At 57.2% G+C, this 57,671-nt stretch carries 43 protein-coding genes (2 of these 43 only partly in view); 21 read left to right on the top strand and 22 right to left on the bottom strand.

What is annotated here, in order from left to right; all coding sequences use genetic code 11:
* Together purE and K227x_RS16900 are read left to right on the top strand one after the other, a co-directional pair.
* A protein-coding gene (purE, locus tag K227x_RS16895; RefSeq protein ID WP_145171278.1) for a 5-(carboxyamino)imidazole ribonucleotide mutase crosses the window boundary here: on the top strand, positions 1-162 show its end. It extends 348 nt beyond the left edge of the window; only the last 162 of its 510 coding nucleotides appear in the window; its start codon lies off the left edge, out of view; it ends in the stop codon at positions 160-162.
* Positions 163-262: 100 nt separating this feature from the next.
* Positions 263-1,399: a 5-(carboxyamino)imidazole ribonucleotide synthase gene (locus K227x_RS16900; RefSeq protein ID WP_145177997.1), complete on the top strand. Its 1,137-nt coding sequence runs from the start codon at positions 263-265 to the stop codon at positions 1,397-1,399.
* Positions 1,400-1,436: 37 nt separating this feature from the next.
* Here the strand turns inward: K227x_RS16900 and K227x_RS16905 are convergent, their stop codons facing one another.
* On the bottom strand, positions 1,437-3,317 hold the full coding sequence (locus K227x_RS16905; RefSeq protein ID WP_246145864.1) for an adenylate/guanylate cyclase domain-containing protein: 1,881 nt from the start codon (positions 3,315-3,317) through the stop codon (positions 1,437-1,439).
* A 316-nt stretch (positions 3,318-3,633) separates the two neighbouring features.
* Between K227x_RS16905 and K227x_RS16910 the strand changes: the two genes are divergently transcribed.
* Positions 3,634-8,658, top strand: a complete 5,025-nt coding sequence (locus K227x_RS16910; RefSeq protein ID WP_145171280.1) for a dockerin type I domain-containing protein — start codon at positions 3,634-3,636, stop codon at positions 8,656-8,658.
* Positions 8,659-8,771: 113 nt separating this feature from the next.
* Here K227x_RS16910 and K227x_RS16915 read toward each other — a convergent pair whose 3' ends face one another.
* Complete coding sequence (locus tag K227x_RS16915; protein WP_246145865.1) at positions 8,772-11,066, bottom strand: AMP-binding protein; 2,295 nt, start codon at positions 11,064-11,066, stop codon at positions 8,772-8,774.
* A 195-nt stretch (positions 11,067-11,261) separates the two neighbouring features.
* Here K227x_RS16915 and K227x_RS16920 point away from each other — a divergent pair, with 195 nt between their 5' ends.
* The 5 genes from K227x_RS16920 (at position 11,262) to ribH (ending at position 16,202) form a co-directional block, all read left to right on the top strand.
* Positions 11,262-11,993 carry a zinc ribbon domain-containing protein gene (locus K227x_RS16920; RefSeq protein WP_145171282.1) on the top strand — a complete coding sequence of 244 codons (732 nt, stop codon included), beginning with the start codon at positions 11,262-11,264 and terminating at the stop codon, positions 11,991-11,993.
* 240 nt (positions 11,994-12,233) lie between these two features.
* Entirely contained in the window at positions 12,234-13,097 is an 864-nt protein-coding gene (locus K227x_RS16925) for a peroxiredoxin family protein (RefSeq protein ID WP_218933317.1), read from the top strand.
* 271 nt (positions 13,098-13,368) lie between these two features.
* Positions 13,369-14,013, top strand: coding sequence for a dephospho-CoA kinase (coaE, locus tag K227x_RS16930; protein WP_145171286.1), 645 nt, complete (start codon positions 13,369-13,371; stop codon positions 14,011-14,013).
* 142 nt (positions 14,014-14,155) lie between these two features.
* Complete coding sequence (gene rho / locus K227x_RS16935; protein ID WP_145171288.1) at positions 14,156-15,682, top strand: transcription termination factor Rho; 1,527 nt, start codon at positions 14,156-14,158, stop codon at positions 15,680-15,682.
* Positions 15,672-16,202: a 6,7-dimethyl-8-ribityllumazine synthase gene (ribH, locus tag K227x_RS16940; RefSeq protein ID WP_246145866.1), complete on the top strand. Its 531-nt coding sequence runs from the start codon at positions 15,672-15,674 to the stop codon at positions 16,200-16,202. The genes rho and ribH overlap by 11 nt, the downstream gene beginning before the upstream one ends.
* 527 nt (positions 16,203-16,729) lie before the next feature.
* On the opposite strand, the gene K227x_RS16945 is transcribed toward ribH, so the two are convergent.
* The 3 genes from K227x_RS16945 to K227x_RS16955 all read right to left on the bottom strand — a co-directional run bounded on the left by K227x_RS16945 (position 16,730) and on the right by K227x_RS16955 (position 20,529).
* Positions 16,730-19,315 carry a beta-propeller fold lactonase family protein gene (locus tag K227x_RS16945; protein ID WP_145171292.1) on the bottom strand — a complete coding sequence of 862 codons (2,586 nt, stop codon included), beginning with the start codon at positions 19,313-19,315 and terminating at the stop codon, positions 16,730-16,732.
* A gap of 110 nt (positions 19,316-19,425) precedes the next feature.
* Positions 19,426-19,830, bottom strand: coding sequence for a DUF3859 domain-containing protein (locus tag K227x_RS16950; RefSeq protein ID WP_145171294.1), 405 nt, complete (start codon positions 19,828-19,830; stop codon positions 19,426-19,428).
* 294 nt (positions 19,831-20,124) lie between these two features.
* Positions 20,125-20,529 (bottom strand): response regulator, encoded by a 405-nt coding sequence (locus K227x_RS16955; RefSeq protein ID WP_218933318.1) that lies wholly within the window; start codon positions 20,527-20,529, stop codon positions 20,125-20,127.
* 830 nt (positions 20,530-21,359) lie between these two features.
* Between K227x_RS16955 and K227x_RS16960 the strand changes: the two genes are divergently transcribed.
* Entirely contained in the window at positions 21,360-21,968 is a 609-nt protein-coding gene (locus K227x_RS16960; RefSeq protein WP_145171299.1) for a response regulator transcription factor, read from the top strand.
* Positions 21,969-21,981: 13 nt separating this feature from the next.
* Here K227x_RS16960 and K227x_RS16965 read toward each other — a convergent pair whose 3' ends face one another.
* Positions 21,982-23,634 carry a hypothetical protein gene (locus K227x_RS16965; RefSeq protein WP_145171300.1) on the bottom strand — a complete coding sequence of 551 codons (1,653 nt, stop codon included), beginning with the start codon at positions 23,632-23,634 and terminating at the stop codon, positions 21,982-21,984.
* A 502-nt stretch (positions 23,635-24,136) separates the two neighbouring features.
* Between K227x_RS16965 and K227x_RS16970 the strand changes: the two genes are divergently transcribed.
* The gene (locus K227x_RS16970) at positions 24,137-25,348 is read left to right on the top strand and encodes a transposase (RefSeq protein ID WP_218933267.1); all 1,212 of its coding nucleotides are present in this window, start codon (positions 24,137-24,139) and stop codon (positions 25,346-25,348) included.
* A 537-nt stretch (positions 25,349-25,885) separates the two neighbouring features.
* Positions 25,886-27,871: a LamG-like jellyroll fold domain-containing protein gene (locus K227x_RS16975; protein ID WP_145171301.1), complete on the top strand. Its 1,986-nt coding sequence runs from the start codon at positions 25,886-25,888 to the stop codon at positions 27,869-27,871.
* 98 nt (positions 27,872-27,969) lie between these two features.
* On the opposite strand, the gene K227x_RS16980 is transcribed toward K227x_RS16975, so the two are convergent.
* The 3 genes from K227x_RS16980 to K227x_RS16985 form a co-directional block, all read right to left on the bottom strand.
* Positions 27,970-29,058: a peptidase M42 gene (locus K227x_RS16980; protein WP_145178003.1), complete on the bottom strand. Its 1,089-nt coding sequence runs from the start codon at positions 29,056-29,058 to the stop codon at positions 27,970-27,972.
* Positions 29,059-29,181: 123 nt separating this feature from the next.
* A complete protein-coding gene (locus K227x_RS30660) occupies positions 29,182-29,319 on the bottom strand; it encodes a hypothetical protein (protein ID WP_218933319.1) in 138 nt (45 codons plus the stop codon).
* Positions 29,316-30,002: a hypothetical protein gene (locus tag K227x_RS16985; protein ID WP_145171303.1), complete on the bottom strand. Its 687-nt coding sequence runs from the start codon at positions 30,000-30,002 to the stop codon at positions 29,316-29,318. The genes K227x_RS30660 and K227x_RS16985 overlap by 4 nt, the downstream gene beginning before the upstream one ends.
* Positions 30,003-30,179: 177 nt before the next feature.
* On the opposite strand from K227x_RS16985, the gene K227x_RS16990 reads away from it, so the two are divergent.
* A complete protein-coding gene (locus K227x_RS16990; protein ID WP_145171305.1) occupies positions 30,180-32,714 on the top strand; it encodes a prolyl oligopeptidase family serine peptidase in 2,535 nt (844 codons plus the stop codon).
* 14 nt (positions 32,715-32,728) lie between these two features.
* Here the strand turns inward: K227x_RS16990 and K227x_RS16995 are convergent, their stop codons facing one another.
* Genes K227x_RS16995 through K227x_RS17010 form a run of 4 tightly spaced genes read right to left on the bottom strand, consistent with a single transcriptional unit; the run spans position 32,729 to position 36,994 of the window.
* Positions 32,729-34,300 carry a DUF1559 family PulG-like putative transporter gene (locus K227x_RS16995; protein WP_145171308.1) on the bottom strand — a complete coding sequence of 524 codons (1,572 nt, stop codon included), beginning with the start codon at positions 34,298-34,300 and terminating at the stop codon, positions 32,729-32,731.
* Positions 34,297-35,781 (bottom strand): hypothetical protein, encoded by a 1,485-nt coding sequence (locus K227x_RS17000; RefSeq protein ID WP_145171310.1) that lies wholly within the window; start codon positions 35,779-35,781, stop codon positions 34,297-34,299. The genes K227x_RS16995 and K227x_RS17000 overlap by 4 nt, the downstream gene beginning before the upstream one ends.
* A complete protein-coding gene (locus tag K227x_RS17005) occupies positions 35,778-36,443 on the bottom strand; it encodes a hypothetical protein (RefSeq protein WP_145171312.1) in 666 nt (221 codons plus the stop codon). Before K227x_RS17005 ends, K227x_RS17000 begins: the two co-directional genes overlap by 4 nt.
* Positions 36,440-36,994 carry an RNA polymerase sigma factor gene (locus K227x_RS17010; RefSeq protein WP_218933320.1) on the bottom strand — a complete coding sequence of 185 codons (555 nt, stop codon included), beginning with the start codon at positions 36,992-36,994 and terminating at the stop codon, positions 36,440-36,442. Before K227x_RS17010 ends, K227x_RS17005 begins: the two co-directional genes overlap by 4 nt.
* Positions 36,995-37,458: 464 nt before the next feature.
* Between K227x_RS17010 and K227x_RS17015 the strand changes: the two genes are divergently transcribed.
* Positions 37,459-37,821: a DUF952 domain-containing protein gene (locus K227x_RS17015; protein ID WP_145171315.1), complete on the top strand. Its 363-nt coding sequence runs from the start codon at positions 37,459-37,461 to the stop codon at positions 37,819-37,821.
* Between the two features lie 23 nt (positions 37,822-37,844).
* Here K227x_RS17015 and K227x_RS17020 read toward each other — a convergent pair whose 3' ends face one another.
* Together K227x_RS17020 and K227x_RS17025 are read right to left on the bottom strand one after the other, a co-directional pair.
* Positions 37,845-38,153, bottom strand: coding sequence for a Dabb family protein (locus K227x_RS17020; RefSeq protein ID WP_145171317.1), 309 nt, complete (start codon positions 38,151-38,153; stop codon positions 37,845-37,847).
* Between the two features lie 106 nt (positions 38,154-38,259).
* Positions 38,260-39,003 (bottom strand): metallophosphoesterase, encoded by a 744-nt coding sequence (locus K227x_RS17025; RefSeq protein ID WP_145171319.1) that lies wholly within the window; start codon positions 39,001-39,003, stop codon positions 38,260-38,262.
* 207 nt (positions 39,004-39,210) lie between these two features.
* Between K227x_RS17025 and K227x_RS17030 the strand changes: the two genes are divergently transcribed.
* Positions 39,211-40,926 (top strand): outer membrane protein assembly factor BamB family protein, encoded by a 1,716-nt coding sequence (locus K227x_RS17030; protein WP_145171321.1) that lies wholly within the window; start codon positions 39,211-39,213, stop codon positions 40,924-40,926.
* A 3-nt stretch (positions 40,927-40,929) separates the two neighbouring features.
* Here the strand turns inward: K227x_RS17030 and K227x_RS17035 are convergent, their stop codons facing one another.
* The 4 genes from K227x_RS17035 to K227x_RS17050 form a co-directional block, all read right to left on the bottom strand.
* Positions 40,930-41,547, bottom strand: coding sequence for a flavin reductase family protein (locus tag K227x_RS17035; protein ID WP_145171323.1), 618 nt, complete (start codon positions 41,545-41,547; stop codon positions 40,930-40,932).
* 28 nt (positions 41,548-41,575) lie between these two features.
* The gene (locus K227x_RS17040; RefSeq protein ID WP_145171325.1) at positions 41,576-42,370 is read right to left on the bottom strand and encodes an inositol monophosphatase family protein; all 795 of its coding nucleotides are present in this window, start codon (positions 42,368-42,370) and stop codon (positions 41,576-41,578) included.
* Positions 42,370-43,506 carry a serine/threonine-protein kinase gene (locus K227x_RS17045; RefSeq protein ID WP_145178005.1) on the bottom strand — a complete coding sequence of 379 codons (1,137 nt, stop codon included), beginning with the start codon at positions 43,504-43,506 and terminating at the stop codon, positions 42,370-42,372. Before K227x_RS17045 ends, K227x_RS17040 begins: the two co-directional genes overlap by 1 nt.
* 683 nt (positions 43,507-44,189) lie before the next feature.
* A complete protein-coding gene (locus K227x_RS17050) occupies positions 44,190-44,954 on the bottom strand; it encodes a rhomboid family intramembrane serine protease (RefSeq protein WP_145171327.1) in 765 nt (254 codons plus the stop codon).
* Between the two features lie 64 nt (positions 44,955-45,018).
* Between K227x_RS17050 and K227x_RS17055 the strand changes: the two genes are divergently transcribed.
* The 4 genes from K227x_RS17055 (at position 45,019) to K227x_RS17070 (ending at position 49,947) form a co-directional block, all read left to right on the top strand.
* Positions 45,019-46,929, top strand: a complete 1,911-nt coding sequence (locus K227x_RS17055) for an SMP-30/gluconolactonase/LRE family protein (RefSeq protein ID WP_246145867.1) — start codon at positions 45,019-45,021, stop codon at positions 46,927-46,929.
* A 745-nt stretch (positions 46,930-47,674) separates the two neighbouring features.
* Complete coding sequence (locus K227x_RS17060; protein WP_145171329.1) at positions 47,675-48,586, top strand: glycosyltransferase family 2 protein; 912 nt, start codon at positions 47,675-47,677, stop codon at positions 48,584-48,586.
* A 282-nt stretch (positions 48,587-48,868) separates the two neighbouring features.
* Complete coding sequence (locus tag K227x_RS17065) at positions 48,869-49,327, top strand: hypothetical protein (protein ID WP_145171331.1); 459 nt, start codon at positions 48,869-48,871, stop codon at positions 49,325-49,327.
* Positions 49,328-49,479: 152 nt separating this feature from the next.
* Entirely contained in the window at positions 49,480-49,947 is a 468-nt protein-coding gene (locus K227x_RS17070; RefSeq protein ID WP_145171333.1) for a response regulator, read from the top strand.
* Positions 49,948-50,165: 218 nt separating this feature from the next.
* On the opposite strand, the gene sdhB is transcribed toward K227x_RS17070, so the two are convergent.
* The 3 genes from sdhB to K227x_RS17085 all read right to left on the bottom strand — a co-directional run bounded on the left by sdhB (position 50,166) and on the right by K227x_RS17085 (position 54,168).
* The gene (sdhB, locus tag K227x_RS17075) at positions 50,166-51,020 is read right to left on the bottom strand and encodes a succinate dehydrogenase iron-sulfur subunit (protein ID WP_145171335.1); all 855 of its coding nucleotides are present in this window, start codon (positions 51,018-51,020) and stop codon (positions 50,166-50,168) included.
* A gap of 64 nt (positions 51,021-51,084) precedes the next feature.
* Positions 51,085-53,067 carry a succinate dehydrogenase flavoprotein subunit gene (sdhA, locus tag K227x_RS17080; protein WP_145171337.1) on the bottom strand — a complete coding sequence of 661 codons (1,983 nt, stop codon included), beginning with the start codon at positions 53,065-53,067 and terminating at the stop codon, positions 51,085-51,087.
* 222 nt (positions 53,068-53,289) lie between these two features.
* Positions 53,290-54,168, bottom strand: a complete 879-nt coding sequence (locus tag K227x_RS17085; protein ID WP_145171339.1) for a succinate dehydrogenase cytochrome b558 subunit — start codon at positions 54,166-54,168, stop codon at positions 53,290-53,292.
* A gap of 304 nt (positions 54,169-54,472) precedes the next feature.
* On the opposite strand from K227x_RS17085, the gene K227x_RS17090 reads away from it, so the two are divergent.
* The 3 genes from K227x_RS17090 to K227x_RS17100 form a co-directional block, all read left to right on the top strand.
* Complete coding sequence (locus tag K227x_RS17090; protein ID WP_145171341.1) at positions 54,473-56,005, top strand: GntP family permease; 1,533 nt, start codon at positions 54,473-54,475, stop codon at positions 56,003-56,005.
* A gap of 292 nt (positions 56,006-56,297) precedes the next feature.
* Entirely contained in the window at positions 56,298-56,855 is a 558-nt protein-coding gene (locus K227x_RS17095; RefSeq protein WP_145171343.1) for a DUF2760 domain-containing protein, read from the top strand.
* Between the two features lie 93 nt (positions 56,856-56,948).
* Positions 56,949-57,671 carry the 5' portion of an Hsp70 family protein gene (locus K227x_RS17100; RefSeq protein WP_145171345.1) on the top strand. It continues 1,128 nt past the right edge of the window, so 723 of the gene's 1,851 nt are visible here — the first part of the coding sequence; the start codon lies at positions 56,949-56,951; the stop codon falls past the right edge of the window.

The raw sequence follows: 57,671 nt of genomic DNA on the forward strand, positions 1-57,671 counted from the left end.
ATTCCGGTTGCCACCATGTCGATCGGCAACTCGGGCGCAAAAAATGCCGGTATCCTAGCCGCTAGAATCCTGGCCCTCGCCGACGAAGCATTGGCAAAGCGACTAGCCGATTTTGTGCAAAAGCAAACCGATGCTGTTTTGGAATCCGCCGAACTGGGTTGATGCCAAGATGGGCCCCCCCGAACGTCCGCGAGCGAAGCCGCTGCGGTCCACTATCGCCGCGGACTGAATACTTCCGATGACTCCATCCAAGCTGCCCCCCATGAAAACGATTTTGCCAGGTTCGACCATCGGGATGGTCGGCGGAGGCCAACTCGGTCGTATGTTTGCCATGGCCGCAGCGTCGATGGGTTACGACGTCGTCATTTTTTGCGAGAGCGTTGATACGCCGGCGGCCCAGGTCGCCAGCCGTTCGGTGGTTGGGAAATTGGATGACATCGAAGCAATCGACGCGTTCGCCAGTCAATGCAACGTGATCACGCTGGAATTCGAAAACATCCCGGCGGAAACCATTCATCGCTGTAGCCAGTATGCGGCCACTTACCCATCGGCCGCGGTCTTGGCCGCCGCGCAAGATCGGCTAATCGAGAAAAGCACGCTACGCGATGCGGGGCTGCCGGTCACCCCATTCGCGGAAGTGCATGACGCCGCTTCGCTGGTGTCCGCCGCTGACACGCTCGGCTGGCCGCTGGTCGTGAAGACCGCCCGCAGCGGTTACGACGGCAAGGGACAGCACAAAGTTGAAACCGCCGCCGATGCCGACCAAGTCCCGTGGGAAACCTTCGATTCCTGGATCGCCGAAAAGTGGGTTCCGTTCGACTGCGAAGTGTCGGTCGTCGTGGCTCGCCGCGCCGACGGCGTTAGCGAGACGTTTCCGGTCTTCGAAAACTCGCATGCCAATCATGTCCTGGATGTTTCGGTTGTTCCAACATCGGTGTCCGACGCGGTCGCCGACAAGGCCCGCCAGATCGCTGATGCGGCCGCACGTCACTTAGACGTTGTTGGGATTCTGTGTGTGGAGTTCTTCGTCGCCGGTGACGAGGTGATGATCAACGAAGTCGCCCCTCGCCCTCACAACTCGGCTCACTTGACAATCGAAGCCTGTCACACCAGCCAGTTTGAACAACATGTCCGCGCGGTTTGCGGGCTGCCACTGGGGTCGACGGAGATCCGCTGTGGAGCCGCTGCGATGGCGAACCTGTTGGGCGACGTCTGGCCGACCGATGCCGGAACGCCGCCATGGGACCAATCGCTAGCGGATCCGGCTGCATCGCTGCACCTGTATGGCAAACGAGAAGCCAAAACGGGCCGAAAGATGGGCCACATCACCGTGACAGCCCCGACCGCGCAAGAAGCCAAACAAAGAGTCATCGCGGCGAGGGACAATCTGACTTCGTAGCCGGCGATACGATTCGCTATTGTCACCGGTGATCCGGCTACTTGTTTTTCAGTCGCCAAATCGAATCGACGTGTTCATCTCGCCGGGTCAGTGCATCCACCACGCGGCCCAACAAGACCAGGCTAGGGCTATCATCGGGATGGGCGTGGACCAGCGAAGCCAGACTTCGCGCGGCTCCCGTCAGATCGCCGCTATCGAAGGCGCGCAAGGCGGATTCGTAACGTTCGGACATCGACCGCCATTCTTCGTTCGCTCCGCCTTTGAGTTCGTGGATCAACACCGGTTCTTTGATTCCGACGACCTGCACCATTGCCAATCGGCGATGATCGAATGCCTTCCCGATGGCTTGGGCCGTTGAATCGGAGATCAAAGCAGCGACGCCTAATTTTTTGGTGATCCCTTCGACACGCGACGCAAGGTTCACCGCGTTTCCTAACGGGCCGTATTTGAATTTGACCTTCGATCCAGTGTTCCCGACCCTTGCGACGCCGGTATTGATTCCGATCCCAAATCCGAACTTGTCCGGCGTGATCTCTTTCCATCGTTCACGAAGCGGTTCGATCAGTTTCAACATCTCGACTGCCGAACGACAGGCGCGGGCGGCGTGATCGGGCATCTCGGCCGGTGCCCCCCACATCGCCATCAGTTCATCACCCACATAATCCACTAGGACTCCGTCGGTGTTGGTCACACATTGGCTAAGTTCGGTCAGCACATCATTGATCCACTCGATCGTTTTCTTGGGCCCAACTCGCTCGGACACCGTGCTGAATCCGCGGATATCGCAAAACAGAACGGTGACCTCGGCATCACGACCGGCCAACAGGTCGTCGTTCTTCTCCAACCGCTCGGCGATGGCGTGTGAGAAGAACTGCGTCAGGGACGATCGAATGGCTTCTTGCCGCTGCCGCGCGATGCCCGACGAAACGGCTCCTGCCATGACCTCTAGCAGTGCGGCTTCCAGATCGCCGATCGGTGTATCACCGGCACCGGACCCGTATCGGCGGTCGCCATAGATGGCACCGATGACCTCGCGTTTTTCGTTCAGGATAGGGGCAGCGACCGCGCGATCGAGCACCATCATCGACGAATCCGCCGTATGCATGTAATTGGCGGGGTCGTAGATGACCGTCTTGCCGGTCGCCAGCACGCGATCGGTCAGCCCACGGCTGAAGTTCATCGGTGCGCTAGATCCATCGCCACCATCGGTTTCGTGGGTCGCCATTTCTTGACCCGCCGAATAGGACGAACGGACTGTCCATTCGTCGCCTTCACGCAACAACACCAGTGCACGGTCCAGTTCGACCATCGTGGCAACGGCGGAAACTGCGGAGTCAAAAAATTCGTTCGACCCAGCCGCCTTCTGGACCACTGTCAGAGCGGCTCGCACCAGATCGACCGCGACTCGTCCATGATCTTGACGGCTGCCACCATCAAATAGTTCTTTCAGCCGGACGGGAGCCACGTTCTCCATCGTCGATTCGACTTGTCCCGACAACGTTCGGAACATTTCGCCATCGCCACTGCTGGTTGGCGAAACGATGCTTTCAGGGTCCGATTGGTTGAGCCGCAGCATCCGATTTTCGGGCAGCTGGACGATGATCTCGTCAGCCGACTGGAACGATTTCCCAGGCGCGAGTGGCTGGGTTTGCCCACCAACGAAAAACGACATCCGCGAATGGGCGTTGGTGACCTGCAATTCGCCCGAATCCAAGACGTCGATGCGGACGGCGATGCGAGGCACTGCCCGTGCGGAGACCGGTGCGATCACCAGTCGTTGGCGATCGCCGAGGTCCTGCAGGTCTCGGGGGCCAGGATCGCCTTCCATTTGACGACCAATCTCTAACGGTGTGCGGGAGACACCATTCCAGGTTTGTTGAGCGCCATCAAAAACAGTGACTTCGACCTTTTGACCCACGTTGTTGCTTCTACTCGGCGAGAGAACACGGATGATTTCGCGACAATTGGCATGCCCGAATAAGCGACCACCCCTCACCCAAGGCCGGCAAGAGCAAAGTCCTTGCCGTGAATGTACACCGCATCGACGCCCAGTGCAGCGAACCGTCCCAGAAAGACTTCTTCGATGGGCCTGCGATGATGGGTTTCTGGGTCACGCAGCGGATGCCGGTTCAGACCATCGGTTCTTTGCCAAAATCCACCCTCGCATTCAGCTTCGCCCCGCCTAAACTGGGCTGGTTCTGACCGCTTCCCTACGCACCAGGTCTTGGCCAACCATGTTCTCCCGATCGTCCGATCGACGCCGCCACCGAGGTTCGCAGCATCGCAGCTATCGCGGCACGTATCGCCGGGCCACGATGCAGCATCTGAACCAGCGGTGTCTGTTGGCTGGCGATATCGAAATTGTGGCGGCTGGTTCAGCCGACGAATCGTCGTACCGTCGAGACGAAATTCAAGTCGGCTCGGACACTCGCGTGACCTATACGCCGCTGGTCGACCGGGCATCCATTGGCACCGACAAAATCGTCGCTGACCTGGTCGCCGGACGCCACGTCACCGTCAAAGTCAACAACGACGATCTTGACCAACTCGGAAAATTGCGATTGCTGGATCCGATCATTGTTTCCGGCGGCCTACCGGCAAGTCTGGAACTTCTAGCGACGGACCAGTTGCTGGTCCAACAGTCGATTCGGGCGACTGCCGGAAGTCTTCAACTTCGCTTGGACGTCACCGCTACCGGATCGCAACCGGTTTCGGCAACGTCGCAGATCATCGTCGACGCAGGGGTAACGATTGCGACCGGCGACGGGACCGTCGATGTCGGAAGGTCCGTAAGCGATCTAGTCAGCCTGGATTCGGCCTCGCGACCGTCTGTATTGGTTCAAGGGAATGTCCAAACGCGAGACGGATCGATTCGGATTCACGGCCAGCTTGACGAAGCAACGGCGTCGATCGATAGCGTCAGAGGTGCAGCGGTGTCGGTATCAGGATCTCTCGTGACCGTGGGCGGGACGATCGAGGTCAGCGGACTCGCTTTTGCATCGGACGCGGCACCGTCACCTCCGCTCGCAACGTCGCAACCGATGGATGCCGTTCAGATCACCGGAATCGTCCAGTCCCATCGCGGTCGAATCATCATCGATGGCATCAACAGTCGATCCGAACCAGGGGATCGCGGTGTCGCCCTGGTCGGCGCCAACCTTTCGGTCGTTCAAGCAAACACCAGTCTTGGATCCAGCATCGTTGTTCAAGGTGTATCTGCCCCAGCGGATATCACCGGCGGTGTCCAGGAACCTGCCAGTGAACCGGTCTCTGTCCCATGGCCCAGTATCGGATTGCTGGTTTCCGCCAACACCACAATCAACGGATACGCCAGCGAAGTCGAACTGCTCGGCCGTGGGCTCGCAGACTCGGCCGCCGCGACCGGTCCATCCATCGACGCGGTGATCGAGGGACGCATTGCGTCCGACACGATCCTGGTTTCGATCCAATCAAAATTGAATGTATCCGCATCGGCAGAATTCGCTTCCGATTCGATCCAGTTCCGCGCGGCAGGAACCGCATCCCGCGCCGGTGTCGTCAGCATTCACTACGCGGCCGACTTTGATTCGAGTCCCTTGATCACGACTCACGCGCCGGGCGATCCGCCCAGCAGCCAACAGGTTCAGTTGCAAATCAACGGTCCTGAAGCCACGCAGGCAACCATCCTGGAATTGGGGCCGTTTGCAGGCGAAGTGACGATCGTTGGCACGCCGCCATCGCCGGCAAAGAATTTTCTGTTCCAAAACGCATCTCTGGTATCCGTTCAGTCGACCAGTGTCGACCTGTTGGTCCAAGCGTTTCATGCGGGTGAACAGCAGTATCGAATCGGGCAACAGAACACGGACATCACCTTTGGCACTTCGGTCGGCACGACCTACCGCACCCCTGCACCGTCGAACTCTTTGTCGATCCAAACCGGTAGCGGATCCGACACGGTTCAGATCGATGCGTTGACTCTGACGCTGCCCGGTGGGTTGACGGTCACCGATCTGGATACCGTTGCTGACGACACGGTCCGTTTCGTGGGCGGGTACGAGAATCTGTCTTCGACGGGCTCGTTGCGGATCGATGCGAACGTCATTTCGATCGCCGCGAATGTGATCAACCGAGACGGTGAGGTTTCGCTAGGCGTGCCTGGAAAAGTCGGACGGGTCGAATTTGAAACGGCCAACCCCATTGGCCCGATCCACTTGGTCGGCGGTCCGATTCAGATGGCGTTTCCGGTCACGATCGCAAACGACGTGTCGATATCAACGGAAATCGCGGGGATACGTTTTGCGGATGCCGTTGACGAATTCGCTGCGTCCTCATCCTCTGGCGCCGCTAGTCCCATGGCGGGTCATTCGTTGGTCTTGTCTGCCGCCCAGCAAATCCAGTTTGCGGCCGGGGTTGGCCAATCGGCACCACTGGGCGAAATTGAAATCGTTTCCGCACGATCGCTATCGTTGGCGGGCAGCGTCAACACGAGCGGCGACCAATCTTTCGTAGCGCCGGTTCACACCAATGCTTTGCAGACGGTCTTCGCAAGCCAAAGCGGTAACATCCATTTTGCTGATACGCTGGACGCACAATCCAGTGGTTCGATCGACATCGACGCAGGCGGCCGTCTGCAGTTGCGCGGAAGCGTAGGAGCAAACCACAAACCATCGGCCATCTCGTTCGCCAGCGGTGGACCGATCGCGATCGACCAGAGGATCTTTGCGACTTCGGCGATCGATTGGGAAGTCCGTGATTCAGCGTCTGACCAAGACCAATTGCAACTACTATCTGGTGCCCTACTGGTCGTCGACGACGGTTCGGCCCGATTGATCGGCGGTGATCAAGTCGACGTCGACTTCGGTGCTCGTGTGATCGCAAAGTCGATATCGATTCTGGTTGACCAGTCGGTTCCGCCTGCGGATCCCGAGGGTGGGCAGGTGAGAGTGGTTGGCAACCTGATCCCTACCGGTGGTTCCGTCGTCGTCACGGGAGGACCATCCGACGACAGGCTGGATATCCAGACGAGCGAGACGACGATCGCCACCCGATTCTTTTTCGACGGTGGTCCCGGTGACGCCCCCGGCGATGTTGATCGAGTGATCGTATCGAAGTCCGGTGGCCGCGATTTCCAAGAATCCGCCGTCATAATCACAGGCCCCGATTCGGGGCGAATGACCGCCGATGGCTACTCGGTCGTCACAGCGGTCAATACCGAGCAATTTCAAATCGCGTCTTCGATCGTTGCGAAGGTTGATTTTACCGGTGGAACAGACGCCCCTTCTGTCGAAATTTCGGGAACGCTCACGAATCACGAGGACGCAGGTCATGTCCAATGGGTGCCGACCGTGGGCGTCGACGGTTCGGTCACCAGTGCCGGGGTTGTTTTCGGAAATCCACGCGACCGTTTGATCCTGATGTTGCCAAGCGGCGACGACCATGTTGCGATTCATGCGTTGGATGATGACTTCCATGCGTCGATCATCACCGACGGTGGTCAGGGGAAAGATCGCCTGTCAGTTGACCAGCTTGACCTGATCAACACACCTGGACGAGCACTAGACGTAACCTCGTTCGAACAGGTTTCGGTCGTAGACAGTCAATTCGTCGGCAACTCGGCATTGGTCGGGGCTGGGATACGCGTGTTGGGTGGCAGCACTACGATTGCGGGAACTCTGTTCGTGGACAACATCGCGACCGGTCACGATTCCACACATGGTGGGGGAGCCGTCTTTGTCGACGGGCCACTGGTCGTCGGTGGCAATAGCCGGTTCACCAACAATCAGGCCAATGGGCTGGGCGGTCGAGGCGGAGCCATCGCGTCCACGGGGCGCGAACTATCGATTGATTCGACCGTGTTTGACGGAAACACCGCGGCGTTGGATGGGGGAGCCGTGTACCAAGTGGGCAAGCTAACCCTCCAGAATTCGACGTTGGAATCGAATGTAGCCGGAAACCAAGGCGGAGCGGTTTTCCATAGCGGCGATGCGATGGAAGTCCGCGATTCGCAGTTTCTGTCCAATCACGCCACCGGCGAATTTGGGTTGACCGGTGCAGGCGGCGCCCTGTTTACGATAGGCCAGACGCCGACTTCGTCCATCCTGATCGCCGATTCAACCTTCGATGACAACGAAGCACGATCCAATGGCGGCGCGATTGTGGTTGCGGGGGCCGGCGGAACGTTCTCGAACGTGGTGGTATCCAACAACCGATCCGATCACGGTGGCGGTCTGCATCTATCCGGCGTGATGAATTCCGATCAACTACTGCACATCGTCGGAACCGATCTCACCAAGAACCAAGCCAGCAGCGGTGGCGGGATCGAGATAGTAAACGCGTTGGTCCATCTATCCGAATCGACCATTTCACGAAACCATTCGACCAGTCGCACGTCGGGTGGCGGCGGCATGCTTGTTCGATCGACACTTGCGAATGCGGATGGATCCCCGGTAGCGGTGTTGGAGATTTCCGACACCGAGATCGTTGCTAACACCGCGGCGGGCGAAGGGGGCGGACTATCGATCTCTGCCGCCAACGTCCAGCTTTCCAACAGCAGCCTTCGTGATAACGTTGCGGAGTCGAGGTCCGGTGGCGGCATTCAATCGGTGGCGGCGCATGCACCGGGAACCCTGACGATGCAGTCCACGGAAGTAACAGGAAACCGAGCAGGCGGATCGGGCGGTGGAATTTCAGTCGTCGGAACAGGCATCGATTGGCAAGACATTCTGGTCGACAACAACTTTGCCGCCGATTTCGGTGGCGGCGTCGATTACCGCAACGACGATGAAAGCGTTGTCCGCACGATGGTTCGATCCTCTATCCAGAACAACGTGGCATCCCGAGGCTATGCCAACTTGGCGCAAACCGGTTTGCCGATCGACTTGGATGATGCCAGCGAAACTGACAATTTCTTTACCGACGTCAATCGTGACGCAGAGGTCAATGCACGCGATGCGTTGCTGGTGATCAATCGACTCGCCGCTGATGCAGCAAGGATTGATTCCACAGCGGATTCGGATGCGTCACCCATCCAACTTCGTCAAACCAATGGCAGTGGAGCCCCTGTGTTCCAAGCCGACGTCAACGGCGACGGGCGCGTCACCGCACTGGACGCCCTGCTAATCCTGAACCAGATATCTCGAGTGGCGACGGATGGGGAACCGATGGCAGAACAACAATCGAGCTCGTCACCAACCTTCGCCGCGATCGACGACAACAGGCAAAGACACCGCCAAGAATCGACGCAGTCGGTCGACGAAGTGATGGCGTCCTTGTTGTTCTAGGCCCGACGCAGCGACCCGGTAGCAAAAACCGGCTGAAGCCGGGACTACGAACGGGTTGGAGAAACGCCGGATGCGAATTTGCGAACCGTTCGTCGTACCGCCTTTAGGCGGATTCAGGCTGTGCTGCTTGGCGACTGCGTTAGGTCGGCCGCTTTTTCTTTGGCACCCTTCAGGTCCAATTTTCCCGTTCCAAGCATTGGGATCGCGTCGACTTCTTGGAATCCATCGCGGCTGGGAATGAACAAATTCGGCAAACCGGCTTCGCTGAGTCCCTTTCGAATCGTGTCGATATCCTTTTCGGATGCAAGGTGCAGAACGATCAACCGTTCACCCTTTTTCGGATCCGGAACGGCGGTCACACAGCAACGAAGTTGATCGTCGTCGTCGCCTTCGGAAAACAACTTGGCCAGTTCCTCTTCGATTCGCACGTGTGGAACCATTTCACCGCCGATCTTCGAAAAACGACTTAGCCGACCGGTGATATGGATAAAACCTTGGTCGTCTACGTTGGCGATATCGCCGGTGACGTACCAACCATCCTGAATTGCCTTTCCGGTCATCTCGGCTTGGTTGGCGTATCCCTTCATCACGTTGGGACCGGTAACCATCAACATGCCGTCTTCACCGGCCAACATTTCTTCGCCGGTTTCAGGCGACAGAACGCGTGTTGCAATGCCCGGCAGGGGGCGACCGACCGAACCTTCGACACGATCGGCCTGGTACACCGCGGATGATCGGGACGGAGGAATATTGACCGACACCAACGGACTAAGCTCGGTCGCTCCGTAGCCTTCGACCGGGCGAACACCAAATTGTTTTTCGAAACCATCGAACAGCTCTTTGGGCATCTTTTCGGCGCCCACCACGACCGCATCCAACTTGGCAAACTGTTCAGGTTTGACGCGCCGCAAGTAACCGCGCAGGAACGTTGGCGTCGCCAACAACACGGTGACACCATACTTTTCCGAAAGTTTGCCAACCTGTTTGGAATCCAGCGGATTGAAGTGATAAATCCCTCGGGGACCAAGCGCCATCGCTGCCCACAACGTGACCGAGTAACCGAAGGAATGGAAGAACGGCAGGACGCCCAACACCGTATCGCTGGTGTCTAACTTCACGGCTCGTTCGATCGCATCGACGTTGTGGCTAATGTTGGCATTGGACAACAGCACCCCCTTGGGCATCCCCGTGGAACCGCTGGTGAAGATGATCGTCAACAGATCGTCACCATCGATCTTGGACAGCCCCAACACATGATCCAGGATCCACGCCGGCACCAAGGTCGCTTGGATAAAGGCGATCGCCTTGTCCATTTTGGTGACCTTCTTTGCCAGCGAATCCAACAGCACAACTTCGGCATCGATGTCCAGGTCCAATTTGGACATGAATCGCTCGGACGTCAGCACGTGTTTGATGCCAACTTCTCGGATGCAGTGGTTCACGACATCACTGCTGACGGTGTAATTCAGGTTTGCAGAAATACGTCGATCCATGGCCAAGGCGACGTTCACCACGACGCCACCGACGCTGGGCGGCAACAGCACGCCGACGTACTGTTCGTCTTTCGAAAACACTTCGCGGGCCAGCGTTCGCCGCAGGGCCAAGGTCCGGATCAGCATGTCGCGTCCGCTGGCCTCGGTCCCCAACGAATCGGCGGCCTGCAGTTCGGATCCACGACGTCGCCAAACCCGGATCATCCGTTTGGCCAAGATGGGGTAGTGTTTGCGTTGATCGATGTTCGCGCGTGCGCCGAGTGATTGCACACGGGTTCGAGCAATTTCCAGCGGCGTTTTTGTCGGCAAAGGTTCACCGATGTACAGCGTCAGAGTGCGTCGAAACTGCTTGGGCCATTTGAAGAAAAACTTGCCACCAGAGAAGCTGAAGATGCTTCCCCACATTCCTTCCATCCACATGGGAACGATCGGCGCCTCGGTCCCTTTCAGGATTTTGGTGACGCCCGCTTTGAAGGCCTGCAGTTGGCCAGTCCGGCTGAGAGTCCCTTCGGGGAAAATTCCCACCACGTCGCCGTCATTGAGTGCTTTGCGGCCGGCCCTGAGTGCTCGGCCGATCGATTTCGGATTTCCCGTCATGAAAATCGTGTCGAACGCGTCGCCCAAATACTTGGCGATCGGATGCGTAAAATTGCCTCCATCGACGACAAAGCGGACGTTCCTGGGCAACATCCACAGGATCAGGATCCCGTCAATCCAGGAAAGATGGTTGCTGATCACGACGCATCCACCTTCGCGGGGAAGATTGTCGAGACCGATCACACGTTTGCGGTACAAAATCGGCAGCAGAATGCGGAATGGCAGTCGCACGAACCGACGGGGTGACACGATCGCCATCACCAGCAATGCAACCAAGACCGCGGCTAGGACCGCCAACGCAATTTGCCAACCGTTCACTCGATGTTCCCTACGTGAAATGTGCCGTGGATTGAGCCACAACTTAGCGAATTTTGCTCGCCGGCACGCTACCAATCCGAAAGCGGATCATTTTGGACCGGGCAAAGGGCTCGAAAAGGCGCCAATACCTCAACTCGGCCAGGCGCGATATGCTGGAGTGCTGATCGCAAGCGTATTTCCTCCGACGGCCACAAAATGTCCAGCGCATCGAAAATAGAAATCAGCACCGAACTTCTTCGCACGCTGCACCGCATCCATCGGCAGCTGACCGATCTGCACTCGCGAATCGACCGTGGACCAAGGCAAATCAAAGCTGGCGAAACGTTGGTGGCCAAAGCGACCGCGGATGTCGAAAGCGCCCGCCAGGCGATCAAGGCCGCGAAAGTCACCTCGGACGAAAAACAGTTGCAACTGGCGACCCGCGAAGCGCGGATGAAGGAGCTGCAAGCCAAACTGAATACCGCCGCCAGCAACCGAGAATTTAACACGCTGAAGGATCAGATCGCGGCCGACGAACAAGCCAACTTGGTCCAAAGCGACGAAATCTTTGAAGCACTCGAACAGATCGACGTGCTGGAAAAAGCGCTTGCCGAAGCCGAAGCAGAACTGAAGAAACAACAATCCGAACACACCGTCCGGGTCAAAGAAGTCGAATCGAAACAGGTCATCCTGAAAGACGACTTGGCTGGCGTGGAACAGCAGCTAGCGGCCTACGAAGCCAAGATTCCGGCCGCCGTGCTGGGCGACTACAAGCGGATCACCAGTGCAAAGGGCGAAGATGCGTTGGCACCGGTCGACGAAAATTCGTGCGGTGGGTGCTACCAGACGCTAACGACCCAGCACATCGAGACGCTTCGAATGTCGGTGTTGATGCGATGCCCCAACTGCAACGCGTTCCTGTACTTCCCCGAAAACCTCAGCCCCTAGAAGACTCTGTCGCTAGAAGACTCAGCCCCGCGAAAGCTCAGCGTCAAGAAGCCTGAATCCCTTGGAAACCACCGCCTTCAGCGTTCAGAACGTTATCGCCACCGCCCACGTAGTGTCTTTGCGTCGCTCGGCGCCTGCCATCCCGGCCTTGTTTCGCAATTCCATCTTCTCGAACGATTCCGTCATTCAATGCGATTTGGAACCTCAATCTTGCGACGCTGCGCCCACCATCCTGTCCTGATGATGCTTCTTTCCAGCGTCGCATTGGGCGTGACGATCGGGTGTACACCCAGCCTAGAGAATCGTCTCCCGGACGCTGATGCGAACGAAACCGCCGCCGCCAACAGTGCGATCGATGCAAAGAGCGTCTTGGATTCCAACGGGGCCAGTGCGAACGAGGCCGGTGATCCAGCGATCGCCGATGGGTCGCCCAATCTGGTTGCCGTGGCGCCGACCTTGAACGGTCCCGCCAACGCCGCGCCGGTGCCTGTGTCGGATGACAAGTTCACCATGCCGGCGGTCAGCGACCAGACAATCACGTCTTCCGCGCCCGAATCACAAACCGTCGCAACTCAATTGGTCGCTGTGGACGATAAGATCGAGTTCACCGACCACGTCAAAAGCAATCGCGAGGACGATGGATCGATTGCTGGGCTGAGCTTCATCGATACGCAGGGCAACGACGTGACCGTGGGCCAGTACAAAGGCAAAAAGCACGTGCTGTTGGTGTTCACGCGTGGGTTCAACGGATCGCTGTGCCCGTACTGCACGACCCAAACGTCGCGTTTGATCGCGAACTACGACGAGTTCAAGCGGCGTGACACCGAGATCCTGTTGGTTTATCCGGGATCGAAAGACCAACTGCCGCAATTCCTAGATGCCACTCGAAGGTCACCGACGGCCAGCGCTTTCCCATTTCCCGTTCTGCTTGACGAAGACCTAGTGGCGGTCAAGAAGCTTCAAATCTCTGCCCACCTTGCCTTTCCTTCCACCTTTTTGATTGACCGCGACGGAAACGTTCGGCTGTCCTACGTTGGGGCTAGCCCATCGGACCGGCCATCGATCAAAGCGTTGTTAGAACAAGTCGATCAGCTGGGTTCGTAGGCGTTCCATTAGCGTGGTTTCGTCGGTTTTGCGGAACTTTCGGCCATTGGAAGGGTTCCATCGGGTGGTCGGGGTCGACCGGTTGCCGCCGTTTGTGCACTCGTCTGCTCCACCCAACGACATTCAAACGCAAAATTGCGATCGTGCCCAGGAAAAATATTTCACGGTTGCTGCGGGAAAGTCATCGCCCTTAAACCGCCGACTTTGGGCCCTACCGGTAGCGGAACCCCCTGCACCTCCCGATCGTCTTCCAACCCTGAAGCTCACATCCATGCTTGTCATTGGCATCGTCGGCAGTCCTGCGGGCGGCAAATCAACCGTTGCGAGCCAGCTACAGGAGCTGGGAGCTACCTGGATCAATGCCGATCTGATCGCACGAGATGTCCTTCAAACGGCCGATGTGCAGGCAAAACTGATCCGCCACTTCGGTAACGAAATTGCCGGTAATGACGGCCAAATCGACCGTTCAAAGCTGGCGTTGCGTGTTTTCGGGGCTGACGATGCCAAGCGAGACGCACTATTATATCTAGAGAGCGTCGTGCATCCGCGGACTCGTCAGACGATTGATGCACGACTTCGTCAAGCTGGTGTCGAAAATCGCCCCGCTGCTATCCTGGATGTGCCGCTCCTTTTCGAATCCGGGTGGGACGTCGCGTGCGACGAAATCTGGTGCGTCGATTCAAGCTTTCCGAATCGATTGGACCGAGCGTCACGTCGCGGCTGGGATGCCGATGAATTGAAACGACGACAGGCGAACCAGCTAGACATCAACATCAAAAAACAAAACAGCACCCTCGTGCTAGAGAACAACGATTCACTTGACCAACTGATTCACAGCGTTCGCGAAAACTACCAAGCGCTGATCCAACGGCAGTCCATGGGGGCAGCCGCGATGGATACCGACCACTGCATCTGAGCAGTCCGATACTAAGTCTGATCACGATTGGCGGTTCCGCCGGTCGCAGGGCAAGCCAAATCCCCACCTCTTGTCTCGCCTTCATCCTACCTGCCCTTCTCCGCCTCCCTCCGCTCTCCTCTCTTCTTCGTTCAAACCTATCATGTCTGCTCACCGGCATCCCTCTCGGGATAACTCCGGCCCCAACCGAAAGGCGGGGCCGCGTGATCACCGAGATCAACGACAATCCAATGGTCGACCACGGCACCCTGACAAGGATGTCGACCAGCGCATTCGCGAACTCGACGCTGAACGCGACCCTCTTTCGTTGCCCGAAGAAATCGTCAGCGAAGCCAACAAAGCGGGCCAGCGCGTCGGTATCCCCACGACGGACGATTCGCAACCAAAATGGAATATCTCGGACCTGCAAAAGTCGTCGCTGGACAGTTTGATCCAGTTGGCGTCCGAGGAAGGCATCACCAGCGAAGGTGAGTTCGAACAAGGCGCCGCGATCAGTAAACAAGAACTGATCTTCCGCATTCTCAAGCATCGCATGAAGGCGAACGGCTTGATGTACGGCGAAGGCACACTTGAAATCCTGCCCGATGGCTTCGGATTCCTGCGATCGCCGCTGTATCACTACCTTTCATGCCCGGACGACATCTACGTGTCGCCCAGCCAGATCCGACGATTCGGACTGCAAACCGGTTCGCACGTTGCTGGCCAAATTCGTCCGCCGAAGGAAAACGAACGGTACTTTGCATTGCTGCGGATCGAAGCGATCAATCGGCAAGATCCGTCGGCACGTGGCAGTGTTATCCCATTCGACGAACTGACACCGCTGCACCCCAACGACCGAATCATCTTGGAACATGACGGAGCGGAAATGTCCACTCGCGTCGTCGACATGCTGACACCGATCGGGTTCGGCCAACGCGGGTTGATCGTCAGCCCACCGCGCGCCGGCAAGACGATTCTGATGCAACAGATGGCTCGCGCGGTCCTGAAAAACTATCCGGACGCGTACACGTTCATCCTGCTGATCGACGAACGTCCCGAAGAAGTGACGGACATGGAGCGCGAGGTATGCGGTCCGCAGTGCGAAGTGATCAGCAGTACCTTCGACGAACCCGCCCAGCGTCACATCCAAGTCGCGCAAATGGTCATTGAAAAGGCCAAGCGGATGGTCGAAGCCGGTACCGACGTGGTCATCTTCTTGGATTCGATCACCCGCCTAGCGCGAGCCCACAACTCCGATGGCGAATCGACCGGAAAACTACTCTCCGGTGGACTCGATGCGGGTGCACTGCAGAAACCCAAAGCACTGTTCGGTTCGGCCCGCAAAGTCGAAGAAGGCGGTTCGCTAACCATTTTGGCGACAGCCCTTGTCGATACCGGCAGCCGGATGGACGACATCATCTTTGAAGAGTTCAAAGGAACCGGTAACCTAGAAATCGTGCTCGACCGAGCTCTCGTCGACCGACGTGTTTGGCCCGCCATCGACATCAGCCGCAGCGGAACCCGCCGCGAAGAAATGTTGTTGGACCCCGAAGAGTATCGCCGAATTTCAAACCTTCGCCGCGATATCATTGAAATGTCGCCGGCCGACGCAATGATGAAACTAACCAAGGGTCTACGTCAGACCCAGAATAACGCTGAATTCCTATTGAGTCTAAAAGATGACGACTGAAAAGATGCCTGAATCCTCCGCTCGCCCAGGCGAAATCCATGGCATCGACGGCGACTTGCCCGAGGGCAAAGTGGTCATCGTGGCCAGTCGATACAACGCTGCAATTTGCGATGCGTTGGTCGATGGTGCGAAGCAAACAATTTTGGATGCGGGCTATCCCGAACACCTGATCCCGATCGTACGCGTTCCCGGTGCATGGGAATTGCCAACGGTCGTGCGAACCACGATCGATGACGAAGAAGTCGTTGGAGTGATCGCACTAGGTTGTGTGATCAAGGGCGAAACCACGCACGACGAACACATCAACCGTGCGGTTAGCACCTCGCTGATGGACCTGGCAATGGAAAGCGGCATCCCGATCGGATTCGGCGTTCTAACCTGCAACACACAGGCCCAGGCCGAAGCCCGCGCTGCCCAACCGGACCAAAAAGAAGGTGCCGTTGGCAACAAGGGAATCGAAGCCGCCAATGCGGTCCTAGAACTGCTGCGTCTGAACCAGAAACTCGCATCCGAAGTTTAATTCTTCGTTCTCAGTGCCCCAGCGGACAGCGAAAGTCGTTGTCAGTTTGTCGATTGAATGGAACGTTGGTCGATAGCCTCGGTTGCCTCACCCAGGAACCGGGGCTAACCGGCCTGCTGTTTTAGTAACCCGCTGCGTGAGCGAGGGATTCAATAGGATCATGATCCCTCGCTCACGCTTCGGGTTGTGATTCGGGCGCTACTTTCTCAACAACGACTCAATCCACACGCCGTAACGCGTCGGGTTACGAAGTCCGTAAGCCGCTGGCGTGGCGATTCGCGGCGGGTGAGCATCGCAGGCCAGAGAAACGCCAGCGTTTGCAGTGCTGGGATTCGCCTGGATCCACCCACCGCCATCCCGACGGTCAGGAATTCTGGCGAATCACACGACGATGCACGTTCGATCGTTGCCAGGACGGGCTCTTGGATTCGTCCACCTGCGGTAGATCTTTCCCGGCGGCATCGTCACAGCGCCGTTTGGCGATTCAAGCAAATTCAACGGGCCCCCGAATCTGCGTCGTCGGAAGCCTACGGGAACACGATTCGATAAAGGCGTGTGGCTTGGTCGTCAAAGAACTGCACGTCAAGCGAGTCACCGGCAATGATCTGCAGATAACCGCCGCTCGGTTCCCGCGACGTGTAGGGTTGGATAATTTGCCCAGTTGGGTCCGTCCCAAACTCAGCCCCCGGAAGCACACCCATGCGTGAATTTTCGTCATTCAACGCACCCACGGCAAACTCGTTCACACCCTTTGGATGGATGCTGTGGTATTGCCAGTGACGGTCGCCGCAGACCAGAAAAAGGTTTTCGATCTGTTTTTGTTCGACCCAATCAAAGAACTGATTCGCTTCGTGCCGAAATCCCTCCAACGATGTGTGGTTGTCTTTCTTGTAGCCATCATCGGGACCGACCATCGGGGTGGGACTGATGATCAATTTCCACTTGGCATCGCTGTCTTGAAGCGTGCTCTTGATCCAGTCCCGTTGAACCTTGCCCCACATTGATTTTGCGGGCCCATCCGGAGCGTCGTTTGCCGACCGGAATTCGCGTCCTTCGGTCAACCAGATCTGGACGTCTCGGCTGACACGGATCGTGCGATAGGCGCGGGGTTGCACGACATCGATCGCCGCAATCGGAAGCTGCTCGTTGAACAGACGGACAGCGGTTTGCGGCAACGGCGCGCGATCGGTTTCGTTATCCGAATCGTTGTAACGGTAGTCATGGTCATCTTTGGACCAGTACGCAGGAACGTGCTGGAAGAATTCAATCATGCGGGGAAAGCGGAACTGTTCGTGCCAACAACGCCGCAATTCTTCGACGGTCGTGGAGACCCGATACGGGTTGTCGTAATAAACGATATCGCCAGTGCCGACAAAGAAATCTGGCATCGCATCTTTCATCGAAACAAACGCAGGGAACCCCAAGCGTTTATCTTCCGGCGTGGCGGTCAACGGGCCACCCGCATTTCCAGCCCGACCGTGCATGAACTTGATGTAGTTCATGCAACTGCCAACGATCAACTTTACCGGTCGCGATCCGCCGGGCCCCGGCAAGGTGCGAAGGGAACACGTTGGTCCAGTGTCTGTGTTGGATGGGGAAGTGCCGAAGATGACTCGATAGAAATACTTTGTATCGGGTTCCAGATTGTCGGCAGTGACGCGAACGATGTAGTCACGCTGGGCTACCGACGTTTGCCAGGGACTGCGTTTGACATCCGCAAAGTCCGGACTGGTCGACCATTCAAACCGAGCAACGCCGGGGCTGCCGACAAGATCCAAATCGGCGTTCAATGCCGTGCCCAGCGTTAGCCGTGTTTGCAGCAACGCCGAAGATTCACCCACTTCACCAGCCATCGTGCCCTGCCCTAGCGACAACGTGGCCTGGCCAGACGCAGGCACTGGGCTGGACGAACGGCCGTCGGCGGACATTGCATCGGCGCGGCGTTCGTTTTTCCCTGTACTGATTTGGGCGGGCGTTTGGCTGGCGCGGAAGCAAGTGACCCACCAAGGTGTTGCACCGATCGTTAGCTTGTCCGCCGGTTCCAGACGCCCATCATCGGCGATCCGGTAGCTGACCAGGATGTCTGACCTCTGGCCAGCGGCGACCAAGTAGCGGCCGTCGGGCGCAATGCAGAATGATCGGACGACCGGTTCTGTCGCGGCGTTCTGGAACCGTTCAAGTGCGCCGCTCTCTGCGTCGATCGTTAGCCCCGCAATGGTTCCATGGCCCCGATTGGCGACATAGACATACTTCCCACTGGGGTGCACTTCGACGTGGGATGCGGTTCCCTTGCCGTCAAAATTGGCCGGCACCGTCGAACAAGTTTGCAGGCGTGCCAATGTGCCGCTGGACGAGTCGATCTGATACGCCGTGACACTTAGCCCCTGTTCGTCGCTTCCGTAGGCGAACTTGTCGCCAGGATGAAATCCAAGATGCCGTGGCCCCGACCCAGGTTCTCGCTGCAGCCGAACGTCCGTATTGGGAACCAGTTTCCCGGATTTGTTATCGAAAACAAACTGCGAGATCGAATTGGACGATGTGTGGGAAACAAATACGAATTTCCCATGTGAGTCGAAGGTCACGCAGTGTGCGTGCGGACCGACATCCAGCAACTGCACCGGGCGGTTCGACAGACGACCTTCGCCCAAGATGCGGTGAACCGATACTTGCCCGGTTTGATAGTACGAAGCGACCAAGAATCGTCCTGATGGATCGATCGCAAGGAACGACGGCTTCGCCGGAACGTCGACCGTTTGCAGTGATTGAAGACCATCCCCATCGGGACGCAGGACCGCAATCTTGGATGGTGAATCCGATCCGACATACAGATTCCGACCGGTCGCGTCAAAACAGGACGCCCCCGGACGCCCTTCCATCGCCGTCTGTGATTTCACGGTCAGCTTGCCATCGTCGGCTACCGACACCACCGCCAACTGCCCGGATCCGGCTAGAGACACCACCATGGGTTGATCGCCGGCGCTGGCAATCGAATGCAGTGCGCAGCCCCCGATCGCGACGGCCGCGAAGATCCAGCTGTTGCCGGGGCACCATCGCCGGCTGCGTGGAATCAGACTTTGCACAAATGATCGTATCGAAGCAAACGGATGGGTCATCGATCACCAGGACCTAAGTTCAAGAGTAGCACTACAACCGCTTCGAACCGTCCCAGACGTTCACCAAGTCAGGCGGCGGTCATTTGGATGGTTCGGCGCTGGTTGATGCGTCAGCTGGACACTTCGTCATCGAGATGCAAACAGAACGTTTTCTCAGCAACGATCGCACCGTCTAGATGCAGCGTTAGACACCAATCGCCCAGTTTATCCGCAACGGGCTCCCACACGGTGTCACCCAAGTAGAAATTCCAGTCATTCGTCTTGATATAGACCACACCATCAAACGGCAGTCGACGCTGGCCGTTTTCGTCTTTGATTCCGGGGTGGTCGATGCAGTAGGTCAGCGGCTGGTTCTTGCAGTGCTTGACGTTCACGACAAAGCCAAACTCGACGCCAACGTCGGCACGGACACGCGTCGTGGACTGTCGGAAGCGAGGCAATTCTTTGGACTCTGCGTCCCAATGGGAATAGATGCCAAAGGTACGCATTCGGATCTCGGGTTTTCGCTTCGCCATCTCATCTTCAAATCAGGTCCACAATCCAACTTCGCACATCCCCAAGAACGCCTTTGTAAGTCGAGCCATCGGTGCGACACCCAAGTTTTATACGACTGGGTCGATTACCGCGACGCACGGCGAAATTGCGAGAGAAAGGCACAGACACAATGCCGGCGTTCGCAGAGTGAACCGAATTCCCGCAACCGAGTCATTCCGATCCCCCAGGCGATGGCGAAGTTGCCTTTGATTGCTTCTTAGACAAAGACGCGAGCGGCAGTGCGGACGTTAGCCGGACGGATCTGCGGCTTGGAATCAAAACAGCCGATTGGCGGCTTGGGTCAGAATCTGGCTAGACACAGGTTTAGACAGGAACGCGTCGGCCCCCAGGGACTTCAGCTGCGCAACCGTGAAGTCATCCGATTTCGAACTGCACACGATGATCGGCATGTCCGCGATTCTGGCGTCGCTACTGCCGCGAATTTCAGCGACCAACGTATCGCCCTTCATGTTGGGCATCTCCAGGTCTGTCACGACGGCGGTGGGATGAAAATCAACGATCGCCCTCCATGCCGTCTGACCGTCGTCAGCGACGATCGTCGTGTATCCAAGACCTTCAAGAATTTTGGTCAGAACCCTTCGGATCACCGCGGTATCATCGACAACCAAAACGGTGGGCCGATTCGGATCGGGTTGGGTCTGATCTAACTTTTTCAACATTGTGTGCCTCCAGAACCAACTCTTGGAAGCAATTAGCATGCCGACCGGACTTCTGGGCAGTGCCGGGGGCGTGCCTGCAGATGCGTTTGATAGTGCGGTTGACCGTCACCAAGCGTCCCAGGCACCATAGACGACTCGTTCCGCGATCCCGGCAAAGACAACTGAATGGCATCTATCAAATTTTGAAAGACAAGCGTTCAACAGTCGTATTTTGGCACCGGGTGAATCCCAAACAATGGATTCATCAACCATCGTGGGCTATTTCAAACCACCCCTGTCAGAGGCCCGTCATAGATGCGCTGGGCATGCATCTTTCTGTAGCGACGACGCCCTCCTCCCCTTGCCGGAATATCCGTTACAACGAAAATTTGCCTTAGGGTTTCAAGTCTGACTGCAATGTCCGCATTCTTGGCTTGGCACGCCGCGGCAGACCAACCGTCAAAGGTTTGATCCGCAAGCCGATTTACGACAGAGCAAACCTAGATCGATCGTCCACGTCGCGGGCGGCGCAGCGGTTCCATGCGTGGCCTCCATACTGACATCCGTGTGTTGACCGATCGATCGTTGATAAAAATCTTTTGCCTCCGGTGGTGGTAGATGAGGGCCCATCGCTATTCCAATGTGCAGATATGTTCCATCGACGCACCAACGTTATCTTTAACGTCTAGTTTTCGTTCCGCGCTGCTCTGGAACTGATTGCTCGACACAGGGGGTTGTGCTACCCTACCTAACCAGGGATCGGCGATATAACCATCTTGGGTATTCAGTGCATACTCCGTCGCCATTGATGCCCCGTTCACTCTCTTTACCGGTTGTAGTTGGCACTGTTCATGTCTGATCCGATTGTATTCGTCATTGATGACGACGCCGATTCGCGACGAGTCGTCGTCGAACTGATCGCAACCATGTCACTGCCCGTTCAGGACTACGACTCTGCCGAGGCGTTCCTAAGCGATTACAAGGGACAGCGTCCGGCGTGCATCGTCACCGATCAGCGCATGCCAGGCATGAGCGGGATCGATCTGATCGAACGACTGCAGCAGGAAGACCTGACCATCCCCGTGGTCGTGGTCACAGCGTTCCCCGACACGCAGTCGACGGTTCGTGCGGTGCGAGGCGGGGCGATCAGTTTGATCGAGAAGCCGTGCAGCCACGACAAGCTATGGGCTGGGATCCTGGAAGCAATCCGCCTGGACAACCGCAATAGCGTCAAAGACGCTGAACGAGAACACGCAAAGAAGAAGATCGACAGCCTGAACGATCACGAGCGTGAAGTCGTCCGCCTGTTGATAGAAGGGCTGGCAAACAAGGTGATCGCTTCTCGATTGGAGGTCAGCCTGCGAACGGTCGAGTCGCGTCGGGCGAAGATCCTTAGCAAGTTCGAAGTCACCTCGATTGCCGGCATGGTCAAGATTTGGCTAACCGGCCAACCCGACTGAACGGCGGCGGGAACTAGCGTCCCTGCCGAGTCACGATCGGAACAAAACCGACCTCCATTCCTGGTGGCGGTGTTACCAGCAATGCTGGATCGATATCAGCAAGTGCACCGAACGCCGGTGGGGGAAGATATTGAGTATCGCTCTTCCAATGGCGATGAAGCCTTTCAACCTTGGCTTGCATCCTCTCGCGTTCTTGATCCGTCAAATCAGCGTTTAGAAGTGCTGGTTGATCTGCAAAGCGATACCAGAAATACGTGACGGTGCTGCCATCGCCCAATGTCAGATCGAATGGTCCAGCACTTGGTCCCGGCGTTTTCCAACTGCTGGCCGGTTCCGAAGGCGTCACATAGGCGTCCGGTGTCTTCTGTGGGGGGCGTTGAAACCGAACGTCCGCCAAACCGGTTTCCGCGGGGACGTCCGCCGGCGCAACCGCCACCCACTTGGATTTCGATTCACCGTCCGTGGTCAAACGATAGTACTGTGGCAATGTCACCAACGGGATATTGGCATTTTCTGTTTGCGTGACAAGATTTTTGTCCCAACGATATCCATAGGTCGTCGGGCCCAGCGTGATCGGCGTCGCGAAGGCGTCCCACTGGATCGCGACCTTGTCCTCTCTTTTGGCGGACGTGGGAAAGATTCGCCACGTTGACCCACCATTGGGCTTGAAAGCGTGGACAGCCAATGCGTCAGTGTCAATCTTGCCGGCAACCGGTTCCCCGCCGCCGAACCAACTTTGGACCGAATCCCAAAGTGCGGCCCGGCTGTACGCGGTGACCTGATGAACGACGGGTGATTCACCGTCTGCATTTCGCGGGAAGGACGTGGGTGCGATCCGCGCGAACGTGACCCCCTGTGAATCGGTGGCTTGGAATGCAGGGACGTACTGCGTTTCCATCTGGATCGCCTTGTTCGGATTCGCCGGTCGGCTATCCAAGAATGCACCGCTATAGGCAGGATCGGTCACGCTGGGTTTGGACCAAAAGTAGGGCAGAAAAAATGCGACAGGCCCTTTGAAGTTTCCGCTGTTCAAAAACAAGGTCCAACATTGATCGCCGGTTGGCACCGGTTTGCCGTTCGTCGTGTCCTTCGATTCGGCAAGCGGTAGTGGCAGGTAACCGTAACCAAACAGTTCGCCACTGGTCCCCTGTTTTAGATTCAAACCATCCGGTGGCCAAACCACGTACGGACTCAGCTGCGCGATTCCGTACTTACCGTTTGGCTTGGACCAGTCACGTCCCTTGCCGGCGCCGGGACCATTGGCCCATTCACTAAAACTTTTGGCGACCCCGCCCATGATGAACTTCGGTGTCTCTGTGGCGAACCGAGTGTCGCGCCACCATCCCAAACCACCTTCGATATCACTGTAGGTTTCCATCGATCGCTTCTGGTCGGACTTGGCAAACATCCACGTGCCGAACAAACCGGTCTGAAATCGGTTCCCAGGATACGTGTCCAATAGCGGCCAAGCGGATACGTACAACGAAAATCCCGCGTCGTATTTTTCCGCCACCTGTTGGTGAGGCACCAACAGGTACCCGGCCATATCCACCGCAATCGGCTTTGCAATTGGTGTCGGTTCATCGGATCGTGCGGGCGATACCGACAACCCGAATCCAACCAACCAGACACACGACACGGCGATCGCAGAGTAGAGCTTCAGCATGATGTAATTTCGTTACGAGATGATTAGCGACGCTGCCGTCGCGTTTGTCGTCAGCTGACGCAATCGCAAGCCAGGTTCCGGCTGTCAATCGCGTCGGAGGCCAGCTGCGTCGGAGGCCAAGCGCGTCGGAGTTCAGCCGAGATCGTTCTGACCGGAAGGTCGTTTGCCATGGCAAGGACAGGGCAAGGGACCATTCTATGGTCTTAATGATTCGTGGACAAAGGAAAAGTCCAGCAGTTCCCGGCGGTTGGCTAAATCCCGTAAAATACGGTGTGGTGATTTGCTAGCGTGTCGCGATTGGATGAAGCCTTGATTGGAGCCGGGGGTTGACGCTCCAATGGACGGCTTTCGCTCTCGTCCAAGGCGATCGATCATGACCCGTCCGGCGCCCCCGTTCCCCAAGTTGCGGCGATTCCTTTGCGCTGATGCACTCATCGATACGTTACGCCGGAGATTTCAATCGGTCCCCGACGCGCGGGAACAATCCGGGACGGTTTATCCAATGGTGGATACTCTCTTGGCTGCGTTTGCGATGTTCTCACTCAAAGACCCATCACTGTTAGCTTTTGAAGAACGGTCCGGCGAACCTGCCATCAAACGACTCTTCGGGATCGACGCTATTCCCAGCGATACGTCCATGCGAGAGATCCTTGATGGTATCGATACAAGTCATCTCAACGAAGCCTTTGCAGACATCTTCCACGAACTTCAACGCGGGAACGTCCTGCGAGAGTTCGCGTTCCACAACAATCATTACCTGCTAGCGATCGATGGCACTGGATACTTCTGTTCCTCAAAGATCCATTGCCCCGAGTGCTTGGAACGTAAAACCAGTGGTGGCAAGATTCAGTATGTGCATCAAGCGGTTGCCGCGGTGCTCGTTCATCCCGACCAGAAAGTCGTCATCCCACTGGCAATCGAACCCATCGTCAAACAAGACGGAGAAACCAAAAACGATTGCGAACGCAATGCGACACGACGCCTATTGAGGCGAATTCGCTTGCTCTATCCGAAGATCAAGCTGATCGTGGTCGAAGACGGACTGGCCAGCAACGCTCCGCACATCGCCGACCTGAAAGATCTGAAGATGAGTTACTTGCTCGGTGCAAAACCGGGTGACCACGCTCACTTGTTCGATCAAGTGATTGCTGCGGGCGACGAAGACCGAATCGAAACACTCACACGGGTTGACCCGATCGGTAACCGCGTCATCCAAAGCGAGACCCAGTACGTCAGTGACCTGGCGCTCAATGCGTCGAATCAATCTCTGCGAGTGAATTTTCTGCAGCACTTTGAATACGACAACGATAGCGGCGAAGTGAGCAAGCGATTCAGTTGGGTGACGAACGTCACGTTAGATCGTTCGCTGCTATCGAAATTCACCGCGGGAGGTCGTAGTCGCTGGCGGATTGAGAATGAGACGTTTAATACGCTCAAGAATCAAGGCTATCACTTTGAACACAACTACGGTCATGGAAAGCAAAACCTATCAACGGTACTGATGCTGCTGATGTTTTTAGCGTTCATGGTTGACCAAGTACAGCAAGCATGCTGTCCGCTGTTTGCCTCGGTGCAGGAGAAGTTCAAGAGTCGCCGAGCGTTGTGGGAAAAGCTTCGCAGCCATGTGAATCACTTCGTGTTTGAATCGTTTGCCGAACTTTGGCAAGCGATGCTCAGTGGATCGGCGATGGGTGTTCCGCCGCCTCGTGGATAAGATCGGCCAGAAGTAGCGTAACCTCAGCGGTCTAAAACGTCGATTTTGGCCTCAGCACTGGTGACGCACGCGCCCAGCCGAGCACTCTCACTCCGATTTGTCGTTAGGGACGCCCCACGAGCGTGGGACGTCAGTTCCGAAGGCACGAAATCACCATCGCAGCAGGCCACGACAACTCGACCAGCCTTCAAATGCACCTCCACTCCACGCTCACCACCCAATAGCGAAGGGCGACCGGGAACTGCTGGGAAAAGTCCAAGCTCGAATTCAATATCCCCCGGCCCCCCACCTTGGCATAGGTTGCGATGGCCGCCGACAAGTCTGCGGTGGCCGCATCGCTGGACTAGACTAGTCGGATGCAATTCGGTGGCGATAGGCGACGCCAGCAAACGTGATGGTGGAACCAGCGCGAATCATCATCTCACCTTTGCAAAACATTCATCGATGCTGTGGTTAGTCGGCATGCAGATGGGTCGTTAGAATCTGCTGCTTCAAAACTTCCATTTTTGACTCTGTTTGGAAACAAGTGCGAAAGCTATGAATCGATTGAACCTTGTGATTGCGGCATGCATTTGCTGTTGGACGTTGGCCAGTGATGGCGTCCGCGCCCACGAAGGCCATGGTGATCATTCCCACCAAGACCAGGGGAAGCTGTTCACCACGCGAGGCGATTCGCGAACGTTGCCCATGGCAAAGGAAGAAGATGCATTCCAGTTCATCGTCTACGGCGACCGAACCGGTGGCGTGCCAGCGGGACTGAAAGTGCTGGAACAAGCGGTCGACGACACCAACCTGCTTGATCCGGACTTGGTCATGACGGTCGGCGACCTGATCCAGGGCTACAACCAAACGCCCGAGTGGATGGAGCAGATGGTGGAATACAAACAGATCATGGACAACCTGAACATGAAGTGGTTTCCGGTCGCAGGGAATCACGACGTCTATTGGCGAGGCCGAACGAAGCCGCCCGAAGGTCAACACGAAGCCAGTTATGAAAAGCACTTTGGCCCACTTTGGTATTCGTTCGAGCACAAGGAATCGGCGTTCGTAGTGCTGTACAGCGACGAGGGCGACCGCGAATCCAACACCAAGGGATTCAACGAAGGCCGTCTGCAAACGATGAGCGACGAACAGCTTCAATTTTTGAAGTCGGCACTCGAAAAGCATCAAGACTGTGAACACGTCTTCGTGTTTTTGCACCACCCACGATGGACTGGCCGCGGTTACACCGACGGCAACTGGGATGTCGTTCACCAGATGCTGAAATCGGCTGGCAACGTGCACGCGGTTTTTGCCGGTCACATTCACCACATGCGTTTCGACGGTCCGAAGGATGGAATCGCCTACTACACCTTGGCGACCACCGGCGGCCACCTGTCGGCGGACATTCCGGATGCTGGATTCCTGCACCACCTGAACGTTGTCACGGTACGTCCAAGCGGTGTGACCGTGGCCGCTCTACCGATCGGTTCGGTCATCGACCCCACCGATTTCACTCCCGAATTCCTGGCCGAAGTCGACCTGGCTCGCAAGGTGCGTCCTGAACACACAGGCGATCCCCTGATGCTGGCGACCGATGGGACCGCATCAGGCGTTGTTGAATTCCTGATCAAGAACCCTGCACCACGACCGATCGATGTCACTGTATCGCTGGATACCACCGGTGGGGATTGGCGATCATCGCTTGACCATGACCATTGGCAGTTGGCGGCGGGAGAATCCAAGACGATTCAAATGTCGATGCGTCGGCCGGCTGATCCCGAATCGACACTGACCATTCCACGCGTTCGCTTAGATCTGGAATACGTTGGCCAGTCGGCAAGAATCAAACTGCCGCCTGTTACTGCACCGGTTGACCTGAAGTTGTCAGCCGTTCCAGCCGACTACTTCGTCGACCAGCCCAACCACTGCTTGGAAATCACCAAGCCGTCCGATGCGGTTCGTTTCCAATCGTCGGATCTGCGACTGCCACAGGGACCGTTCACCGTCGAAGGCTGGTTCCGACCGGCGCAATCGGCTGGCATGCTAGCGGCGATCGCTAAAACTCAGTCCAGCGAGTTCGCGATTTTCATGGACGAGGGTGTGCCACAGTTTGATGTCCACTTGGCCGGCAAATACGTTTCGGCCAAAGCCACCAAGGTACTTCGCAACGACACTTGGGCTCACATCGCTGGCGTCTACGACGGAACCGAAGTGAAGATTTACGTTGACGGTGAACTGGTTGGGTCTAAAGCAGGCCAGGGCAAACGAACGCTGAATGAACTGCCCCTGTTCGTCGGTGCTGATCCCGATCTAAGCGGCAACGCGGTACGGCCGTTTTTGGGTCAGATTGACGAAATACGGATCAGCAAAGGCGCCGTCTACGAATCGAATTTCAAGCCTCAGCAACGTCTTTCGGTTTCCGAGAACACTCGCCTGATGTTGCACTTGGATCGCGTCATCGGACCATTCGTGTTGGACCAAAGTCCGTCGGCTTCGATGGGCATGTTGGGCAAGACGACGGTGCTTGTCCCAGTGAAGTAGCGAAAGATCACGGTGAATGATTCGTTCACCGCACCAATCACCGTCGCGGCCAATCCAGCCGCGATGCGGCGACGGGGTTGCGATCGATCCCTGCACCACTAGCGGATGTAGGACTTCAACAACTTTAGCGTCGCTTGGACAGATTCAAGCGACGCTTTTTCGTTGGCCGTGTGGTAGCCCGTGGTGGGAACCTGAAGCGTTGTCCCATTGATGCGTCCTTCGGTGGCGGTTGCCAAGCGTCCTAGTTCTGTCCGACCTAGCGACAGCGGCTTTTCGCGAGTCGCGTTCAGGTCCGCGACGTATTTGTCTTTGAACATATAGCTTATGCCCATGATGTCACAACGGCGTGCCAGTTCCTGGGTGACGGCAGGTGCGAACTTCGCGGACGCATCCCCGGTTCTTAGCACCACGTCTTGAGCCGACGCTGCTTCGGGCGTCGCAAAGGGACTGGTATCCAAAACGATGATGCGGTCGGTGGTCCGATTTTGGCGTTGAAACCAGGCCAGCGCGTATTGCCAACTGCGGCCGGCTTCTTCCCCGGCGGTGAACAATGCCGTGCCACGAAACCCGTTGCGGAACAGGTAGATCATCATGGCCACCGATAGAACGTTATCCAGTTGGGCGCTGATGAAACCGTTGGCGACCTCCAACCGGTCCAAGAACGAAACGGGGGTCCCGGGCTGCAAAAATTCCAACCCTTCGACTTCAAAGATCAGATTGCGACGTTGTTGGCAGATGAATGATCTTGTGATCGTGCCCTGTCCAAGGTAGCTGCCCGCGTAGGGTGTGTGCGCTTGGACGCGTTCGCCGTGGAAACGATCCGCGATCAGTTCCATCGTTTGCTCGGACACACTATCGCCGGTCATCTCGCCGCGGTTGGCGATGATGAAGGCCGCATACTGAAATTCGTTTGGCCCGGTGCAAAGCAGACCGTGCCTGTCGACATGTGCCGATAAGATTTGGCCCTTGGGGTCCCCGCCGTCAGCGACCAGCAACCCGTGATAGCGAGTCACTTCGATCGGCAATTCATCCAATTCGCGTCTCAGCACACGAAAGAACGCGTCTTCGCAGCCAACGATGGATGGTTCCCGAACCAGCCCGCGAAGCAGGATCAAAAAGTCGTCCAATTCACCATGCACATGCGGCTTATGAACGCTGGTGTTTGGCTCAGGAACATCGTCGGTCATGGAAACCTGGCGGGCTGCTTTGTCAAATCGGGTCGGGATCGGCATCGTGGAATTCTCGAGTGGTGGCGACAAGAATGACGCTAGCCAATCGGATGATTTTCCACCAGATCTTTGTGATGCGATTTAGCCTGCTTTGCCAGCTAGTGTGAAACGAACGGCGACCGTGAAACTTCCTTCCTGCTTCATCGAACGCAGATCGATTCCCGATCCAGCCATCTGCGAATCTAGCGGATGGCGTAAAAACAAAAGGATTAGGGTCATTCGGTTCCGGGAAACTTCAACACCCGTGGCTCGTCCTCGTCGTCCTGATCCGATGGTGACTTCGAATTGCCTGGTTTGGATCTGCCTGGTTTCGCCTGCCCAGGCCCGGTTCGGTTGCCCGACGGAGCATCGTCGGTTCGCTTTGGCAGCGGCAGAGTCGAAGGTTCCCAGAAATTCGCCGGCTTGCTTGGCGGTTTTGGGATTTCATCCGGCTCGTCCTGTTCGGTCAGTTCATCCAAAAGCGTGCCGATCGTACTGAACGCTTCCAATTGCTCGCGAAGGCTCGGATCCATGACGCCGCGGCGGATCTCGCCAATGGGCTCGGACTCGAATTCGTGTCCGATTTGCCAGTCGACTTTGTGGCGACGTGATAGTTCGCACAAGACGTCCGTCATTGCCAAGACGGTCCCATCGGGCAGCTGCTGGTCTGCAGCCGGTGGCTGAGCATCCGGGCTAGACGCGGATGTACCGGGATCCTGCGTTGGATCAGATTCGGCGGGTTCGGCGAAGAAATTCGGCATACTGGTCCCCATCAGGTGACCATCGGACTGCTGTTCCAAAACCACCGGTTCGCAGCTCGCCCAAGTGAAGCCGGACGATAAACAGGAAGCATCAGCCTTGATCTCGAAGGCACGTGCCGGATGCACCGCCTCTGTCGAACGGTACTGAATCGAAAATCCCATTGCGTGGCCTTCGTTTGTTCTTGCGGATTCTGGCCAACTTCGCCAACTGGCACGACTATTCTATAACCTTCTTTCCGTGACAGCGGAACCAACGCGTTTCGGGCCCCTTCACGAAATTCCTCCCTCTATCGCCCCCTTCGCCTCCGGCTCTGTCCTGATCCCCTGCCAGGTTTTCGAATGCTTCAGCGTCCAAGTCGATCGATCCACTGTCTCGCCATCGCCGTTTTCTCGTTGGTCGGCAGCGTGTTCTTAACGTCCGCGGTGACGGCGCAGGACTCCGATGGATTCGACGCCCGCTATGCACGGATGCAGTCGCTCGGTGACCGCATCAAGTCCAAGGTGTACCGCGATTCAGTCAAACCCAAATGGTTTGGGGAAAACAGTGACCGTTTCTGGTACCAAGTTCAAACCGGCGCAAACACTCATGAGTTCATCACGGTCGATGCGCAGGCCGGAACGCGGAAGCGGTCTTTTGACCACCAAGCACTCGCCGATGCGTTGACCGAGCAGACGGATACGCAGTACCACGCGGACCGTTTACCGCTGAAACGTTTGCGGTTCGAAGGAGATCCGGCCCACCTGTTGATGGTCGTCGACCAACGGGCCTGGCAATTTGAATTGCCCAATGGCCCTCTGATCGCCCAGGACGATGACGTGTCCGCCACAGCCCTGAAACCGCTATCACGCCTTCGTCGCAGTCGGTCCGGCACAGATGAGACAAAGATCCGATTCGTTAACCAAACATCGCAAAAATTGGATATCAGTTGGATCGACTTCCAAGGCGACCCCAAACCGATGGGCCAAGTCGAAGCTGGCAAATCAGTCGACTTCAGCACCTATTGCAAACACATTTGGATGCTCAGCGAGTCCAGCGGAAAACCAGTCGCCCTGTATTCAGCAAACGAGTCGGCTGATTCTGCGATTTTCGATGGCAAGTCCGAACGGCCCGAGATGAAATGGGACCGCCATGACGCGCGAAAGTTTCAGTCGTGGGCATCGCCCGATGGAAAATTTGCGATCGATATTCGCGATGACAACATCGTCCTGAAGAACACCGAAGACAAATCAGAGTCGATGTTGACGACCGATGGTACGCCCGAGCACCGGTACGGCCCTGATGTGTACTGGTCCCCCCAATCGGATCGTTTCTTCGTTCTGAAAACTCGCGTTGGGCAGGGCCGCGAGATCACCATCGTCAAATCGTCACCGGATGGTTCGGTTCATCCGGAATTGAAAACGATCCGATACGAGAAACCCGGCGACCAAAGATCCCATTCACGCCCCGTTCTATTTGCCAAATCGAACGATTGGAAACCGGAAACCATCGAAGACGACCTGTTCCCGAATCCGTTCGCTTTGGGAAATTTCCATTGGCACAGCAGCGGGTCAAGGTTCTCGTTCCTGTACAACCAACGTGGTCACCAACGTCACTCGTTGATTTCTGTCGACGCAAACTCGAACCAGCCGCGCGTGGCCATCGACGAAACCAGCGACACGTTCATCTGTTATTCGGGGAAGACCTATCTGCATCGCATCGACGATACCGATGAACTGATCTGGATGAGCGAGCGGAGCGGTTGGAACCACTTGTATTTGATCGATCAAGTCAGCGGCGAAGTCAAAAACCCGGTCACACACGGCGACTGGGTCGTCCGCAGTGTCGAACATGTCGATGACCAGAAGCGTCAAATCTGGCTCATCGTTTCCGGGATCGATGCGGACCAGGATCCCTATCAGCGTCATCTGATTCGCGTCAATTTCGACGGCACCCAACTGACGCGGCTGACCAGCGGCGACGGCGACCATACTTGGCAATTTTCACCGGACCGACGCTTTTTGATCGATACCATGTCACGAGTCGATCTAGCACCGGTGACCGTGCTTCGAAGTGCCGACACCGGGGATCCCATTTGCGAATTGGAACGATCGGATATCGCATCTCTATTGGAAACCGGCTGGCAACTTCCACGCCGCTTTGTAGCGAAGGCACGCGACGGCGTCACTGACATCCACGGCATCATCATTCGCCCGACAAACTTCGATCCGCTGAAGAAGTATCCCGTCGTCGAGAACATCTACGCCGGCCCCCATTCATCGTTCGTGCCCAAGGCGTTCGGCGTTCACCGCGGTTTGTACGAAATCGCCGAGCTAGGATTCATCGTCGTCAAAATCGATGGGATGGGGACCAGCAATCGCAGCAAGGCGTTTCATGATGTGTGTTGGAAGCACCTTCACGACAGTGGATTCCCCGACCGAATCCGATGGATCCAAGCTGCGGCCGCCGACCGCCCTTGGATGGACCTAACGCGAGTTGGTATCTACGGCGGATCGGCCGGAGGGCAAAGTGCAATGCGAGCGTTGATCGACCACCATGACTTCTATCATGTCGCTGTCGCCGATTGCGGCTGCCATGACAATCGCGTTGATAAAATCTGGTGGAATGAACAATGGATGGGATGGCCGATCGGCAAAGAGTACTCGGACGCATCCAACGTTGATCAAGCGCACCGAATGCAAGGCCGGCTGATGTTGATCTGGGGTGAACTGGATACAAACGTCGACCCAGCTAGCACGATGCAGGTGGTCAACGCCTTGATCAAAGCCGACAAAGACTTTGACATGCTTTGCATTCCCGGTGCCGGCCACGGGGCAGCCGGACATCCCTATGGAAAACGTCGCCAAGCCGAATTCCTGATGCGTCATCTGCAGTGAAGCATCGGCCACCGCTAGTCGCCCGCCGACGCCGTCAACATCGATTTCATCTTGGCTTCGGTCATTTCGGATCGCTTCAAGGTGCGAACGTCGCCCCACAGCATGACCACCATCACTTCATCGCGATCACCAAAGATCTGTCCGACAACATCGTCTTCGGCCAGGATCCACTGATCGGGATCCGACCATTCGACCGCCAATTCCGGCGGCGCGTCGATCAACACAATCGTTTCCTTCAATCCGTCGGTAGCATCGTCGATTGCCGCTGGAGTCCTAGTGCCATGCCACACCGATCCCGGAAACACGGGTGCCCGCAGCGTCGTGTGGGTGGACGCAAGATCCGATGCCGGATCGACTGCGGCCGCGTAGATGGGCACCACCGTACTTCGAACCGCGCGGTTCGCTTCGCTGTCCCATGATTGCTTGGGGTCCAACGACTTCCACAATTTCACTTGATCCAGAAACGGCAGAATCGCTGTCCGCCATCCGTACAACGGATTCCCGTCCGGATCGGTGTAGACACCTGCGGGCAAATGCCGGTACGCCGAATTGAAATTGTGCAGGGCCAGACTCAATCGGCCTAACGACTTCTGCTTGGCCAACTGAAGCCGATCCGCCGAATTCGGGATCTGGACTTTCAGTTGCCTGATGATCTGATCCTCGGACGCAGTCACGACTACCGTTTGTTCGACGCACTCCACATCGAACGCATCGGATCCGGCTGTGAATCCAGACAACAAACCTGTTACCAGTTCTTTGGTTCGTTCCGCCGCAGCCAAGTCGCCGGTTTCGATACGAAGTCGAATCTCCGGTCGCGGCGGCATCCGCCATGAAACCACCACACGGCGAATGTCAGAAATCGCTTGACGCAGATTGATAGAGTCCCCCAGTGCCCCCGCTCCCCAGGAACGCGGAACGCTCTGCGGCAACAGCAACGCCAAGTCGGACCGCGTGCCATCGTCGAACGCGACAGAGATTCGCTGAGGAAGCTTGGCATCATCGGAATCCCGCTCGGTCAAATCAAACCGTCTGGCCGGTTTCGGGTTCATCGCTCGATCGATCGCCGTCGACGCACCGATCAGCGTACTCGATTGGTCCGAGCGAGCATCCCATTGGTCGGCCAGTCCAGGGATCAGGCGAGCATCCATCCATCGGCGAAGCGACTTCGCAACAGCCTCGGATTTGCCAGCAGTATCCGTTGGCAAAATGATCAAAGGAAATCGCTCGGCAATCGACGGCAGCGAAGCGGTCACACACAATCCATCGATGCCGCCATCACGAAGCGATTGAAACATTTCCAATTCAGGCTGAACGGATTTGGAATCAAAGTCATTCCCCGTCGTTTGATTGATCCAAGTCAAGAGAGAGCCCAGATCGATCTGTGTGATATCCAATTCCCACAGGGCGAACGATGTAGACTCCAAATATGGCGTCGCGGGGTGCACACGGGTGGATCCTGTGTCCACATCGTTGATCAGCACCGGTGGGATCTCCACCTGTTTCACGCCCTGACCGCGAGCCGCTGGGACAGACGAGTTGACCAACAGCACAATCGATACTGCGGTGATCCAAGATTTCTGATTCATGGTTTCACTTTCCAATGAATGATGGTTTCGGTATGGGGGTCATTGCCGGAGTTGGGAACACGAGTCAGAACGGCGTGTGACGGATCGATTCGCCGATATCCGAAGGGTTGTCCAGAGACCGCGTCATTCCAGGCCGGAACAGGTTCTAGCTGGGACAGGGTTTCGGGCAGTTCCCCCGACTGAGCAACATGCATACGTAATGCCTCTAGGGTGATCAGACGGGCCAGTTGCTGGTCAGCGCGTTGGCTGTAATTCGCTTGCACGAACTGCGGCAGCAACTCGGATGCGACTCGGTCGACTAGGTCGCTACTCGACTGCAACCGAACCAGTTCAGGACTTGGTTGCCCACCATCTCGACGACGGATTTCAAGCGGGATCGATTGCCACGCCAACCATTGATCACGAATTCGAATCAGACGCTTCGATATCGTTCGCAGGACAGCTTCGCTGCCCGAAAGATCGGCCGCGTACTGCCCGAACACAGGATCCTGTGCCAACTGATGACGTGACGATTCGGCACGACTGGCCACGTACAAACTGATCCTGACAGCCGCCCGACGACGATCGTCTTCCGGGTCCGCCGAGACGCCAACCAGGATCCCGTGAAAATCATCCGCCAATTTTCCCAGCGCTTCGGCAGCCGCAATCTGGCCGATCGGCTGGGGCGGCAAGTCACCATGATTGGGCAACAGCTTGGTGAACAACGTCGACTCGAACTCAATCGAATCTCGCACCTCGAACAATTGTTCTCTGGGCAGTGCCGCCAATGCCCAGTACATATTGGGGAACCCCGGTTGCTGCACCGCGACTTCTAAGACAGTCATCATCCGCTGGGCGATCGAGATACCGATCACTCGGCCAATCAGGAGGTCAGTACTGTGGGCGGCAACCTGCGCCAGCCGAAAGCCGATACGCATCGACCGAATAGCATCCTGATACCGCTGTTCGACCAAGGCGATTCGGATTCGTGCCTCCAGTAGCCGAGACAGCACACGCATGTCCTGATACTCCGGCAACAACAGCCCGATGGTTTCGTGAACCGAGAGTTGGTCCAGGGCCAGGTCGTACTGGACCTTCATCGCATTTTCAATTCGGTCCAATTCGCCCATGGCGACCTGGTACTTTCCCAGCGATTCACGAACCGGTGCCACCGGATACTGGTCCAGAGGCAGATCGTTCCACTGAATATGCTGCCGATCGTCCGGCACAGTATGGGCGGCAAAGGACTGCCTCAAAATCAACGCGCGATTGACCCAGGGCATGGCGTCATGATCCAGGCGGTTTTGCGGCGCCGGCCATAGACGGTGCCGCAAAAGTGGATCGGGCGCCGACTGCGGATGCAGCATGAACGGATGGCTGTCTGGACAGCTTGGCCGGTCCACCGCAACCGACTGGTCAAAGGCTGGTGACACCATGACCTGAGCGGACGCGGTCGACGACCAACCGACCACCACGAGAAACATCCAAGCAGAAAACTTCATTGCACTGTCTCCATAGAACGAGTCACCAAAAGCAGATCGCCTGCGGTCAGCAGAGATCGAGGCGCCCCTGGGGTCTGCAGCGGCTGATCCACAGCATTCTCGGATTCTGCCAGTGTGGGCGAGACATCGAACGCCGACAGAGAATCACGATCATCCCAGTGAAGTCGTCCATCTGAATCCATTGGGATCCGGCGATGAAAGGCCACCAATGCTTGACGTCCATCGTTTCGGCTAGAAACAACAGGGAACGTTCGGTCGGGCCGATTCGTCACGATGTCCGCTGGCCGCCGTTTGGACCGATCCGTGGGTTTCGTGGGGGCAATTCGATGCGGCTGGCGGCTCGCCACGTCATGTTGGTCATTGGCAGGTGCCGACGTCGAAAGATCGCGATGGAGATCCGGTGATCGGACACCTAGGCCGATGCCAAAACCGATCGGCCCGGCCAGCAATGCCGCCACGCAAGCGGCAATCCATCCCTGCCGGTGAACGAATCGGGCAGGGCTACCGTGCGATGGCACAGCACTGCCCGTCGCATCCTGGGCGATCTGAATGCGTGCGGCTTCGAACCCCGCACGATAGAACACTTCCCCGGTGTCACCGGAGTATTCGGCTGGCTTGATTTGCCGCAGCGAATCGGCCCAGGTTGGAATGTCTTCGCTCATTGGATTTGCTGGGTCACCGAAGGAGGATCGACGGGGTTGAGTTGTTGTTTCAGAGTTTCCAAACCGCTGTGAAAACGACGATGCGTGCTCGCTCGCGATAGTTCCATCACTTCGGCGATGGATTCGAATGTCATGTCGCCCCATAAATGCATCACGATGATTTCTCGCATCGGCGAATCCACTTTCATCAGCGCCGCGGTCGCCGTCGCCGCGTCGATCGATTCCGAAATGTCCACTTGAAACCAATCGGCACGTCCAACCCGAGTTTCGCGGCATCGACGCCGACCACGGGAACGATGCCATTGAAGGATCTGGTTCCGCGTAACGCGCACCAGCCAAGCCATCGGATCGTCCGGCATCTCCGCTTGACTCGCCAATCGGACAAACGCTTCCTGAACCGCGTCTTCGGCCAACGCTGAATCGGAACCTGGTCCGATCGAACGCGCTATCAGCAGCAGCCGATCGGCATGTTCATTCCAGATTTTCGATAGCGTGGCAGCTTCGATCAATTCATCGATTCCGATGGATGCGAAGGGGGATGAGGAAGCCAAACGCGGTCCGCCCATCTCGGACCGGGCATTCCACTTGCTTCGTTGTATCGAAAGCAAGGATGCCGCGACGCATGCACGGTCTCACCCGAACCGACAAATTTCTAGAAGCAGCAGACGGTCCCTAGGCTTTTAGCGTGGGTGGGACCTTGTGAAGTAGAAGGCTGAAACGTTGAGCGGTGCCATGCGAAACCGAAGGCAACGTAGATTTTTGAACCACGAATGACACGAATGACACGAATTGGAAGGACATCCGTACTGTCATATTCGTGTCATTCGTGTCATTCGTGTCATTCGTGTCATTCGTGTCATTCGTGTGATTCGTGTGATTCGTGGTTTGCCGCTTTCTGGCTGGCGATGGCGGCGAGCCGAATTGAAAGCGTGATGAGTTCCGCGTTCTAAGCCGGGGTGATTTCGGCTACGATTCATCCTCGTGAATTCCCCCGATATGACGAAGGAAACGACTGATGGAACCGATTCTGTACAAGGTGCTGCCCGAGGATGTTTGGCGGTCGGCGCGGGAAGCTGGACTGTATTCCGGTCACGGTATCGATTTGACCGATGGATTTATCCACCTTTCGTCGCCCAGCCAAGTGGCGGAAACCTTGGCCAAGCATTTCGCTGGGCAAACCGGATTGGTCTTGCTTTCCATCGCCGCGGAATCACTGGGAAACACGCTGCGCTGGGAACCGTCGCGAGGCGGTGCGTTGTTTCCGCACGTCTACGGCGACATCCCAATCGCGGCGGTCCAAGAGTCGCGGCGATTGGCATTGAATGCCGATGGAAACCACGTGCTTCCGGAACTAGGGCAGAAACCGGAATCCCATTGATTCCGAATCAGCGCGCGGTTGTTCTACAAAACGGTGCTGTCAAAGATCGTAACACCGGCCCAAGTTTCCTTGTTCTCGGCAATGAAAGCTTGGTGACGTTCGGAAACTTGGTACTTGTCGTGGGCAGGTCGATCGGCAAAGACCATGTGCAGCGAAACGTCGAAGTCAGCATTCACCGGACGATCAAGTTCTTTGTCTCGCACACCCAGATCAAAGTCCGTGACACCGTCGTGGTCTGTCAGATATTTTTTCGCTTCGCTGATCAGATGCTGAACGCCGGCTTCGGAGCGGTCTTTGAGCGTAAAGAAGACGTGATGGGCAAGTCTGGCCATGGTGAATTTGCGGGTCGCGTAGGGGAATGGATCGAGGCCTGAATGGAACAGCGCCCCAGAGGTCATTTTGGGCCGATAGCTTGGCTCAGACGGCAGCCGAAATCAACTAGCCTGGATCGACGTCAACCGTGATGGGCGAGAACGGCACGTGTTTGATCGCGGCTCCGCCGTTGTGAAATTCAATCTCGTCGATGCATGCACCGTCGATCCGCCGATGCGTGTGCCCAAACACGATTCGTTTGATTCCCGCCGTTTTTTCGACGGGCTGCTCGGCCAACCATTTCGCGACTCGCAAACAGGTTGCCTTTTCGCGATGCACCGTCCACGACGCCGCGCCGTGCAATCGGATCGCGATTGCAGCGTCGTAGAGGCCGCTATGAAATTTGTTGGCAACAGGTTTGTGCCTCCACAGACGACGGTAGTCTTCAAAACCCTGTGACGTCCCGCCGCCTTCGATCACATCGCCATGCAACCAAAGGGTTTGGGCAACACGAAGGCATTCAATCCCGGCGGTAAAACGATTTCGGCTTTCGGCCCACTGGATCAAGCGATCTTGAAATTTCGTATGCGCATCGTGGTTGCCGTTCAGATAGACAAAGCGTTTTTCGGGGAACGCGACATACCAACGCTCTAGCCAATCCAGTGCCTCCTGAATCGACGACTCCTCATTCTCCAGCCGGCTCCAGCGAAAATCAAACAGATCGCCTCCCCAAACGCACAGGTCGGCCTGCTTGATCGCGTGGCGGATCGAATCGCTGTACTGATCCGCGATGGATCGACTGCTAAGCCAATGCAGGTCGGACACAAAAGAAACTTTGCGTATCGAATTGTCGTGCCAGACTTCGATCATCTGAAAAAACACCCGGGTAGAAAAGTCGGATCGATCTAGAGAACACAGCGGTCACAGGGCACCTGTTTCCCTGCACCTTACTGTACTGTGGCCGCGGTCGGTACACTGCGTCAAATTGAACATCCCCCCCCGAGTCGATTTAGCCAATCGGGATCCCCATCCCCGGCCCATCGATACGACGTCCTATTGACCGTGCGGAAACTACCGATGGAAGATCAGCAAGAGGGTACCCCGGAACCTCAAACCGGCGGCACCAAAGTCGATTCGACCGCGCCGACAAAGAAGCTGGCCAATCGTTGGCGGCGAGCCGCGATCGCCGCGATCGTTGGCAGCGGTTTGATCGCCACCATCTGGGCAGGCGGCGACGATTCGGATCACCAGTACGCGAATATGGCAATGTTCGTCGTCGGCGCGATCGCGTTGATCTACGTCGCGCTGCAGATCCATCTGATCGCGCTGCGCCGCGGGTTCCGATATCTGGTCCCCGCGATGGTGGGCGTGGTGATTGGCGGCGCGATGTCTCTATTTCGATTCGATGGATTCAGCGGCGAAATGATGCCGCAGTTTGCCTCCCGATTCCAGCAACCGCTTGAACTGGCAACGGTCGGCCCCGTCACCGAAGATTCCGCCGAAATCTCGGCCGGCGATTCTCCGATGGTGCCATCGCCGGAATCCATTTCAGAGGCCGATGTATCAGGGTTCCTTGGGAACCAACGCGATGCGGTCATCGATCAACGTTTGTTCAGCGTCCCGGATTCGGCGTCCGACATCACCACGCTTTGGAATCAGGGCATCGGCCAAGGATGGTCGTCCTTTGCCGTGGAAGACGGTCGGGCGGTCACACTGGAACAACGCCAGGACCAAGAGTGTTTGACGTGTTACCAATTGCTGGATGGGGAACTGTTGTGGATTCAAGAACACGAAGGTAGGCACGAAAACGCGCTGGGCGGTATCGGTCCCCGTTCGACACCGACCATCGATGACGGGCGCGTCTACGCACAAACCGGAACCGGGTGGGTTTGGTGCACCGATCTGGAAAGCGGAAAAGTGATTTGGACGGTCGATTTGTTAGAAATCGCAGGCTGGGACCAGTTGCAGTCCGAGGCACTGATCACGTGGGGGCGGGCCGGTTCGCCCCTGATCGTCGACGGCATGTGCGTTTTGCCCTTGGGCGGGCCAGCGGTCGATTCGGCACCCGCGGCAGGGTCCGAACCATCGGTATCTGCGAAGCGAAGTTTAATCGCCTTGGACGCGGAAACCGGCGACATCATTTGGCGTGCTGGCGACGGACAGATCAGTTACGCGTCGCCAACACTGATGACCTTGGCCGGTCAACGACAGATCGTGTCGGTCAACGAAGCGACCGTGACCGGACATGCCATCGATGATGGCCGCGTGCTGTGGGATTTCGTTTGGCCAGGACAGTCCAACGGTGGTGCCAACTGCGCTTCGGCCATCCCCGCGGGCCCCGACCGGTTTGTCATCGGCAAAGGTTACGGCGGCGGCAGTGCATTGGTAAGCGTCGAAGCTGATGGTGACGCGTTCAAGGCCACGCCCGTATGGGAATCGTCATCCGTCCTAAAGACGAAATTCACGCACGCTTGCATCGCCGGAGATGTTGCTTACGCGATCAGCAACGGATCGCTGGAAGCCGTCGACGTTGCCACCGGCGAATCCCTGTGGCGTCAACCACGAAGCGAACGACTGGGACAAGGACAACTGATGCTGGTCGGCGACGTTCTGGTGGCACAGGCGGAAACGGGCCAGGTCGTCTTCCTAGACGCCATCGCGGATCACTACCAACCCCTGCTGACGCTGCCGGCAATGGATTCCAAAACATGGAACATCCCCACCGTGGCTGGCCGACATCTATTGGTTCGCAACGATCGACAAGTGATCTGTTTCCTGATGCCGGCAAAGTGATCGCTAGCGTTTCGGTGCAGGTCGCTTGACTTCGAATCGATCCGTCGTTCGCACGTACCCGTTGCCGCCCATCCGTCCGATGGTGTCCAACAATGCGGGATCCGGAAAACCGTCATCGGCGACGACGCGGTCATCGACATGGATCCCTAAGATGCGGCCGATCACAAGGTTGGCTCCGCCGGGGCCAGTGCCCAACGTGACAACGCTATGCAGTTCGCATTCCAAGGCTGCCGCGGCGTCCGCGACTCGCGGCGAAGCGACCCACGTGGATTCCATTTTCTCGACGTCGGCGATCACAAACTCGTCGTCGTCGGGATCCAGTTCCGCCGCTGTCTGATTCATCGATGCGGTCAGGCTTTCGGTCACCAAATTGACCACGAAGTGCCCTGTTCGGCGGATGTTGGCAAGCGTGTCTTTGGGGCTGCCGTCGCGCCGGTTCGCCGGACAGAACATCAGCGTAGGCGGATTGGCACCGACACCATTGAAAAAACTGAACGGAGCCAAATTGGCGACGCCGTCGATCGATACCGTGGACACCCAAGCGATCGGGCGAGGCGTGATCAGACGCGTCATCCACTGATACAGATCACGAACCGCTAGATCATTTACGTCAAGTTGCATCGCAGGCCGTCGAATCCAAAAGCAGGTTTCAGGAAAGCAGGTCGACCATTTCAGCATGGATCGCATCGGATCCGCTGACACAGAACTTCGGCAACCAATCATCCATGGTTGATCCGTCATATGCGGTCAACGTAGCCCCCGCTTCGCGTGCAATCACGATCCCCGCGGCGGAATCCCAAGACGCGACGCTGGTTGCCCAATACGCGTCCAACCGTCCGGCGGCGACGTAGCACATGTTCAACGCGCAACTGCCAAGCCGTCGAAGCGATCGACAACGTTCCAACACACGGATGAACTTGGCGACTTCCGGATCATCGCCCTTCACGCCCGCAGGAAAGCTGCAGGCAACCAACCCGTCGCCGAGCGTTTCGCAGCCGCTGACATGAATGGGCTTGCCATTGCACTTGGCACCGCGACCGTCGACGGCGGTGAACATTTCATCGGCGACCGGATCATAGATCACGCCTAATCGCATTTTGCCCGCCGAATACAGCCCGATTGAAACGGCAAACGATTGAAGATGATGGACGTAGTTGATCGTTCCATCCAACGGGTCGACCACCCAACACGGCGGCGCGTCGGCCGCACCTTCGCGGACTGCGGGCAGCGGATCGTTCTCGCCTTCTTCTTCCCCGACAAAGGCATACCCGGCAAAGGCATTCATCAGTATCGACCGAACCGCTCGCTGCGACGCCAAGTCCGCATCGGTTACCAGATCCTTGGGTGCTTTTTCGCTGACCACACGACTATCACGCCGTGACATCAGTTCAACAGCGCCAGCTCGCGCCGCTGCGATCGCGACTTGTAGGTGTTGTTCGTCCATTACAGATCGAGTCCGTCGTGTTCGGTTTCCAGACGTCGCAGTTCTTCTAGCCACAGCCGGATGTCATTGTCATATTCGGTCGCCATGTTGCTGATGATCAACTGACGATGAAAGGCCGCCGCACCTTTTTCAACGTGTTCAGCAGCTTCGGCATTGGGGAATCGTCGATTCGGGTCAGGCGAAATCAAACCACCGATGAAGTTCATCAACAGCTCGTTACGCGACACGTCCTCGGGCAGAATCGATTTCAATTTCGCAGGCAGTTCCCGCTTGGCCTGCAACAGGTCTTTGACTTTGGGGTTCTGACCAAACGGGCTTCGTCCGCTTAGCAGTTCGATCAACACATAGCCGACGCTCGCCAAGTCACTGCGAGGCGTGGCTTCCCGATTCTCCAGCACTTCGGGTGCCGCGTACATCGGCGTGCAATCTCGGTCCCGAGGCGGATTGCGGTAATCGATCGCCGACCCCATGTCGATCAGCTTGGCGTGTCCGCTTCGCTTCAACATGATGTTGGATGGCTTCACATCGCCGTGCACGATCCCCTCGCGGTGCAATGCGGCCAACGCCGCCAACACTTCGCGGACAATCGCCACCGCAACGCCCGGACGAAAGAAGGACTGTTCTTCGCCGGCCGACAGAATGACTTCGTTGATGTAACGCCAACGCCGACTGCTGACATGTCCCTGCAGCAAATGCAGACATCGCGGCGACATCAACTGGCGAAGGTCATAACCATCGACCCATTCCATCATCATGATTCGAATGCGTTCGCGTTCGAAAAAGTTCTGGACGTCCAACAGATTGTCATGCTGGATCAGCGCCACACGGGCCGCGATCGATGCGACGCGTCCCATTGCCTCGGTATAGGCACCGGTGCTGCTGTAACGTTCGGGCGAAAAGACTTTCATCGCAACCGGAACGGTAAATCCATCCGTGCCGCGATACTCCGTTAGATACACCTCGCCCTGACCACCACGCCCGAGTTTGCGGAGCATGTGGTGGTGCCCGGTCCACGAAACCTTCCCGCTGGAACTGATTCGTTCGTAAGCAGCGATTAGCTTCGGGTCGCCTTTGGACACCGCCGTACCTTCGGCGGTGATCGTCGGGTTCGGCTCGTATCGAGTCGTCGAGGGTATGTTGGCGTCTTCCATCCGCGTTGCCGGTCTTAGAACCGAATGTGTCCGTGTGAAAAGTGATGCCGTGACGAAAAGGTTCGATTGCGGTCGCTAAACAGTGGGCGGTGTAGCGTAACGCATCCGTATCGTGGCAGGGGGATTCGTATCGGGGGGTGCGACCGAGCACGGAATCGGCTGGTCATCATTAGTAAGCGAAAACGAGCCCAGGATACCGCCGCCCGCCCCCAACCGTATCCCTGTCGATCGGTGAGAGGCAATTGGTCGCTCGCAATCCGCCACTAGGATGGCGAAACTGCGTCATTGTGCAATGACATCGCTCAGTCAACCATGATAGCAGAGGACGATCCGACTGCGGCTAGGCTAGCACGCCTAGGACTGTCCATTTTGTGCATCCCTTTCGGGGCGTTGGGAACCGCCAAGCGGCGAATGCTAGAAATACCGCACAGGTGGAAATTCGCACAAAAACGACCGTGGCTGGCCCGACACGGTTGATTTCGACAAAAGTTGGCTCCGGATCCCCATCGAAAGCACTGCCTGGCCCGATCGGTTCGCCGGGGGGGCGGTATCGAAAGCGTATTCTTGCCTGTGTTGATGGCGGTCGGCAGTGAAGACCCCAAACCAGCGGATCTCGGCTTCCGCCGCGGCCGCTGTCCGGGGGCACTCGGTGAACGCAGCGATGACTTTTAGAAGCGGCGTTCAGTCACGGGACTGCGACCTAGGTGGGCCCGGCCCACGATCAACGCCACCAATGCGCCGGCTGCGAACCCGCCGATATGGGCCCACCATGCGACACCACTGGCGTCGCCGCTGGCGGTCGCCGACACACCGCTAAAGGTCTGAATCGCAAACCAGATGCCCAAAAAGATCGGCGCTGGCAAAACAAAGATCTGCAGAAAGATCACGATCGGCAGCACCGCTTGAACTCGCGCGTGAGGGTAGAACCACGCGTAGGCTCCCATCACCCCGGCGATCGCGCCGCTGGCACCAATCGTTGGGATTGGACTGCCCGAATCCGTCGCATAGTGCGCTAAGCCGGCGGCGATGCCAGTGCCCAAGTACATCAACGTATAACCGACGTGCCCAAGCCGGTCTTCGACGTTGTCGCCAAAGATGTACAGAAACCACATGTTGCCGATGAAGTGCATCCAGCCGCCGTGCAGAAACATGCACGTGATGACGGTCATCCAGGGCGAGATCACGGCAGGTGCCAACACGTGCTCCACTACCGCGACCTGCACTCCCAGCGGCGTCTGCACCGCCATCTGTTGCTGCACCGTGGCGACAGCACTGGGATCGGTTAGCCGCAGGGGAACGAACCCAAACGATTCCGCAATCGTTCCCGCAGGTTCGCTCAGTTGAGCCGCGAACGCGATTGCGCAAATCCCGATGATCGCGTAATTCACGAAAGGCGTTGTTCGGCTGGGAATGTTGTCTCTTAGCGGGATCATGGCAGAGCGATTATCGTATCCAAGCTGACTCGAACAACCCTTCAACGAAGAATCGGATTCTGAAATGCGAAACTTTCCAGCCACCCGTCGTTCGGCGCGCCACCAGATCGGGAATTCGCCACCGGGCGGTCGCCTGCGTTGGCTGAATCCGGCGCCCGGTGTCGCCGCCCGGATATCCCGATCGATTGCGATGGTGGCAATCGCGTGCGCGGGTTCTGGCATTCTGTCGTCGCCGCTTGGTGCCCCGACCGCATCGGCCCAAGAAAGCTATCCCGTTCATCCGGATTCCGTCGTCAATCCCGATGTGCCGCATGGCAAGGTTGAATCGTACACGTTCGACAACAGCAAGACTTATCCGGGCACGCACCGCCAATACTTTGTCTACACACCGGCCCAATATGAACCGGGCAAACCGGCTGCGTTGATGGTGTTCCAAGACGGCGGCGGCTACGTCAACGAAAAAGGCACGTGGCGAGTGCCCGTGGTATTTGACAACCTGATCGCAAGTGGCGAGATGCCAGTCACGATCGCCGTGTGCGTGAACCCCGGTGTGGTCAGCGGCCAGTGGAAAGAGGAATCATCCGACAGCGGCGAGCAGTCTGCCCAGAATCGATTCAACCGCAGCCTGGAATATGATACGGTCAGTGATCGCTATGCAACATTCTTGATCGACGAACTGCTGGCCGAAGTCGGCAAGAAATACTCGCTGACGGACGACCCAAACCTGCGTGCGATTGGCGGCAGCAGCAGCGGCGCGATCGCGGCGTTTGGAGTTGCGTGGAATCGACCCGACCAATTTCGTCGCGTGCTGAGCACCGTCGGTACGTTCGTGGGTCTGCGCGGTGGCAACGAATACCCAACGTTGATTCGCAAGACCGAACCCAAACCGCTGCGTGTTTTTCTGCAGGATGGCAAGAACGATCTGGACATCTATGGCGGTAGTTGGTGGAACGCAAACCTGACGATGCTATCGGCGCTGCGTTGGGCAGGCTATGACGTCAACAACGCTTGGGGCGACGGCGGTCACAACAGCAAACACGGCGGGGCGATCTTGCCCGACGCACTGCGTTGGCTTTGGAAAGACTTTGATCAACCCATCACCACATCCATCACCGATCACCCGGAACTGAAAGACCGAATCATCCAAGGCGAAGACTGGCAACTGGTTTCCGACGGGCACCAATACACCGAAGGACCGGCTGTTTCGCCGGACGGTGTGGTTCACTTTGTCGATGGACCGCGGGGCGAAATTTGGCGAGTCAGCAAAGACGGCGACAGCGCCGAAAAATGGATCGATGACATGCCGGGCGTCAGCGGGTTGATGTTCGATGCCGAGGGTCGGTTGTACTGCGCACGCAACACAGCCCAAACGATGACGCGTGTTGCCCCCGACGGAACCCGAGTCGATCTGTTCACCGGAGTCTCCTGCAACGACCTGGTCGTCCTCGACCACGGTGTCTATTTTTCTGCACCTTCGGAAAAGGCCGTCTACTACCTGCCGCTTGGCAGCGAAGATGCGAAGCCGATCAAAGTCGGTGACGGTCCCGAGAAACCCAATGGATTGATCGTTACCCCTGACAAACGTTTTCTGTTGGTCGTCGACGCAATGGGCCGTTACATCTGGTCCTACAAAATCGCGAACGATGGTTCGCTGCTATACGGGCAAAGCTATTCCTACGTGCATTCACCACAGGACGAAATGAATACCGGCGCCGACGGCGTCACGATGACCAGCGACGGATCGCTATTGGTGGCAACCAAGCTTGGCGTGCAAGTGTTCGACCAACCCGGCCGCGCACACGTGATCCTGAAACGCCCCAAACGGGGTGGCCGATTGTCGAATCTGGTTTTTGCTGGTGAAGACATGCAGACCATTTACGCAACCAGCGGCAGCAGCGTTTTTCGGCGGAACACGAAGATGCAGGGTATCGCACCTTGGCAACCGAGTCTGGCGCCGCCCAAACCTCGACTGTAGAAACGTCGGGGGGTAGCAATGAAGAAGAAACGCGACCGGCTTAGCCTCATGCAGGCCGGTCGCGATTCACTGCAAACGTTTTCTGCCGCCAGCATTCCTTTGCCAACAAGCGGAGACGCGACTCAAGTGAGTAAGAGCAGAAAAAGAGGGTGACATCCATGTACGCAAGACAAAGCCTGCTGAAGCGGTCCGTCAGTTTCACCCCTCGAAGTATGGCTGACCGCGTCCTCTGCGATCCTCCGCGGAAAGCTCAACTCGTTTGAACTTCCCATGGTCTGGTGGGACGGACTTTGCAAAAGACACTTCCTTCCGAAACTGTCTTTTTCAAGCCGTCCAGCTTGGTCATTGAATCGTCAAGCGATTGACGTAGCAAGAGAGTTTGGTGGTGGCTGGTCGGCGACGTCGGTGCGACCAGATCGCAATTTTTGTGCGGATGCAAGAAAGTGTTCGTAGATCGAACTTCGCATCGCAAACTCTCCGAAAAGTTTTGAAACCGTATCGATGCCGACAACCTTTTGGCTCTCGACAACACGCACTTGGATCGGGGGAGAATGTGGCGTTGGATAAATTGGATGTCAACAACAATCTCTTACAACCTTTTCATTTCCTTGCGACGAACGAACCGAAAGGCAATGAAAAACGGTGCGACATCGGCTAAAATTTTTTTAGCGGATCCGGCCACGTCGATGACGAAAACGTGGCTACGAAAACGACACGCCTAATCGAATCAACGAAACGAAACTTCATGCCCGATAACGAGAATGCAGACGCTGCCCCGATACGGACCATTGATCCAGTCCAAGGGTCATCGACGGAACATGCGGCAAGCGTTGTCAAGAGCCATGATCATCCATCCGATAGCGACGCGCGGTATTGGTGGAGCGACGTGTATGTCGACGAAATGATCCGACAGTTGGGGCCTTCGGTGTGCCGCAAAGTTTCAGTTTACCCATTGCCAATTGGGTTTCAACTGTCCGTGATCGTTCCGGTGTATAACGAACATTCGACCATCGCCGATGTCGTTCATCGGTTGCGCGGCACCGGCATGCCAATGCAAATCATTTTGATCGACGATGGCAGCGACGATGGTACTGGCGAAGTGATCGATTCGTTCCAGAACGATGCGGATGTCGTCGTCGTCCATCACGATGTGAACGTAGGCAAGGGAGCCGCGATTCGATCCGGCGTTCGCGTCGCGACAGGCAACGTGATCGTGATCCAGGATGCCGATCGCGAATACGATCCATCGGACTTCCGATCGCTGCTGCAACCCATCATCGAAGGCGAATCGGACATCGCCTACGGGACACGTTACGGGCACTGTGATCGTTCGCTATCGCCTTGGTGGCACCAGGCTGTCAACGGGCTGCTGACGCTGCTGGCCAGCATCGCAGTGGGCATTCGGCTTAGCGACGTCGAAACCTGCTACAAGATGGCGCGGCGAGAGCATTTTGAAGGTGTCCTTGACGACCTTCGCGAGAACCGTTTCGGGATCGAGATCGAGATCACCGCACGGTGGGCACGCAAGGGGTTGCGGTTCACCGAACGTCCGATCCGTTACCACCACCGGTGGTACGACGAAGGCAAAAAAATCGGTTGGCGGGACGGGGTCAGCGCACTTCGCTGTATCGTGGTCTACGGCCTGCTGCGTCGATAGAAACCCCCGTGATGCCCCGCGATCAAGCCAAGTCGCACGGCAGCGCCGCGGAGGCCGCACAGCCTCCCCAAGGTGCCCCGGCCGCCCGGTCGTGAATGCTTGCAACCGCTGCGTCCGACAAACTCTGGCAAATCCACAATTTTCTTGACTTGCTGGTACGAGGATCGCTAGGCTTAAGCGTGGCAGACACCGCTCTTTTCACCGGTCTGTTTCCATCTTCTCTCGATCGATTCGGGCATTCGCTCACGGATCGACGAAGGTTCTCTAGGAGGCTTTCGGATCATGGTATTCTCGAATGTTGCAACCGCCTTGGCGGTCAATTCAGCGTTTCTGCAAGAGATCAAGGACAGCAATCCCGACCTTTGGGCAGCGGCCGATCAGTTGCGCGTCGTCCTGGGTTCGGGTGACGATGCGACGGCAAAGCTTCGTCGCACGACGCGGCTGCTGGACCAGATTCGTGACGGACTGGCACTGCAGTTTTCGCTCGAAGAATCGTATGGCTACCTGACGGTGGGACAGCCGAAATGCGAACGCGAAAGTGAACTCGCGACGATCGCGCAGTCCCAACACGCACCGCTGTACCTGTCGCTTTGCGATCTGGTTGAACGCGCCGAGGAACTGCAGTACCGGGGGGTTCAACCGCTGCAGATGAACGAACTGGTTGGGCAAATCTACGACTTCGACCGACAATGGCAGGCGCACGAGCAGATCGAAGCGGACCTGATTGGTCAGTCTTTTTGAATCAAGCGTTCGTGATCGATGACAAAGTTGACTACATTAGGTTGTGTCCGCGAATTCATCGTTGATCCGTCCACGGATCCCTGGTCCGCTATGGGCGTCGGAAACCGAAATGGATGCTTCCGCCGCAAAACTTCGCAAGCAGGTATCGTCGAATGATGACCGAATCAAAAATTGGACCAATGGAAATCCTGTTGGTCGAAGATGGCTGGACTGACGCTCGCGTCACGATCTATGCACTGCGACGCAGCAAGGTCCATCACCGGCTAACGCTAGTCCGCACGGTCAGCGAAGCGGTCGCGTTCGTCCGCCGCGAAGGAATTTTCGCTCGCGCGCCTCGCCCCGATCTAGTCCTGCTGGACATGATGCTGCCCGACGGATGCGGCCTGGACGTGATGGAAGCGTTGCACTCGCCCACCGCCATCGGCCCGGATGGAAACGGCCCCACAACCGTCGTGCTGACCGCGTCAACCGACCCAGAACTGCGTCGACGATGCGACGAACTGAAGGTCCACGATTACATGACCAAACCAGTTCGCGAAGACGAATTCATGCGAGTCGTCCGGGATCACAAAAAGCTGATGATCCACACAACGCCGCTGATGGAAATCGCCACCGTTTGACGACGTCGGTTGGTGCGAGGGATTGGACGCGATTGCCCGGGTTAGGGATTCTGGCGAATCCCACGACGAGGCCAGCGAACCCGATCAGTGCGTTCTCCCCTTGGGGAGAGTCGGCCTCTTAAGGGCCGGTGAGGGGGGCAGTCTGCAATGCGGCGTGGGGGGATGCTCGCTCCATAAGACGCCGTCCCCGGCGAAGCGAATCCTGCCGAATCCGGTTGTTACTTGTCGAACCAATTCTTGACGGCTTGCACCGTTGTTGCTCGGCCGGCGCGGGCGATCGATGTGGTCAACGGGATTTCCTTTGGACAAACCGCGACACAGTTCTGTGCGTTGCCGCATGTCGCCACGCCACCGGGGCCCATCAATGCGGTCAGACGCTCGTCAGCGATCGCCTTGCCGGTCGGATGATTGTTGAACAACATCGCTTGCGAGATTGCGTGAGCGCCGACAAAGCCTTCGTCGAAGGACGCGTTCTTGCGAGCTTCGAATTCTTCATCCGACTCGCCGTCCTTCTGAGTCAGTTCGACCTTGTTGTACTGCGGGCATGCTTCCAAACAGCAACCACAACTCATGCATTGGCTTAACGGATAATTCTGTTCCTGAGTGTCACGCAGGACGCGTTCACCGGGGCCCAGGTTGTAATAGCTATCGACAGGAACCCACGCCTTGACTCGCTTCAGACCGCGGAACAATCGTTGACGGTCCACCATCAGGTCGCGCAGTACCGGAAACTTGCTCATCGGCTCGAGCACGATTTCGTCTGGATTCTCTGCCAACAGACGATCAACCAGGGCGCTACAGCTTTGCCGCACGCGCCCATTGATCAGCATCGTGCACGATCCACAAACCTCTTCCAAGCAGCCGCAATCCCAGGCCACCGGAGCGACAGCTTTGCCATCCACTGTCTTGGCTTGCGCCGCGACACGTTGCAGGATCGTGATGACGTTCAGTTCCGGTTCGTACTTGATCTTATGCAGTTCCCAGTACGGTTCTTCCGACGGTCCATCTTGGCGACGGACACGAACGTTGATGAACTCGGGACGCTTCTTGAGAGTGGGTTCGAGGGCGGACATCCGTCGATCCTATATTCAAATGATGTTAAAGTGGCTTGGGGGGGATAGACTGCTGGGTCGCGAACTAAGCGCCGGTCGTTTCGGAAGCTGCTTCCTTCTCTTTGGCGCGTTGATTCCAAACCTTTTCGATCTCTTCGGCACCGACCAGACCGTACAGTCGCGGTCGCGGGGCCAGCAGCGAAGTATCGACGTCTTCGTAGGTCAGATCGGGCATCTGCGTTTCGTGGTTCCAAGTCGCAATCGTGCTCTTCAAGAACTTGCGATTGTTCTCTTCGAACTCGTCGCACCAAGTTTCCGCTTGCTGAAGCCGCTCGGCTGGATTGTCGGCGGTCAGCGATGGCTTGGCAAAATCGGGTTTGTAGTGAGCACCACGACATTCGTCCCGCTGCAACGCACCCTTCAACAGAGTCTTGGCAAGCGGGAACATGTCCTGCAGCGACTTGGTGAAAATCACGTTTTGGTTGGACCAGCTGCCGGTGTCGGAAAGTCTGGCTCGCATCGCCCGTTGGTGCAGGTCGTCGACCTTGCCAAGCGCGTCGGACAATTGATCGTTGCGACGCACCACGGTGGCAACCCGCGTCATGATGTCGCCTAATTCTTGGTGGATCAAATACGGATTTTCGTCTGCATCCGCGGCTCCCTTCAGCAGCCCATCGTGCCGATCCTGTTGTTTCTTGACAGCACCATCGGCCACCGAAGACGCAAGTTCTTTGTGCCCTTCGGACTGGCTGGACGCGTAGTTCAGAATCGACGAACCGGTGAACAGCCCCGTGAAGATGCACGACAACAACGAATTGGCGCCCAATCGGTTGGCACCATGGTAGTGGTAGTCACATTCGCCGATCGCATACAGACCGGGGATGTTGGTCATGTGGTTGCGTGGTGCACCGGCTTCCATACCGCCACTGGCACTCTTGACATAGTCAGCCCACAAGCCGCCCATGCTGTAGTGGACAGCGGGGAAAATCCGCATCGGTTCGAAACGCGGATCCACACCCTGGAACTTCTCGTAAATCTCTAGGATGCCGCCCAACTTGCGGTCCAATTCCGCTTTGGGAATGTGAGTCAGGTCGAGGTAGACCGACATCTGTTCGGAATCGATGCTGAGCCCTTCGTTGACACAGATATCGAAAATTTCCCGAGTCGCGATATCGCGCGGCACCAGGTTGCCGTACTTCGGATAACGTTCTTCGAGGAAGTAGTATCGTTCGTTTTGCGGGATGTCGTTCGGGGCACGCGAATCCTGTGGTTTACGAGGCACCCACACACGGCCGCCTTCGCCGCGGGCCGATTCGCTCATCAAACGCAGTTTGTCACTGCCGGGAATCGCCGTCGGGTGAACTTGGATGAATTCGCCATTGCCGTATTTGGCACCGGCTTGGAAACAGCGGCTAGCGGCGCTGCCGGTGCAGAACACACTCATCGTGCTGCGTCCGTAAACCAGACCGCACCCGCCGGTTGCCACGACGACCGCGTCGGCTGGGAACGCACGAATTTTCATCGACACCATGTCTTGGGCGACGGCACCACGACAGCGACCGTCGTCATCCATGATGGGGCCCAGGAAGTCCCAGAATTCATATTTGTTGACCAGGCCTTCGCTTTCGCGGCGGCGAACCTGTTCGTCCAGTCCATACAACAACTGTTGCCCGGTCGTCGCACCGGAAAACGCAGTCCGCTTGTACAGCGTGCCGCCGAAGCGTCTGCGATCCAAGAAACCTTCGCCGGTACGATTGAACGGCACGCCCAGACGATCCATCAATTCGATGATCTTGGGCGCCCAGTCGGTCATTTCTTTGACCGGTGGCTGGTGGTTCAGAAAGTCACCGCCGTAAACGGTATCGTCAAAGTGTTTCCACTCGCTGTCACCCAACTGCCGCGTTTGATCGTTGCAGCTGTTGATCCCGCCTTGGGCACAAACGCTGTGCGAACGCTTGACCGGTGTCAGGCTAAGCAGATCGACGGCGACGCCTAGTTCGGCCAATCTCATGGTCGAAGCCAATCCGGCCAGTCCGCCGCCAATGACCACTACGCGATGTTCTGCCATGGTTCCAAGTATCCTGAGAGTTCGTTTTCGTAACCCAACCGTTTTCGCGGGCGGGAATTGAATGTTTCGGGTTGCCCGCTGCACCGTTGCCGGCCGGGGCGTTGTGTTTCACTTATTTTGATCAACGTCCATTCAGGTCAACGCCCCGATTACCGGACGTGACCGACTGGACAACTTTGGATGCCTGATCGGGATTCCCCGATCGCAAGCATCCGATCAGCGTTATTCAGCTTTATCGTTATCGTCGCTGGCTTCCGCTTGATCGGTGGCTTCGGCCTGATCGGTGGCTTCGGATTCTTCGGGAGCGTGGTAGCGTTTTTCTTCGTTTTCCGAAACGATGCCCGCTTCGGCCCAAACTTTGTACATCCGATTTTCGACGGCTCGATACTCTTGGACCTCAGCTTCCCCCGGTGCAACCGCAGCCCACCACGCACTGGCACCGACAAACGCCATCAACAGGCCAAATGCGGTACAGAGTTTGGTCGCACGTTCTTGGGCGGGTGCTGAAACCCACAGGCCCCACGTGATACCGGCGGTCCACAATCCGTTGGCCAGGTGATAGACGCACGCCATGACGCCGATCAGGTAGAACGCAGGCCAAAAGTATCCCTGCATCGCTTCGACCAGCGTGCTGGCAGCGTTGTAGGGGCTGAACTGGCCGAATCCCAAAGGCCTGATCACGTCCAACCACAGATGGGCGTGTGCCCAACCGTGCAGGTGCAGCACGTGGAAAAACAGGTAAACCAGTGCGATGACCCCGGTCACACGCTGCAGAACGTAGCGGCGATTGTTGACAAACTTGTATCGATCCGCGTTCGAATGGCCCGTTTTAGCGATCCAGATGCCGATCACGGCATGGAAGACCAACGGTAAAAAGATGCCCCCCCATTCGATCACAGGCAGCAGATCGCCAGGGCTGTGGATCATGAACACGGCGCGTTGGAAGGTTTCCGATCCGTTCAACAAGCTGGCATTGGTCAGCAAGTGAACGCACATGTAGAGCCCAAGTGGCACGATGCCCAGCAGCGAATGGACACGGCGGATCCCGAACTCGTGTCGCATGAAGAAGCTGGGTGCCGATGCGGAGGCTGACTCGCTCATGGGATGGGGTCGATTGTGAGAGACGTTCGTGGGTGTCGGCGGCACATTCGGTGTCGCCCTGAAATTTGGATGGTTGTTGACGACATGTTTCGCCAACCGCACTTCCGCGGCGTCAGTTAACATTGCCGCCTCGGCAAGCGTTAGGTTAATGCAAAACGCTCTCCAGGTGTGATGCCGGACGAGTGGATATCTTGTCGCACTTGGCAGCTTGTCGCTCCCAAGAGCATGCCAGGATTGGTCCCAATGGGGAACTCGATCTGTTGGCATCGGACGCGAAACCTAGGCAGAACAGAACAAGTTTGCAATGAGCATTTGGGTCATCGTTGGATTGTCCGTCGTCGTGGTGCTGGTCTGCATCCTGGTTTTTCGGCTGCACGCATTTCTAACGCTTTTGCTGGCTGGATTGCTGGTGGCGTTCCTAGCGGCCGGGCAACCATTGGACGGATTTATCGAGTTCCAACTTTCCAAAGGATCGTTCACGCCGGACGAAGCAGCCGAACTGTTGAAACAGTCACCGTCGTCACGCTTGGCATCGGCGTTTGGTGAAACCGCGGGAAAAATCGGAATCCTGATCGCGCTGGCCAGCGTCGTCGGCGGGCTATTGTTGGAATCGAAAGCTGCATCGGTGATCGTTGACCGAATGCTAAAATGGATCGGACCGCGACGGGCTCCCGAGGCCTTGGCCGCCAGCGCGTTTGTGCTTGCAATCCCCGTATTTTTCGACACAGTTTTTTATCTGATGATTCCGCTGGCCCGCAGCCTGCGTGAAAAAGTCGGCCGCGATTACGTGCTGTTCATTCTGGCAATCCTGGCGGGCGGTTCGATCGCCCACTCTCTGGTGCCGCCGACGCCCGGACCATTGCTGGTCGCCGGAATCATCGGCGTCGATATCGGCACGATGATGATCGCCGGGCTTGCGATCGGACTTTGCAGCAGCGTGCTGTCGCTGCTTTCGGCGCGGGTCATCAACCGGCTGGTCGTGGTCCCCCTTCGCGGCGCCGACGATAGTGAGTGTCCTAGTGAGGGCTCCAGTGGATTGGAGAAAGCCCCTGGATTGGAGAAAGCGTCTGGATTGGAAAACACCTCGAACGACGAATCCACAGGCGGCCCCGGCGGAGATCCGGATCAGACGAATTCCGCCAATCCATCGGCGCTTCCTTCGTTGTCGGCGTCGTTGCTGCCAATCCTGATCCCGGTCGTGCTGATTGGTGTCGGGTCGGTCGCCACCTATCTGGTGAAGGCCGACCGAGTGGAAACATCCTGGCTGACTGAATTGTTGATGAATCTGGGCGATAAAAATATCGCGTTGGGCATTTCGGTGATGTTGGCTTTCGCTTTACTGAGATACGTACCGGTCGCGTCCCGCAAATCGCTGGTGGGCAGATCCTTGGCTTCGGCAGGCAACATCATCTTGATCACTGCGGCCGGTGGTGCTTTCGGCGCAATGCTCCGCCAAGCCGGAATCGAAGAAGCCGTTGGTGACCTAGCCGGTGGAGTCCCGGGGCTAATGATTTTGCCGGTGGCATTCCTAGTAACCGCATCGATCCGAACGCTGCAGGGTTCCGCCACCGTCGCGATGATCACCGCGGCCGGTGTGTTGCAGGGATTCGCGAGCGCCGAATCGCTGCCCTTCCATCCGGTTTATCTGGCAATGGCGATCGGTGCGGGCAGCAAACCGATTTCATGGATGACCGATAGTGCGTTTTGGGTGATCACGCGGATGAGCGGGATGACGGAAAGTGAAGGCTTGAAAACGATTTCGCCCATGAGCACCGCGATGGGGATCTCCGCGTTGGTGGTCACCATGATTTTTGCGGCTGTCATCCCAGGAATCTAATTCAAACCGCGGATTCCGTCCCCAATCACGCGCCCAAGCCCACCGGGGACCTGGTCGCGGCAGGCCGTCGATCTAGCCTGACCGATACGATTGGTCCCCAAGTCCAGGGGATCGATTGGCCGACAATGGTCACCCGCACACCTGAAATGCACCGCATCGGATCCCCCCATCGAAGCGGGAATCGGGGACTTCGGCCGCTTCACGCGTTTGCCCCGTTGACGTTGCGACCTGGATCGCCAACCCTGATCGGGGAATTCAGACTTAGTTTTAGCCATTGGCAAGCGAGAATCAGATGGGAATCGGCACGGCACTGAAGGCATTTTCCGCCGCACTGTTCAATCAGGAAAAGTCGGCCATGATCGAACAGATATTGTCGGGGCAACCCGCCGCGCCGGCGCAACGGCCAGCGATCGAGGCCGCTCAAACGCTGGCACCACAAACCTCTGCCCCCCAGCCGAAGGCGCCAGCAAAGCCGGCCCGGGATTCGGCGGTTACCCTGTTGGCGACGCTGCAACGCGAGTCGCGTTTGGTCGACTTGCTGCAAGAGGATCTGGCACAATACAGCGACGCGCAGGTCGGCGCCGCCGCTCGGCCCTGTTTGCAACAGTGTTCCGGTGTCCTGAAACGACTGTTCGATATCCAGCCATTGGTCGATGGCGGCGAAGGTACCGTGGTGGACGTCCCGTCGGATTCGTCCCCGATTCGATACCAATGGGTTGGCGAAGGGACATCCGGTTCCGCCAAATTGATTCACCAGGGATGGCGGGCTGCGAAAGTAGAATTGCCCCAGTGGACTGGCACAGACGCCGACGCCAACGTCATCGCGCCCGCTCAGGTCCAGTCGCAATAGCAAGCGTATCGATCGGGCTGGTCACGGCACTTCCAGGCCCATCCGTCCTCCGTTCCGATTTCATTTTCCAAGTTCACTGCAAACCGATTCTTCATGTCCGCTCGTTATTCAGTCGGCATCGACCTTGGCACAACCAATTGTGTCGTCGCGTACGCCCCCCTGACCGATCCCAGCGCAGCGGACGGCGACGCCCCCTCCATCCGGCTTTTGCCGATTCCCCAGTGGGTCGGCGCTGGACAAACCGAGTCGCGAACCTCGCTTCCATCGTTCCTGTATCTGCCGCGAGATGGCGAGGTTGATTCGCTGCGGTCGGAACTGGTCGCTGATCCACAGAACGGCATCGCGGGCTACTTTGCGCGTACTCAGTCAGCCGACAATCCCCAGCGAGTGGTCGTGGCCGCCAAGAGTTGGCTCTGCCACGGCAAGGTGGGACGCACCGACGCCGTGTTGCCCTGGCAGTCGCCGCCCGAGGTCAAGAAGGTTTCGGCACTGGATTGCACCCGCCGATTCCTGTCGCATTTGGTCGCCGCCTGGCATGATGCACACGCCGACGCGCCGCTGGCCGATCAGCAAGTGGTGCTGACCGTTCCGGCATCGTTCGACCCCGTCGCTCGCGAACTGACTCGCCAAGCCGCCATCGATGCCGGCCTGCCCAACGATTTTGTGTTGTTGGAAGAACCGCAGGCTGCCGTCTACCACTGGCTCGCATCGCACAGCAACGATTGGCGAACCGAATTGTCGGCGGGCGACGTGATGTTGGTCGTCGATGTCGGTGGTGGCACGACCGACCTGACCCTGGTTACGGTCGACGAGGCG

It is taken from the genome of Rubripirellula lacrimiformis (genome assembly GCF_007741535.1).
Classification (GTDB): Bacteria; Planctomycetota; Planctomycetia; order Pirellulales; family Pirellulaceae; genus Rubripirellula; species Rubripirellula lacrimiformis.

Bases quoted from the DNA above. Each gene is read 5' to 3' on its own strand.
- K227x_RS17070 (WP_145171333.1), top strand. From the start codon at position 49,480: ATGATGACCGAATCAAAAATTGGACCAATGGAAATCCTGTTGGTCGAA.
- K227x_RS17040 (WP_145171325.1), bottom strand. From the start codon at position 42,370: ATGGACGAACAACACCTACAAGTCGCGATCGCAGCGGCGCGAGCTGGC.
- K227x_RS16980 (WP_145178003.1), bottom strand. From the start codon at position 29,058: ATGACCGACGATGTTCCTGAGCCAAACACCAGCGTTCATAAGCCGCAT.
- K227x_RS16965 (WP_145171300.1), bottom strand. From the start codon at position 23,634: ATGCTGAAGCTCTACTCTGCGATCGCCGTGTCGTGTGTCTGGTTGGTT.
- sdhB (WP_145171335.1), bottom strand. From the start codon at position 51,020: ATGTCCGCCCTCGAACCCACTCTCAAGAAGCGTCCCGAGTTCATCAAC.
- K227x_RS16995 (WP_145171308.1), bottom strand. From the start codon at position 34,300: ATGAATCAGAAATCTTGGATCACCGCAGTATCGATTGTGCTGTTGGTC.
- K227x_RS17055 (WP_246145867.1), top strand. From the start codon at position 45,019: ATGCGAAACTTTCCAGCCACCCGTCGTTCGGCGCGCCACCAGATCGGG.
- K227x_RS17020 (WP_145171317.1), bottom strand. From the start codon at position 38,153: ATGGCCAGACTTGCCCATCACGTCTTCTTTACGCTCAAAGACCGCTCC.
- K227x_RS17035 (WP_145171323.1), bottom strand. From the start codon at position 41,547: ATGCAACTTGACGTAAATGATCTAGCGGTTCGTGATCTGTATCAGTGG.
- K227x_RS16985 (WP_145171303.1), bottom strand. From the start codon at position 30,002: ATGGGATTTTCGATTCAGTACCGTTCGACAGAGGCGGTGCATCCGGCA.
- K227x_RS17025 (WP_145171319.1), bottom strand. From the start codon at position 39,003: ATGATCGAAGTCTGGCACGACAATTCGATACGCAAAGTTTCTTTTGTG.
- K227x_RS16955 (WP_218933318.1), bottom strand. From the start codon at position 20,529: ATGTTGAAAAAGTTAGATCAGACCCAACCCGATCCGAATCGGCCCACC.
- K227x_RS16960 (WP_145171299.1), top strand. From the start codon at position 21,360: ATGTCTGATCCGATTGTATTCGTCATTGATGACGACGCCGATTCGCGA.
- ribH (WP_246145866.1), top strand. From the start codon at position 15,672: ATGACGACTGAAAAGATGCCTGAATCCTCCGCTCGCCCAGGCGAAATC.
- K227x_RS17060 (WP_145171329.1), top strand. From the start codon at position 47,675: ATGCCCGATAACGAGAATGCAGACGCTGCCCCGATACGGACCATTGAT.
- K227x_RS16910 (WP_145171280.1), top strand. From the start codon at position 3,634: ATGTTCTCCCGATCGTCCGATCGACGCCGCCACCGAGGTTCGCAGCAT.
- K227x_RS17050 (WP_145171327.1), bottom strand. From the start codon at position 44,954: ATGATCCCGCTAAGAGACAACATTCCCAGCCGAACAACGCCTTTCGTG.
- K227x_RS17065 (WP_145171331.1), top strand. From the start codon at position 48,869: ATGGTATTCTCGAATGTTGCAACCGCCTTGGCGGTCAATTCAGCGTTT.
- K227x_RS16920 (WP_145171282.1), top strand. From the start codon at position 11,262: ATGTCCAGCGCATCGAAAATAGAAATCAGCACCGAACTTCTTCGCACG.
- K227x_RS16970 (WP_218933267.1), top strand. From the start codon at position 24,137: ATGGTGGATACTCTCTTGGCTGCGTTTGCGATGTTCTCACTCAAAGAC.
- K227x_RS17090 (WP_145171341.1), top strand. From the start codon at position 54,473: ATGAGCATTTGGGTCATCGTTGGATTGTCCGTCGTCGTGGTGCTGGTC.
- K227x_RS16945 (WP_145171292.1), bottom strand. From the start codon at position 19,315: ATGACCCATCCGTTTGCTTCGATACGATCATTTGTGCAAAGTCTGATT.
- K227x_RS17000 (WP_145171310.1), bottom strand. From the start codon at position 35,781: ATGAAGTTTTCTGCTTGGATGTTTCTCGTGGTGGTCGGTTGGTCGTCG.
- K227x_RS16925 (WP_218933317.1), top strand. From the start codon at position 12,234: ATGATGCTTCTTTCCAGCGTCGCATTGGGCGTGACGATCGGGTGTACA.
- sdhA (WP_145171337.1), bottom strand. From the start codon at position 53,067: ATGGCAGAACATCGCGTAGTGGTCATTGGCGGCGGACTGGCCGGATTG.
- coaE (WP_145171286.1), top strand. From the start codon at position 13,369: ATGCTTGTCATTGGCATCGTCGGCAGTCCTGCGGGCGGCAAATCAACC.
- K227x_RS16900 (WP_145177997.1), top strand. From the start codon at position 263: ATGAAAACGATTTTGCCAGGTTCGACCATCGGGATGGTCGGCGGAGGC.
- K227x_RS17085 (WP_145171339.1), bottom strand. From the start codon at position 54,168: ATGAGCGAGTCAGCCTCCGCATCGGCACCCAGCTTCTTCATGCGACAC.
- K227x_RS16950 (WP_145171294.1), bottom strand. From the start codon at position 19,830: ATGGCGAAGCGAAAACCCGAGATCCGAATGCGTACCTTTGGCATCTAT.
- K227x_RS17030 (WP_145171321.1), top strand. From the start codon at position 39,211: ATGGAAGATCAGCAAGAGGGTACCCCGGAACCTCAAACCGGCGGCACC.
- K227x_RS16975 (WP_145171301.1), top strand. From the start codon at position 25,886: ATGAATCGATTGAACCTTGTGATTGCGGCATGCATTTGCTGTTGGACG.
- rho (WP_145171288.1), top strand. From the start codon at position 14,156: ATGTCTGCTCACCGGCATCCCTCTCGGGATAACTCCGGCCCCAACCGA.
- K227x_RS17005 (WP_145171312.1), bottom strand. From the start codon at position 36,443: ATGAGCGAAGACATTCCAACCTGGGCCGATTCGCTGCGGCAAATCAAG.
- K227x_RS17015 (WP_145171315.1), top strand. From the start codon at position 37,459: ATGGAACCGATTCTGTACAAGGTGCTGCCCGAGGATGTTTGGCGGTCG.
- K227x_RS30660 (WP_218933319.1), bottom strand. From the start codon at position 29,319: ATGACCCTAATCCTTTTGTTTTTACGCCATCCGCTAGATTCGCAGATG.
- K227x_RS17095 (WP_145171343.1), top strand. From the start codon at position 56,298: ATGGGAATCGGCACGGCACTGAAGGCATTTTCCGCCGCACTGTTCAAT.
- K227x_RS16990 (WP_145171305.1), top strand. From the start codon at position 30,180: ATGCTTCAGCGTCCAAGTCGATCGATCCACTGTCTCGCCATCGCCGTT.